The sequence below is a fragment of the Phytobacter palmae genome (assembly GCF_039409775.1).
In the GTDB taxonomy this organism is placed as follows: Bacteria; Pseudomonadota; Gammaproteobacteria; order Enterobacterales; family Enterobacteriaceae; genus Phytobacter; species Phytobacter palmae.
Genome location: NZ_JBCIVJ010000013.1, coordinates 115,343 through 173,013, shown reverse-complemented (window position 1 = coordinate 173,013; position 57,671 = coordinate 115,343). Strand labels below are relative to the sequence as shown.

Genomic DNA, 57,671 nt, shown 5'->3' with positions numbered 1-57,671 from the left:
GTGGTGCTGGGGCGCTATGTCGCGCGACCGGCGCTGCGTTTTGTCGCCCGCTCCGGATTGCGTGAAGTATTCAGCGCCGTGGCGCTGTTTCTGGTGTTTGGCTTCGGCTTATTGCTGGAAGAGGCCGGGCTTTCCATGGCGATGGGGGCATTTCTGGCAGGCGTGCTGCTCGCGAGTTCGGAATACCGTCATGCGCTTGAAAGCGATATCGAACCCTTTAAAGGCCTGCTGCTGGGGCTCTTTTTTATCGGCGTAGGCATGTCGATAGACTTTGGCACTCTGGTTACTCATCCGCTGCGGATCCTGCTTCTGCTGGTTGGTTTCCTGGTGATTAAAACCGTGGTCCTCTGGCTGATTGCCCGGCCGCTGAATGTCCCTGGCAAACAGCGTCGCTGGTTTGCGGCGCTGCTGGGGCAGGGGAGTGAGTTCGCATTTGTGGTTTTTGGTGCCGCACAAATGGCAGGTGTGCTCGACCCTGAGTGGGTCAAAGCCTTGACGCTGTCGGTAGCGCTGTCCATGGCGGCAACGCCTGTGCTGTTAGTCCTGCTGACGCGCCTGGAAAATACTGCCACCGGACAAGCGCGTGAGGCGGATGAAATTGACGAAGACGAACCGCGGGTTATTGTGGCCGGGTTTGGTCGCTTCGGCCAAATTGCCGGGCGTCTGCTACTCTCTAGTGGAGTCAAAATGGTCGTTCTCGATCACGACCCGGATCATATCGAAACGCTGCGCAAATTCGGCATGAAGGTCTTTTATGGTGATGCTACACGCGTGGATCTGCTGGAGTCAGCCGGTGCCGGGAAGGCCGAAGTGCTGATCAATGCGATTGACGATCCGCAAGCTAACCTGCAACTGACTGAGCTGGTGAAAACCCATTTCCCGACGCTACGCATTATTGCCCGTGCCCGCGATGTCGATCACTACATTCGCTTGCGTCAGGCCGGCGTTGAGAAACCGGAGCGTGAAACATTTGAAGCGGCGCTGAAAGCCGGGCGTATGGCGCTCGAAGGGCTGGGGCTGGGGCCTTATGAGGCGCGTGAGCGGGCCGATCTTTTCCGCCAGTTCAATACCCAGATGGTTGAGGAAATGGCCGGCGTGGATAACACCGCTCAGGCCAGAGCGGATGTCTTTAAGCGGACCAGCGCGATGTTGACGGAGATTATCAGCGAAGATCGGGCGCATCTGTCCGTGGTTCAGCGCCATGGCTGGCAGGGGACCAAAGAGGGACGACATACGGGGGATATCGCTGATGAACCAGAAGCGAAACCACAGTTATAGCGCCTGTTACGGCTGATTGACGGTGAACGGTTTGATTAGCGGGAAAGTGGAAAGCAAGGAGCGCGATCATGCGGCGTGGGTTTGCTTACAGATTATGAAAATTTTCTGTCTCTTTACCCTGCCGCCAGTCGACGAAAGAATGCGCTTTCCGTATAGTGGCGACAATTTTTTGCATCCAGGAAATTATCAATGATCAGTCTGATTGCGGCGTTAGCGGTGGATCGCGTCATTGGCATGGAGAATGCCATGCCATGGAACCTACCTGCCGATCTCGCCTGGTTCAAACGTAATACGCTAAACAAACCTGTGGTTATGGGACGCCTGACATGGGAGTCGATTGGACGCCCGCTGCCAGGTCGTAAAAACATTGTCATCAGCAGTAAGCCGGGCACTGACGATCGTGTGCAGTGGGTCACCTCGGTCGACGCGGCGATTGCCGCATGCGGCGACGCGGAAGAGATCATGGTAATCGGCGGTGGCCGTGTCTATGAGCAATTCCTGCCAAAGGCGCAAAAGCTCTATCTGACGCATATTGATGCCGAAGTCGAAGGGGATACCCATTTCCCGGATTACGATCCGGACGACTGGGAATCGGTATTTAGCGAGTTTAACGATGCGGATGAGCAGAATTCTCACAGCTACTGCTTCGAAATTCTGGAACGCCGGTAATGGTCTGCCCCGGTGGCGCGTTGCGTACCGGGGCGACATCATATTTGCTTAAGAGGCAACCGCCTCGTCTTCACCTAAATCCATCTGACGGTTTGAAGGTTGTATAAACCAGGCTTTGTCTTCCCAGCGCAGGCAGGTCAGTGTTCCACCCCAGCAGCATCCGGTATCCAGTGCGTAAATGCCCTCTGGCGTGCCTTTACCTTCCAGCGATGCCCAGTGACCAAATACGATGCTGTACTCCTGCGAGACAGGTCCGGGAATGGTAAACCATGGCTTCAACGGTGCAGGTGCATATTCCGGAACATCTTTGCAATACATATCCAGCTCCCCATTCGGGAAGCAGTAGCGCATCCGCGTAAACGCATTGCTGATAAAACGCAGCCGTGCCATTCCGCTCAGTTCCGTTGACCAGCTGTTCGGATAGTCGCCATACATCCCGTCGAGGAAAAAGGGATAAGAGTCGCTGGAGAGGATGGCTTCAACGTCGCGTGCGCACTGTTGAGCGGTCTCCAGATCCCATTGCGGTGTGATACCCGCATGGGCCATCACCAGCTTTTTCTCCTCATCGACCTGTAACAGGGGCTGACGACGCAGCCAGTTGATGAGGTCGTCGGCGTCGGGCGCTTCCAGCAATAAATTAAGCCGGTCTTTGGGTTTATTACGGCTAATGCCGGCAAACACCGCCAGCAGGTGCAGATCGTGGTTGCCGAGGACGAGGCGAACGCTATCGCCCAGCGACTTTACGTAACGCAACACATCCAGCGAGCCGGGGCCGCGCGCGACTAAATCACCCGTCAACCATAAGGTGTCCTGCCCAGGTACAAAGTGCACCTGATTTAACAATGCGAGCAGTTCATCATAGCAACCATGAACGTCGCCAATAAGATATGTAGACATTGTCTTAGTGGATCAGTGTTTGAACGGCAAGTCGGAAGACAGGGATAGCGATGCGGAACGCCTTCCCTTGCGCATCGATCATTTCATAATGGCCTTCCATGGTACCGAACGGCGTTTCAATTACCGCACCGCTGGTATACTGATATTCTCCGCCGGGTTCAATGTGCGGCTGAACGCCGACAACACCTTCACCCTGAACCTCAGTCTCACGGCCATTCCCGTTAGTGATAAGCCAGTAGCGTTTAAGCAGCTGGACCGGCGCTCGCCCCAGATTCCGGATAGTGATGGTGTAAGCGAAAACATAGCGTTCTTCATCGGGTGAAGATTGCGATTCAATATAGACACTTTGCACCTGAACAGAAACTCGGGGCGAATTGATCATGACTTAACTCTCCTTCGGCGGCGCATTATCAGTCAGATAGTTCGCCATCTTGCAATACTGCGCAACAGAGATGTTTTCCGCACGCATCGCCGGATCAATACCCAACTCCGTCAATACCTCAACGGAGAAGAGATTCCCAAGGCTGTTGCGGATCGTTTTACGGCGCTGGTTAAACGCCTCTGTGGTGATCCGGCTCAGCACCCGGACTTCTTTCACCGGATGTGGCAACGTGCTGTGCGGTACCAGACGCACGACAGCAGAATCCACCTTAGGCGGTGGGGTAAATGCTGATGGCGGCACTTCCAGTACCGGAATAATCTGGCAATAGTATTGCGCCATGACGCTTAAACGACCATACGCCTTACTGTTTGGCCCTGCAACCAGACGATTGACGACCTCTTTTTGCAACATAAAGTGCATGTCGGCAATGGCATCAGTATAGCTAAACAGATGGAACATTAACGGCGTGGAGATGTTATAGGGCAGGTTGCCGAATACACGCAGTGGTTGCCCCATGTTTTGCGACAGCTCACCAAAATTCATGGTCATCGCATCTTGCTGAAAAATGGTCAGCTTTGGCCCGAGAAACGGGTGTGTTTGCAGACGAGCAGCCAGATCGCGGTCCAGCTCGATAACGGTGAGTTTATCCAGACGTTCGCCTACCGGCTCGGTCAGCGCGGCAAGACCCGGGCCGATTTCGACCATCGCCTGGCCTTTTTGCGGATTGATAGCCGAAACAATACTGTCGATCACAAACTGATCGTTGAGGAAGTTTTGCCCGAAGCGTTTGCGGGCTAAGTGGCCCTGATGGACTCGATTAGTCATTGAGTATTAACAATCATGGTGATGGCGAGATTAAGCGCCGTGATAAAACTGCCGACATCGGCTTTTCCCTGGCCCGCCAGTTCCAGCGCGGTGCCATGATCAACAGATGTACGAATAAAAGGTAAACCGAGCGTGATATTCACGCCACGGCCAAAGCCCTGGTATTTTAGCACGGGCAGGCCCTGATCGTGGTACATCGCCAGTACGGCGTCGGCATTATCAAGATATTTAGGCTGGAAAAGCGTATCGGCAGGCAGTGGACCACTGAGATTCATGCCTTTAGCACGCATTTCATCAAGAACCGGAATGATCGTATCGATCTCCTCAGTTCCCATATGTCCGCCTTCTCCGGCATGTGGGTTCAGGCCGCACACCAGAACATGTGGCTGGCGGATGCCAAATTTTTGCTGCAAATCGGTATATAAAATGCTGATGACGTCGCGCAGTAAATCTGGCGTGATGGCTTCTGCAACCGCTTTGATTGGCAAATGGGTTGTGGCCAGCGCGACGCGAAGCTCTTCTGTTGCCAGCATCATCACAACTTTGTTGACGCGCGAACGCTCCTCGAAGAACTCGGTATGTCCGGTAAACGGCGTACCCGCATCGTTGATCACCCCTTTATGCACAGGGCCAGTGATCAGCGCAGCAAACTCGCCGCTCAGGCAGCCATCGCAGGCCCGTGCAAGCGTGTCGACTACGTATGGCCCATTCAGGACATTCAGCTCGCCTGGCACGACTGACGTTTTGAGTGTGACGGGTAATACGGTGAGGCTGCCGGCCTGTTGTGCAAGGGCCGGCTGTCCGGCCTGATACTCGCGCAGGGTAAGGGGCAAGCCTGACAGCGCCGCACGTTCAGTGAGCAGCGCAGGATCTGCGCACACAACCAGCTCTACAGGCCAGTCACGCTGGGCGAGTTGTACGACCAAATCAGGACCAATCCCGGCGGGTTCGCCGGGAGTGATAACGACACGATGTGCGTTCATTAGTTGCTCAGGATTTTAACGTAAGCACTGGCGCGCTGTTCCTGCATCCAGGTTGCCGCTTCTTCGGAAAATTTGCGGTTCATCAGCATGCGGTAAGCACGATCTTTCTGCGCAGCATCGGTTTTATCGACGTTACGCGTATCAAGCAGTTCAATCAGGTGCCAGCCAAAGGAGGAGTGGACCGGACCGCTCATCTGACCACGGCTGAGCTTCATCAATGCATCACGGAATGCCGGATCGTAGATATCCGCTGCCGCCCAGCCCATATCGCCGCCCTGATTGGCAGAACCTGGATCCTGGGAGAACTCTTTTGCTGCCGCAGCAAAAGTGGTTTTACCACTCTTGATGTCAGCCGCAATCTGTTCCAGTTTCATACGTGCCTGGTCGTCACTCATGATCGGCGACGGTTTCAGCAGGATATGACGAGCGTGAACTTCGGTCACGGAAATGCTCTGGCTCTGGCCACGCAGGTCGTTCACTTTCAGAATATGAAAGCCAACCCCTGAACGGATTGGACCAATAATATCGCCTTTCTTCGCCGTGCTAAGCGCCTGAGCGAAGATTGACGGCAGTTCCTGAATGCGCCCCCAGCCCATCTGGCCGCCTTTAAGCGCCTGCTGATCGGCAGAATAGGTAATGGCCAGCTTGCCAAAATCGCTGCCTTTACGCGCTTCGTCAACGATAGAACGTGCCTGACTTTCTGCTTCATTCACCTGGTCAGAGCTTGGATTTTCCGGCAGCGGAATCAGAATGTGGCTCAGGTTAAGTTCGGTACTGGCATCGTTTTGATTGCCCACTTGTTTCGCGAGTGCTTCAACTTCCTGCGGCAGCACAGTGATGCGGCGGCGAACTTCGTTGTTGCGTACTTCGGAAATGATCATCTCTTTGCGGATCTGGCTGCGGTAGGTGTTGTAATTCACACCGTCGTAAGCCAGACGGCTGCGCATTTGATCGAGGGTAAGATTGTTTTGTTTGGCGATATTTGCGATGGCCTGATCGAGTTGATCATCGGTCACCTTGATGTTCATTTTCGTCGCCATCTGCAGAATGATTTGATCCATGATCAGACGTTCAAGAATCTGATGACGCAGCGTAGCGTCATCAGGCAACTGCTGACCCGCCTGGCCCGCGTTAAGTTTCACGGATTGCATCAAACCATCAACGTCGCTTTCGAGCACCACGCCGTTGTTCACGACGGCAGCTACTTTATCGACAACCTGCGGTGCAGCGAAACTGGTATTCGCAACCATAGCGATACCGAGAAGCAGCGTTTTCCAGTTCTTCATACTTTTTCCATTTCAATTAACCGATAACTTTGCAAATCAACCACATCATAACGAGCTACGGTACGGCAGAATGTTCGAGCGCAGCATTTGGTGCGTGCCCAGGCCGTAATTCGAGCTCAAACCGCGCAACTCAATGTTGAAACCGATGACGTTGTCATACTTGCTTTGGTTGTTTTCCCAGCCGTTGATTTTGCGTTCATACCCAACGCGAATCGCATAACAGCAGGAGTTATACTGCAGACCTAACATCTGGTCGGCAGGCTTGCTTGTATTGGTATCGTAGTAGTAAGCCCCAACGACAGACCAGCGGTCGACGATCGGCCAGCTTGCTGCAGCACCAACTTGCGAAATGCCGTCTTTGTACTGTTCTACGGTCGCGAAGTTCGGCAGTGTTGCCTGGATGTATTCCGGACTGGCGTAGCGATAGCTGAGCTGTACCATACGGTCTTCATCGCGGCGATATTCAACTGACGCGGAACCGTTGGCGATATTGTCCAGACGCGTGTCATACTGCACGCCGCCACGTAAGCCCCAGCGATCCGAAATGCGCCAGTAGGTATCTCCTGCCCATACCAGTGAACCCGTTTTGTTGTCTTTCTCCCAGTTTATGTTGTCATCGCCAGTGCGTGACTCCGTGAAATAGTAGATTTGACCAACAGAAACGTTAAAACGTTCAATAGCGGCATCATCATAAATACGGGATGTGACGCCAGTGGTAACCTGGTTTGCCGATGCGATGCGATCCAGACCACCATAGGTACGGTCGCGGAACAGGCCGCTATAGTCAGATTGCAGTAATGAGGAGTCGTAGTTTTGGATAGTGCTCTGGTTGCGATATGGCACATAGAGATATTGTGCCCTTGGCTCCAGCGTCTGGGTATATCCTTCTGCCAGAGTCATATCACGCTCAAAAATCAATTTCCCGTCGACTTTAAACTGCGGCAACACACGACTAACGGAATCTTTATAATCAGTATTATTAGCCGTGTTGTAAGCATCGATATTGGTTTGCTGATAGTGAGTCGCCATCAGCTTCGCCTCTGTATCGAGGCTGCTCCAGTTGTTCGACAGCGGCAGATTTAGCGTTGGTTCAAGGTGAACACGCGTGGATTCCGGGTAATTCGAGTTAGTGTTAACAAAATGTACCGCCTGCCCATAGACATGCGCATCAAATGGACCAAGGTCATTTTTGTAATAATTCACGTCTAACTGCGGTTCGGCGGCGTAGGAATTACTGTTCTGCCGGTTAAATACCTGGAACTGTTTGGTCGATACGGTGGCGTTAAAATTCTCCAGCCAATAACCCACGCTGAATTTCTGCGTGGCGTAACCGTCAGTACTGGTGCCGTATTTCGACGAAAAGTCGTTAAAGTAGTACGGATCGCTGACTTTGGTGTAATCGATGTTAAAACGCCAAACCTGGTCCATTACACCAAAGTGATTCCAGTAGAATAACCAGCGATGGCGATTCGACTCGGCAGGATAGTCGTCCTGATAGACGTTATCCGATGGCAGATAGTCGAATTCAACGAGACCTGTTCCCGCTTGCGTCAGGTAGCGGAATTCGTTTTGCCACTGAGTACTGCCACGTTTTTGAATGTAATGCGGCGTGATCGTCGCATCAAAGTTGGGGGCAATGTTCCAGTAGTACGGCAAATAAAACTCAAAGCCGTTGTTTGTGCCGTACTTGGCATTCGGAATCAGGAAACCAGAACGGCGCTTGTCACCCACCGGCAATTGCAGGTACGGGCTATAGAAAACCGGCACCGGGCCAAGCTTAAAGCGCGCGTTCCAGATCTCCGCAACCTGTTCTTCACGGTCATGGATAACTTCACTCCCCACGACGCTCCAGGTATTTGATCCCGGTAAGCATGAGGTGAATGACCCGTTCTCAAGGATGGTGTAACGGTTTTCGCCACGCTGTTTCATCAGGTCGGCATCACCACGTCCCTGACGCCCGACCATCTGGTAGTCACCTTGCCAGACATTGGTGTCTTTCGTGTTTAAATTTGACCAGGCTTTCGGACCTTTCAGGATGACCTGATTGTCGTCGTAGTGCACATTACCCAGTGCATCCACTGTACGCACCGGGTCAGGCTGGCCTTCCACCTGTTTCTGATGGAGTTGAACTTCATCAGCACGCAAGCGGCTATTGCCCTGATTAATATCCACATTGCCTTTAAAATCGGCGTTGTCAGGGTAGTTACCTTTGGCGTCATCGGCATTGATGGTCACCGGCAGATTGTTAGTATCGCCTGTCACCAATGGGCGGTTATAGCTCGGAACGCCAAGCATACATTGCGAGGCGAGACTGGCTGTCATCCCTTGTTGACTATAAAGGGCTGTGCCGATCATTGTGGCCAGGAGGGTGGGAATACGTTTTTTCATACGTTGTATTTGTTGTTCCGTCATCTGTGGCTTTACGCTGGCAAACGGTCAGAGACTAACGTACTCATCTTCGCAGCGCTAGTTAATCCTGCCCGTTTTCGAGCCAGGTCAGAGAAGACTGTGCCTGTGCACGGCATAGAATGACGGGTATGATAAAGCAAATTTTAGCCGACGGCATGACGATTTGGGGAGTATATGCAGTATTGGGGAAAAGTGGTTGGTGTGGTTTTCGCTCTGATCATGGGCGGAGGCTTTTGGGGCGCGGTTCTCGGGCTGTTAATTGGCCATATGTTTGATAAGGCTCGCAGCCGAAAAATGGCGTGGTTTGCCAATCAACGGGAACGTCAGACGCTCTTTTTTGCCACCACCTTCGAGGTGATGGGCCATTTAACAAAATCCAAAGGTCGCGTGACACAGGCCGATATTCAGGTTGCCAGTCTGTTTATGGACCGGATGAACCTGCATGGTGACTCGCGTGCGGCGGCGCAGCAGGCGTTTCGCGTAGGCAAAGCGGATAATTACCCATTACGTGACAAAATGCGTCAGTTTCGCAGTGTTTGCTTCGGACGCTTTGATTTAATCAGAATGTTCCTGGAAATCCAGATTCAGGCGGCATTTGCAGATGGTTCGCTGCACCCTAATGAGCGTGAAGTGTTGTATGTCATTGCAGAAGAATTGGGGATCTCTCGCGGCCAGTTCGATCAATTCTTACGCATGATGCAGGGCGGAGCGCAGTTTGGCGGCGGCTATCAGCAGCAAGCGGGTGGCGGCTGGCAGCAGCAGGCGCAACGCGGTCCTACGCTGGAGGATGCCTGTAATGTGCTGGGCGTGAAACCAACGGATGATGCCACCACCATTAAGCGTGCCTATCGTAAGCTGATGGGCGAGCATCACCCGGATAAACTGGTGGCGAAAGGCTTACCACCGGAGATGATGGAGATGGCGAAGCAGAAAGCGCAGGAGATTCAGAAGGCTTACGAGCTGATTAAAGAGCAGAAAGGGTTTAAATAAGTTGCGGGCTGGCTTACTTGTTAGTTTATCTCCGGGCTCTGCACGCAATCCTTACGTCCTCTGAGTGCGCTTCTGTTGCTGCGCGAAGGCCGTGAATAATCTGCCTGCGCCGTTGATGCCCGTCGGCACTGGTTTGACGGTAACCCGGATAAGGCGAAGCCGCATCCGGGACCGTAAGCCACGTTAATTTAAAAATCCACCGGCGCCCTGAACGTCATGCTGTTGCCATACGCCGGGTGGGTTATCGTCAATGTTTCCGCATGCAGTAACAGACGTGGCGCCAGAGCGAGAGCCTCTGGCGTCGCATAGAACCTGTCGCCCAGAATCGGATGCCCCAACGCCAGCATATGCACACGCAATTGATGCGAGCGCCCGGTGATCGGTTTTAATCGCACGCGCGTGGTATGGTCGGCGGCGAGTTCCAGCACTTCATACTCGGTCTGCGCGGGTTTACCGGTCTCAAAACATACTTTCTGCTTCGGACGATTCGGCCAGTCGCAAATCAGCGGCAGATCGACAAGCCCCTCTTCGTGCTCCAGATGTCCCCAGACGCGCGCCACATACTGCTTTTTCGGTTCGCGCTCGCGGAACTGACGCTTGAGTTCGCGCTCCGCCGCTTTGGTCAGAGCCACCACAATCACGCCGCTGGTCGCCATGTCCAGACGATGTACGGATTCCGCCTGCGGGAAATCGCGCTGAATACGCGTCATCACGCTGTCTTTGTGCTCTTCAAGGCGCCCTGGCACAGACAACAGACCACTCGGCTTGTTGACCACCATAATGTGCTCATCCTGATAGAGGATGGTTAGCCACGGATCCTGAGGCGGATTGTAGGACTCCATTACCATAGCCTGCTCCGTTACTGATGCGTCACAACGATAAGACGCAGCGCGTCAAGACGCCAGCCTGCCTGAGAAAGGCTTTCCAGCACCTGCAGGCGGTTGCTCTCAATAGCGCTCAGTTCGTCATCACGAATATTCGGGTTAACGGCTTTGAGGGCTTCGAGGCGCGACAGCTCCGCTGACAGTTTTTCATCCGCTTCGCTTTTCGCTGCTTCAATCAGTGCCTGTGCGGCTTTCTCAACCTGAGCTTCGCCTTTTTGCAGAATGGTGTGGACATCCTGCTGTACGGCGTTCACCAGCTTGCTGCCGGTGTGGCGGTTAACCGCGCTGAGCTGACGGTTGAAATTTTCGAACTCGACCTGTGCAGCAAGGTTAGTGCCGTTTTTATCCACCAGCAGACGAATCGGCGTTGGCGGCAGGAAGCGGTTAAGCTGCAGTTGTTTCGGAGCCTGTGCCTCGACGACGTAAATCAGTTCCAGCAGTAGCGTGCCGACAGGCAGCGCTTTGTTTTTCAATAATGAAATGGTGCTACTACCGGTATCGCCAGAGAGGATCAGATCCAGACCGTTGCGAATCAACGGATGTTCCCAGGTAATAAACTGAGCATCTTCGCGGGATAGTGCCACCTCACGCTCAAAGGTGATGGTGCAGCCATCTTCCGGCAGACCCGGAAAATCAGGTACCAGCATATGATCGGACGGCGTCAGCACAATCATGTTATCGCCGCGATCGTCCTGATTGATACCGACGATATCGAACAGGTTCATGGCGAAATTAATAAGCCCGGTGTCATCGTCCTGCTCTTCAATGCTTTCTGCCAGCGCCAGGGCTTTCTCACCGCCGTTGGAGTGGATTTCCAGCAGACGATCTCGCCCTTGCTCAAGCTGCGCTTTCAGCGCGTCGTGCTGTTCGCGGCAGGTTTTGATCAGATCATCAAAGCCTTCGGTATTTTCCGGCGCGGCAAGGTAACTAATCAGATCGGTGTGGACCTTGTCGTAAATCGTCCGCCCGGTCGGGCAGGTGTGTTCGAAGGCGTCCAGACCCTCGTGGTACCAGCGCACCAACACGGATTGTGCCGTTTTTTCCAGATAAGGCACATGAATCTGAATATCGTGGGCCTGGCCGATACGATCCAGACGGCCGATGCGCTGTTCGAGGAGATCCGGGTTGAATGGCAAATCGAACATGACCAGATGGCTGGCAAACTGGAAGTTACGTCCTTCTGAACCGATTTCAGAGCACAGCAATACCTGCGCGCCGCTATCTTCTTCGCTGAACCAGGCCGCCGCACGGTCACGTTCAACAATCGACATGCCTTCGTGGAACACAGCGGCACGGATACCTTCACGCTCTCGCAGCACCTGCTCCAGTTGCAGTGCGGTGGCCGCTTTGGCGCAGATCACCAGAACTTTCTGTGAGCGATGGCTGGTCAGATAGCCCATCAGCCACTCGACGCGAGGATCGAAATTCCACCAGGTGCCGCTGTCGCCTTCGAATTCCTGATAGATCTGTTCAGGGTAGAGCATATCGCGGGCGCGATCCTCAGCGCTTTTACGCGCCCCCATAATGCCGGAGACCTTAATTGCCGTCTGATACTGGGTCGGCAGCGGCAGCTTGATGGTATGCAGCTCGCGTTTCGGGAAGCCTTTCACACCGTTACGGGTGTTACGGAACAACACACGGCTGGTGCCGTGGCGGTCCATTAACATCGAAATCAGTTCCTGACGCGCTGCCTCAGCGCCCTCGTGGTCACTGTTGGCAGTCTGAAGCAGCGGCTCGATATCCTGCTCGCCGATCAGGTCGCTAAGAGTATTGAGCTCGGTATCGCTCAGGCGTTTGCCTGCCAGTAATAAGGCAACAGCGTCGGCGACCGGGCGATAGTTCTGTTGTTCATCAACGAACTGGGCGAAATCGTGGAAACGGTTTGGATCCAGCAAGCGCAGGCGTGCAAAGTGGCTCTCAAGGCCCAGTTGCTCCGGTGTTGCGGTGAGCAGAAGAATGCCCGGTACTCGCTCGGCAAGCTGTTCAATGGCCTGGTATTCGCGGCTTGGGGCCTCTTCGCTCCACACCAGGTGATGGGCTTCATCCACCACCATTAAATCCCACTCTGCGTCGCACAGATGCTCCAGACGCTGCTTATTACGGCGCACGAAGTCCAGTGAGCAAATCACCAGTTGTTCTGTTTCAAATGGATTGTCAGCGTCGTGCTGCGCTTCGGCATAGCGTTCGTCATCAAACAGCGCAAACCGCAGGTTGAAGCGACGCAGCATTTCGACCAGCCACTGGTGCTGCAGCGTTTCCGGCACGATGATTAGCACACGTTCCGCTGCGCCAGACAGCAACTGCTGGTGCAGTATCATCCCGGCTTCAATCGTTTTCCCCAAACCAACTTCATCCGCCAGCAGGACACGTGGTGCATGGCGGCGGCCAACATCATGGGCGATATGCAACTGGTGAGGGATCAGGCTGGTACGCTGGCCGCGCAGTCCGCTCCACGGCATACGGTACTGTTCGCTTTGATATTTACGCGCGCGAAAACGAAGCGCGAAACGGTCCATACGGTCGATTTGCCCGGCGAACAGGCGGTCCTGAGGTTTACTAAAGACCAGTTTGCTGTCGAGAAAGACCTCGCGCAGCGTGACGTTGGATTCTTGCGTATCAAGGCGTGTGCCGGTATAGGCGAGCAGGCCGTTTTCTTCTTTTACGTCTTCAACAGTCAGCTGCCAGCCTTCGTGGCTGGTTACCGTATCGCCAGGATTAAACATTACGCGTGTAACGGGGGAATCGCTGCGTGCATACAGACGATTTTCTCCCGTCGCGGGAAAAAGCAGAGTAACGGTTCGCGCATCCATCGCTACGACTGTACCCAGTCCGAGTTCGCTTTCCGTGTCGCTTATCCAGCGTTGACCAAGTGTAAAGGGCATAAATTGAACTCTATATCTCAAATTGCAGGCAATAGTTCGTCACCGCCTGAGGATCAGGCGGACGTTTAAGTTTGGGGCCAGGAATAGAAAGGGCGCTATGGTACTGGATGGCAATGCTTTCGTCACTCTCGTTATGCCCGTTGTTTTGCAAGTCACCGCGTTGTTGGCACATTGATCGCCTTGTTCGTTATAAGCCTCAAAACGAACTCAACGATGGCCGGAAAGCAACCCGCAATCCAGAGGCTCGAAGGCGGGCCGTCTGTTACCACGCCAGCCAAATACGAAATCAAAACAATCCCAGTTGCCCTGTCAGTAGTGTAGCAAAATCATCGTCCATGAAGGGCAGTATTCCTTCCGCGACCGGCTGAAGTTGTTTGGTCAGATAGTGATCGTAATCCAGAGGCGCTTGCTGATAATCCACCGGTTCCGGCCCCTGGGTCGTCCAGACATATTTAATGGTGCCACGATTTTGATACTGCGCCGGGCGGCCGCGTTTCAGATTCTGTTCATCCGCGAGTCGCGCTGCGCGAACGTGGGGCGGCACGTTACGCTCGTAATCGGCCAGCGGGCGACGCAGACGTTTGCGGTAGACCAGGAGTTCATCTAATTCGCCTGTCATCAGCTTATCGATCGTTTCGCGCACATACTCCTGGTAGGGTTCGTTACGAAAGATACGCAAATAGAGCGTCTTTTGAAATTGCTGCGCCAGCGGCGTCCAGTCGGTTCGAACTGTTTCCAGTCCTTTGAACACCATCCGTTGTTCTTCACCTTCCTGTATCAATCCGGCGTAGCGCTTTTTACTTCCCTGTTCTGTACCGCGAATGGTCGGCATCAAAAAACGGCAAAAATGGGTTTCAAATTCCAGCTCCAGCGCACTGGTTAAATGATCAGCGGACAGATGCGCCGACCACCAGTTATTCACATACGCCACCAGTTCACGACCAATACGCGCCGCATCGGCCTCGTTATGCGCTTTTTTAAGCCAGACAAAGGTGGAGTCCGTATCGCCGTAAATAACGTCATAGCCCTGCGACTCAATCAGCGCTTTGGTCTGTCGCATAATCTCATGGCCGCGCATAGTTATCGATGAAGCAAGGCGCGGATCGAAAAAGCGGCAGGCGCTGGTACCCAGCACGCCGTAAAACGCATTCATGATGATCTTAAGCGCCTGCGACAGCGGTTTGTTTCCCAGCCGTTTGGCTTCATCGCGTCCATGCCAGATTTGCCCAACGATCCCGGGCAGACAGTGGATCTGCCGGGAAAAGCGCGCGCCCAGAAAGCCCGCTGTACTGTGTCCGGGATCTGAATGCGCCAAACCTTCCACAAGGCCGACAGGATCGATTAAGAAAGTACGGATGATCGAGGGATAGAGACTTTTGTAATCCAGCACCAGTACGGAATCGTACAGGCCAGGGCGTGAGTCCATCACATAACCCCCGGGACTCGCCTGCGGCGGTACATCACCATGGTTTGGCGCGACATAGCCCGCGCGGTGCATTCGCGGGAAATAAAGGTGACTAAAAGCCGCTACCGAGCCGCCATGTCTGTCAATCGCCAGACCGTTCACCGTCGCGCGCTCCAGCAAGAACGGCATGATTTCCGTTTTGTGGAAAATGCGCGTCACCAGTTCACAATCTTTCAGGTTATAGGTGGCAAGAGCGGGTTTGTTCTCAGCGAAGCGGCGATCGATTTCGTCCATGCGATCCCAGGGATTATCGATTGCTTTGCCTTCGCCAAGTAGCTCCTGCGATACTGTTTCCAGCGAAAAAGAGGAGAAATTCCAGAAAGCGGATTTAAGCGCTTCAATCCCGTCGATAATTACCCGGCCAGTTGCCTGAGCGAAGAAGACGCCGTTTTTAAATCCGTGCTCGCGCCATTCGAGCGGCTGGTTGCCGCGCCCGAGCAGTAAAGGCAGGCGATAACGTTCCGCGCTTTTTTGCAGCACGCGCAGGTCGAACTGCACCACGTTCCAGCCGATAATCACATCAGGATCATATTCGGCAAACCATGCGTTGAGTTTTTCCAGCAGTTGCGGACGACTGGCGACATACTCAAGACGGAAATCCAGCCCGCTGGCATCACCGTTTTCAGGACCGAGCATATAGACCGTGCGCTGGCCGCACCCCTCCAGACCGATACAGTAAAGTTCGCCGTTGCGGGTAGTTTCGATATCCAGGGACACCCATTTGAGGGGCGGGCGGTAATGCGGATTGGGTTTCAGGCGCGCGTTGATCAGTTGATTACCGCGCGGGTCGCCATCCACCCATACCGGAGCGGTAATAAAGCGTTCCATCAGAAAGCGTTCTGGTGGGCGGACATCCGATTCATAGACCGTGACGCCACCGTCGCGCAGCAGCTTTTCATAGCGCATCAACTGGCGGTGCGCCCGACAATATAGCCCGTGAACAGGCTGGCGGCGGAAGTCCTTAAGTTGCAGCGGCGTAAGGCGATACTGGCTTTCTCCGGCGAGTAAACGCTGCGCCTGGCTGATTTGCTCGCTGGGGATAAACGCAACCGATTCTTGTGGCGGCAAAAAGACCTGTAGCGGCCCGTCGTCTGTCGCCAGCCAAAATTCCACCTCGGTTCCCTGTGGCGTGTCCCGCCAGTGTCGGGTCAGTAAAAAGCCTTCTCGCGCTTGCGTCACACCATTCTCTCATCGCGTCATTATCGGCGAGATTATAGCCTGGTTTGCCCGGAAATACTGACTTTTTGTACAGTTGTGTGGTGTCCGGCCAGCGCTACACTTAGTTGAGTCAGAGGTTGTTTATTTGTACCGGAACACCTGGTAAATAACGCATGATGCGATAACCGGTGTAGTAGAACGCTTCGCTAAGCAGAAAAGGCAATTGCGTTTGCCATGAACGATATCGACTTGTGGTGGTGGGCGATGACCAGCTCACAATGTCGTTATCCTGGGCGATGAGCCGCATACGCAGCATATGTAAAGGATCGCTGACCAGCAGTGCGGTCTGCATATTCTGGCGTGCCATGATTATTTTGGCGTTATGAATATTTTCACGGGTCACCGTAGACTGCTCGTCGATAAAAATGGCCGACCCAGGGACACCCTGGTTTAAAAGATAATTTCGGGCGATGGCGGCATCGGATTCGGTTGCGCCGTTGCTGAGGCCGCCCGTCAGGATCAGCGAATTCACCTTGCCTTCCTGATATAACCAAATCGCGTGGTCTAATCTGGCGGTAAAAACCGGGCTGGGGATTTTTTTATTGATACCTGCTCCGGCAACAATGGCGCAGTCCGCTTTGCGTGTCTGATCCTGTTGGCTAAAGCGGTAAATAGCGATGGCGTTATAAATGATCACAAACGCCATCGTGAAGAGCCCCAGCAGTATCCATTTTCCTGCTCCCTTTATTTTCACTGGCTTTTCTCCCGCCGTTTACCTTATCGCATAGCATTGCCAGTTTGCGGAGAAATGGCAACGATTTGCGGGGTATATGAGGGAAAATTAAGAAGTTAAAAACAAACGACCCGGACATCTCCCGGCAGGCGCAAGGCGTAGCCGGGGGACGGGGCGGCAGAGGGCAAAACTTACTGTCCGTAATAGGCTTTCGCGCCGTGTTTGCGTAGATAGTGTTTGTCCAGCAGCGTCTGTTGCATATCCGGGAGTTCCGGCGCGAGCTGGCGGCAGAAAATCCCCATATAGGCCACTTCCTCCAGCACGATGGCGTTATGCACCGCGTCATCGGCATTTTTTCCCCAGGCAAACGGTCCATGAGAGTGCACCAGTACGCCCGGCATCTGCGCCGGATCGATCTGCTGTGTCCTGAACGTTTCAACGATCACGTTGCCGGTTTCCCACTCGTATTCGCCGGTAATTTCGGCATCAGTCATTTTGCGCGTGCAGGGAATGGTGCCATAGAAATAGTCTGCGTGAGTTGTCCCGGTTGCCGGAATCGCCAGGCCAGACTGCGCCCAGATGGTGGCGTGACGAGAATGGGTATGAACAATGCCGCCAATGGTCGGGAACGCCTGATAGAGAAGACGATGCGTTGGGGTGTCGGAAGAGGGTTTCTTTTTCCCTTCCACCACTTCCCCGGTTTCGAGACTGACTACCACCATATCCCCGGCGGTCATGACGCTGTAATCGACGCCGGACGGTTTAATTACCAGCACGCCGCGTTCACGGTCAACGGCGCTGACATTCCCCCAGGTGAGGGTCACCAGATTGTGTTTTGGCAGCGCCAGATTGGCTTCCAGCACTTGCTGTTTCAATGCTTCTAACATGCTTTCCTCCAGGAAAAAGCGGCCTGCCGGAGCAGGCCAAATGTTCCCCTGTTAACGTTTGGAGCCGTAATACACTTCGTTCCAGCGCAAAGCGTCTTTAAAGGCAGGCAGGCGGGTTTCGTTATCGATAACCACAATTTCGATACCGTGTAGCTCAGCGAACTGGCGCATGTCATCAAGGTTCAGGGCGTGGCTAAAGACGGTATGGTGCGCGCCACCCGCCAGAATCCAGGCTTCGGAGGCGGTCTGTAGATCCGGCTGCGCTTTCCACAAGGCATTAGCCACCGGCAGTTTCGGCAAATCGTGCGGTGTCTTAACGGCATCAACGCAGTTCACCAGCAGGCGGAAGCGATCCCCCAGATCGATCAGGCTGGCGTTAATGGCCGGGCCGGTTTTAGTGGAGAAGATCAGGCGTGCCGGATCGGCTTTACCACCAATGCCGAGGTACTGAACATCCAGGATCGGTTTTTCATCCAGCGCGATGGACGGGCACACTTCCAGCATGTGCGAGCCGAGTGCCAGATCGTTGTTCTCTTCGAAGTGGTAGGTGTAGTCCTCCATAAAAGAGGTGCCGCCCTGCAGACCGGTCGACATCACCTTCATGATGCGAAGCAGAGCGGCGGTTTTCCAGTCGCCTTCGCCAGCGAAGCCGTAGCCCTGCTGCATCAGGCGTTGCACGGCCAGTCCTGGCAGCTGTTTCAGACCGTGTAAATCTTCAAAGGTAGTCGTAAAGGCATGGAAGCCGCCCTGTTCCAGGAAGCGTTTCATACCCAACTCAATACGTGCGGCATCAATGACATTCTGCCGTTTGTCGCCGTTCACCTGTGCGGCAGCAGTCAGGCGGTAGCTGCTTTCATACTCATCGACCAGCGCGTTAACATCGCCTTCGCTGATGCTGTTCACTACCTGCACCAGGTCACCCACACCCCAGGTGTTGACGGAGAATCCGAACTTAATTTGTGCGGCCACTTTATCGCCGTCGGTCACCGCGACTTCACGCATGTTGTCGCCGAAACGACATACTTTCAGATGACGGGTATCCTGTTTAGACACCGCCTGACGCATCCAGGCGCCAATGCGCTGGTGCGCTTTTTGGTCCTGCCAGTGGCCGGTTACCACTGCATGCTGCTGGCGCATGCGGGCACCGATAAAGCCGAACTCACGGCCGCCATGCGCGGTCTGGTTCAGGTTCATGAAGTCCATATCGATGCTGTCCCATGGCAGGGCAGCGTTAAACTGAGTGTGGAATTGCAGCAGCGGTTTGTTAAGGATAGTCAGGCCGTTAATCCACATTTTTGCCGGTGAGAAAGTATGTAGCCACACCACCATACCGGCGCATTTGTCGTCATAGTTGGCATCACGGCAGATATTCGTTATCTCATCCGGCGTGGTGCCGAGCGGCTTAAGAACCAGTTTGCAGGGTAATTTGGCTTCTGCGTTCAGCGCGTTAACCACTTGCTCGCCATGCTTCGTCACCTGACGCAGGGCTTCAGGTCCATAGAGGTGTTGGCTGCCAATCACAAACCAAACTTCATAATTATCAAAAATCGTCATTATTGTGTCCTTAGTGAGTGAGCGCTGCCTGCGTTGCTGGCGCAGTTACAGGGAGATAGTGAAGCTCGGCGCTTTTCGCCCATTGCTGGTAGCGGCGGTAGAGTTGTTCAAAGCGTTGAGCCTGCGCAGGTACAGGTTGCAGCGTGTTTTCGATCTGGCTGGCCATTTGCTGTTGTGCAGCGGGAATATCGGTATGAACGCCTGCAGCGACGGCGGCAAAAATAGCCGCGCCGAGTGCACAGCACTGATCTGAGGCGACAATTTGCAGTGGGCGATTAAGCACATCGCAGCAGGCCTGCATGATGACGCGGTTTTTACGGGCGATACCGCCCAGCGCCATGACGTTGTCCACTGCGATACCTTGCTCGGTGAAACATTCCATAATGGCGCGGGCACCAAAGGCGGTAGCGGCAATCAGCCCGCCAAAGAGCGCCGGAGCATCGGTTGCAAGATTCAGGTCAGTGATCACCCCTTTCAGGCGCTGGTTTGCGTTCGGCGTACGGCGACCGTTGAACCAGTCAAGTACCACCGGCAGGTGTTCCAGCGACGGGTTTTGCGCCCAGGCTTCTGTCAGGGCTGGCAGCAGTTGTTTCTGGCTGGCTTTAATTTGCGTCTTCATTTCCGGATGCTGTTGCGCCAGTTGTTCCAGCGGCCAGCCGAGGATGCGGCCAAACCAGGCGTAGATATCGCCAAAGGCGGATTGGCCCGCTTCCAGACCAATAAAATCGGGGACCACGCTGCCATCCACCTGACCACAGATACCTTTTACCGCACGATCGCCGACGCTGGGTTTATCGGCGATCAGGATGTCGCAGGTGGACGTACCAATGACTTTGACCAGCGTATTGGGCTGTGCGCCAGCGCCTACTGCCCCCATATGACAATCAAACGCGCCGCCTGAAATGACCACTGTTTCCGGTAAGCCAAGGCGCTGCGCCCATTCAGCCGTCAACGTGCCAACCGGAATATCTGCGGTAAAGGTGTCAGTAAATAGCGGGCACGGCAGGTGTTTATTGAGGATCGGGTCCAGTTCGTCGAAGAAACTGGCTGGTGGTAAGCCACCCCAGCTTTCATGCCACAGAGATTTATGCCCGGCGCTGCAGCGGCCGCGGCGGATATCCTGTGGACGAGTGGTTCCGGAGAGCAGGGCAGGAACCCAGTCGCACAGTTCAATCCACGATGCGGCAGCCTGGGCTACATCGTTGTCGGCGCGGGTAACGTGCAGGATTTTTGCCCAGAACCATTCGCTGGAGTAAATACCACCGATGTAGCGTGAATAGTCGATTTTACCCGTAGCGTGGCACAGGGCGGTAATCGCTTCGGCTTCCTCCACCGCGGTATGATCTTTCCACAACACAAACATCGCATTGGGATTGTCTGCAAACTCCGGACGCAGCGCCAGAACGCGCCCTTCTGCGTCGATGGGAGCAGGCGTCGAACCGGTGCTGTCCACGCCAATGCCTTTGACCTGGGCACGCTGTTCAGGCGTCAGTTCTGCCAGCACGCTTTTAAGCGCCATTTCCATCGACTCGATATAGTCCCGGGGATGGTGGCGAAATTGATTATGTGCCGCGTCGCAGTAACGTCCCTCTTGCCAGCGCGGATACCACTCCACGCTGGTGGCGATTTCTGCCCCAGAGGTACAGTCCACCGCCAGTGCGCGAACGGAGTCGCTGCCAAAATCGAGGCCAATTGTGATTGCCATCGTGTTGCTCCATGAAGAATAACCTTATGGAGAAACATAGTGATCGGCTGAAAAAAGCGTCAGGCAGGATTCGCTAATCTTATGGACGAAAATGCTATGGGAGGGCAAAGTGTGACCGTGTGCAAAAATTCCATGTGGACATTTTAATCGCCTTTATAGACACTTTGGTTGACCCTTTTTAACCCCTTTGCGTCATAAAAATGGCGTAATTGCTTTTATCTGGCGGGGTTAAAAGTGACGGTGTTTTCCTTGTGCCTGGTCAAAACGCCTGATTAATGAAAAGCGTATCAATATGGACAATTGGTTTCCTTCATGATGCCCGGAGTATCGAGTTTATGGCTGAGTCGCAAAATGATCCTCTGTTGCCTGGTTACTCGTTTAACGCCCATCTGGTGGCGGGGTTGACCCCCATTGAGTCCGAGGGCTATCTCGATTTTTTTATCGATCGTCCGCTGGGAATGAAGGGATACATTCTCAATTTCACCATCCGCGGTGAGGGAGTCATCAATAACCACGGGAAACAGTACGTTTGCCGTCCCGGCGATATGATTTTGTTTCCGCCGGGAGAAATTCACCACTATGGCCGCCACCCGGATGCCAAAGAGTGGTATCACCAGTGGGTCTACTTCCGCCCGCGTGCATACTGGCATGAGTGGCTAAACTGGCCGACCATTTTCGCGCAAACCGGTTTCTTTCGCCCGGAAGATCCCTGGCTGGCACAGTTTAGCGAGTTATTTGGGCAGATTATCGATGCCGGCCAGAGCGGGGGGCGTTACGCCGAATTGCTGGCGATAAATCTGCTCGAGCAACTGTTGTTGCGCCGTATGGATGCCATCAATGAATCTCTGCATCCTCCTCTGGATAACCGCGTGCGTGATGCCTGCCAGTACATTAGCGATCATCTGGCGGACAACCATTTTGATATCGCCAGCGTCGCGCAACATGTTTGTCTGTCGCCGTCCCGTCTCTCGCACCTGTTCCGTCAGCAATTAGGGGTGAGCGTGCTGAGCTGGCGCGAAGATCAGCGTATCAGTCAGGCAAAGCTGCTGTTGAGTACTACACGTATGCCGATCGCCAGCGTGGGGCGCAATGTCGGCTTTGAAGATCAGCTCTATTTCTCGCGTGTCTTTAAAAAATGTACCGGCGCCAGCCCCAGCGAATTTCGTGCAGGATGTGAATAGAGCGTAAAGTTAGGCAATGAGTGACCCGGCAATCTGTCATAACCGGCAAAATATTCAGATAATTGAAGCTTGACCCTCAGGGTATGCGCCTGGAGAATGCCAGCTTCATTTTTTGACCGGAAAACGTATGCAAGCATTGCTGGAACACTTTGTTACCCAATCTACGGCCTACACGCTGATTGCGATTGCGCTCGTGGCTTTCCTGGAGTCGCTGGCGCTGGTGGGGTTAATTCTTCCCGGCACGGTGATGATGGCGGCACTCGGTGCGCTGATTGGCAGCGGTGAAGTGAATTTCTGGCATGCCTGGATGGCGGGGATTGTGGGATGCCTGCTGGGGGACTGGATTTCATTCTGGCTCGGCTGGCGTTTCAAAAAGCCGTTGCACCGTTGGTCATTCATTCGCAAGAACAAAGCGCTGTTGAATAAAACTGAGCATGCGCTGCATCAGCACAGCATGTTCACCATTCTGGTGGGGCGATTTGTGGGACCGACGCGTCCGGTTGTGCCGATGGTCGCAGGCATGCTTGATTTACCGGTCACGAAATTTATCCCGCCTAACATCCTTGGTTGTCTGCTATGGCCGCCCTTTTATTTCCTGCCTGGTATTCTGGCGGGGGCGGCGATTGATATCCCGGCGGGGGAGCAGAGCGGTAATTTTAAATGGTTGCTGCTGCTTGCGGCAGTGCTGCTCTGGCTGGCGTTCTGGATGTGCTGGCGCCTGTGGCGTAGTGGTAAAGCAGGGCTGGATCGTTTAACGGTCTGGCTGCCGCGTCGTCGATTGTTCTGGCTGGCACCACTGCTAATGGTGGGGGCCGTGTTTGCGGTAACGATCCTGGTTCGCCACCCCTTAATGCCCATCTACCTGTCTATTTTACAAAAAGTGGTTACCTGATCCCAAGCAATGAAGAGACAGGCGCGTTGCCGCTGAGCAATTCGTCTGTTTTCCCGTCCCAGGCGATACGACCGTCGGCAATCACCAGCGCGCGCGACGCAATGCGGGCGGCATCTTCCACATTGTGCGACACCATCAACAGCGTTAACTTCTGGCGATGGCAGACCTCTTTCACCAGTACGAGCATCTCCTGGCGCAGGGCCGGGTCGAGTGCTGAGAAGGGTTCATCCAGCAAGAGCACAGGTTGTTCACGCACCAGGCAACGGGCCAGTGCCACGCGCTGTCGCTGGCCGCCAGAAAGCTGATCCGGCATGCGGTCAAGTAACGCATCTAGCCCCATAGTACTGGCAATGGTCTCCAGCTTTGCATTTTGCGCAGAAGAGAGTTTCAGGCCAGGGTTGAGCCCCAGACCAATATTTTGCCGCACCGTGAGATGAGTAAAGAGGTTGTTCTCCTGAAACAGCATCGACACCGGGCGCCGGGAAGGCGGCGTATTTGTGTGATCGCTATCCTCTATCATGATGACGCCGCTGGCCGGAGAGAGAAAACCGGCGATTAAATTCAGTAGCGTACTTTTTCCGGCCCCGCTGGGCCCAAGCACGGCGACTTGTTCACCCTGTTTGATCGACAGCGTAAAACGCATGGGTAAATGCTGATACAGCCAGGTTACATCAATCAGTTTTAGCATGGTGGCCCGGAAGTTTTTCAATAAGGGTGAACAGTAAAAAGCACAGTAGCAGCAAAATCAGCGCAGTAACCGCACCATCCTGCGTGCGGTAGGAGCCAATTTGCTGATAAAGCCAGAACGGCAGCGTACGGAAATCGTCATTGCCAAATAACGCTACGACGCCAAAATCACCAATCGACAGAACACAGGCAAATGCCAGCGCCTGTGCCAACGGCGCTTTAAGCGCGCGCAGTTCGATGACCTTTAACCGATTAAAACCCTCAATACCCAGCGACTGACAGAGCAGGCTGTAGCGTGCCGTCACATCACGCATGGGGTTCTCCAGCACTTTCAGGGCATAAGGAATTGCCATCAGCGCATTGGTGAAAATCACGATGCCATCGGCGGACGAGGGCAGACCGATGCTGTTATTGAGCAGCAGGAAAAAGCCGGTCGCCAGCACAATACCCGGCATCGCCAGAATCAGCATGCCGCTCATCTCCAGCGCTTGCCCGGCCAGTTGCTGCTGGCGGGCGCGTAACTCACGGCTGCTCCAGAGCAGCATCATGGTCAACGTAACACACAGCAATCCCGCCCCCAGCGCAATGCGTACTGAGGTCCAGATCGCCTGCCAAAGCGCGGGCTGGGCAAGCACATGAGAAAGTCTGAGGTTCAGGCCATCGACAATGACCGCCAGCAGGGGCGGCAACAGAAGCAGGAGCGCCAGTACGATGAGCAAGTAGTCGGTGAAACAACTGAAAAAGCGATCTTCCGGGTTGCGCCAGCCCTGAATCTGATGGCTGCCAACGGAAATGGCTTTGCTAAGGCGCTGGCTGAGCAGAACCAGACCCAGGCAACAGACCATCTGAATTAATGCCAGTAGTGCCGCGCGGCCAGGATCGAAGTCGTAACTCAATGCCTGATAAATTGCCAGTTCAATTGTCGTCGCTTGCGGGCCACCGCCCAACGACAGCACAGTGGCAAAGCTTGCAAAGCAGAGCATGAAAATAAGGGCCGCGACTGGCGGGATCTGGCGGCGTAGCCATGGCCACTCGACATAGCGGAAGAAAGACCAGCCGCGCATACCTAGCTGAGCGGCCAGCTGTCGCTGCTCGCCGGGGATCTGCTCCAGTGTCTGTAGCAACAGACGGGCGGCCATCGGCAGGTTAAAAAAGACGTGTGCCAGTAGAATGCCGGACAATCCATACGGTGAAAATGTCCAGTCCAGACCTGCCGCGCGAAATGCGGATGCAAGCCAGCCCTGGCGGCCATAAACACTCAGAATTCCAAATACCCCAACCAGTACCGGGAGGATCAGGGTCATCGCGCACAGGCGCAGCAGGGCAAGACGACCGGGGAAGCGTCGCCGATAGAGTGCGCGGGCAAGAAAAATGGCCGGTGCGACAGAAAGTAGCGCCGACAAAAAGGCCTGCCAGAAAGAGAAACGCACCACATGCCACAGATAGCTATCATCAAGGAACACCGCCAGATGGGCCGTAGGAGCGTTGTTCCAGAGTGCGAGAAACGCGGAGAGGGCCACCACCACCATCAGTGTGGCGGCGGCCATTCCGGGAATCAGCCAGCCGAAGGTTAGCGGCTGACGGCGCGTTGCCATGCGTTAATCCATTCGCCGCGCTGGGTCGCGACGTCTTGCGGGGAATATTCCAGCGAGGTCTGTGGTTTCACCAGGGTGTCGAATCCGGCAGGCAGCGAGACATTGCTGATCGGATACATCCAGTTGCCGGTCGGGATGGTATTCTGGAATGCCGGAGAGACCATGAATTTCAGGAACTTCTCTGCCAGTTCCGGCTGCTTGCTGGCGGCGGTTCGGGCAGCAACTTCAACCTGCAGGTAGTGGCCTTCGCTAAAGGCGGCGGCTGCGTAGTTATCTTTCTTCTCTTCAATAATGTGATAGGCCGGAGAAGTGGTATAGCTCAACACCAGGTCGCCTTCCCCTTTCAGGAACAGACCGTATGCTTCGCTCCAGCCTTTGGTGACGGTCACGGTTTTGGCTGCCAGTTTTTGCCAGGCTTCCGGAGCTTTATCGCCGTAGACTTTCTGCATCCACAGCAGCAGGCCTAGACCTGGCGTGCTGGTACGCGGATCTTCATAAATTACGCGCCATTTCTGATCGCTTTCCACCAGTTCTTTCAGGCTCTTCGGCGGGTTTTTCAGTTTATTTTTGTCATACACGAACGCGAACCAGCCGTAATCGAAGGGAACGAAGGTATCGTTTTTCCAGCCGCCGGGCACGGTAACGGCATCGGCTGAAATTCCGCTTTTAGCGAACAGTTTGGTCTGCGTGGCGGCTTCAAGCAGGTTGTTATCCAGCCCCAGCACGACGTCCGCTTTGCTGTTTTTACCTTCCATACGCAGGCGGTTAAGCAGTGATACGCCATCTTCCAGCGCGACAAATTTCAACTCACAGTTGCAGTCGGTTTCGAAGGCTTTTTTTACCGCTGGTCCCGGCCCCCATTCCGCAGAGAAGGAGTCGTAGGTGTAAACGGTCAGGGTCGGTTTCGCGAAAGCGGGAGCTGCGGCAAGCAGCAGGAATGGCAGAACTTTTTTAAGCACTTTGCACCTCAAAAATGGGTGGCAAAGAGGATTTTAAGCGATAGCCTCAAATCCCTTCGCCGGCGTTATCCGGATCAGGTTCGACGGGTATTTTCTCAGCACACGCTTTTGGCGCAGCACCCCGTTGAGCACCGCGCCATTGTAATGATTTTGTAAGTTTTCTCAAAGCGCCCCTTCATCATTCAGCAGGAAGAGCCAGAAACTCTATGATTACGGGTCGGGCGGGGCGAACCATGCGGATTTGAAGTCAAACCAGCCAAGGGTGTTCATCCGCAGGCCGCGCATACTGCGCTGACCCTGAATCCGCAGCCAGTGGTGAATCAGCGGAACCATGGTTTTGCTTGCCAGTAACTGCTGACACCAGACGGCCAGATTCATATCTCCGGCGCGCCAGCGCTCAGCATCGGCCTGCCAGTCCAGCGGAACGCAGTGTTGAATCAGCGGAACTTCATACAAATGCGTGAAGAGGGAGAAATCGAGTGGCAGCGTGAAGTTGGCACTATTGAGCCAGATATCGCTGATGATATCGCCGCGGTGCCACTCTTCGTAATCCACCTCTTGTATCTCCAGTCGCACGTCATGTTGCGCCAGTAGCTTGCTCATGGTGTTGGCAATGGCTTTGTGCTCGTTATGATCGCGGTAGAAGGTCAGAGTGAGCGATTCCAGCCCCGCTGGTTTTTCACCACTCCCGGGGCGCGCATGGTGCCAGCGTGGCAGAAGGCCGTACGCCGGAAACCAGTACTGCTGATAATGTTCTTCTGCATGGTAGAGCAGCCGGGTGGGTGAGAGAACCTGGCTTACCCAGTCGCGAACGGCCTGGTTTGCTCCCCGATGCGAGCGGGCGTCGAAGAGTAAATAATAGCAGCCCTCTTCAAGGCGGCTTTCGACTGCTTTTTCGCCGTCGGTTGGCCCGTCGATGGTCAGGCCACCGTTAGGTTCATCACCAATTTCTGGCAGCACCCAGACGTTAACTTCATCAATAAGCGCGCGATAACCGAAGTAATCATCAAATGCATGGATTTTCAGCTGGTTATTGTTATTGCGGGTGACCGCATAAGGCCCGGTGCCGACAGGATGGCTGGAGAAATTAGCCATTGAGCTCCACTCCTGCGGCAGGATCATCGCGGGCACATGCCCCATTAGCCAGGGCAGCCAGTTGTCCGGCTGCGACAGATGAATATCCAGCGTCCAGGGCGTCGGTGAGACAACCTGAGTGATATGCGAATAGAGCGGCAGCGTACAGACGCGATCGAGAGAAGCAATGACATCGCGCATTTCGAGTTCACGGCCATGGTGAAAATGGATGCCGGGACGTAAATAAAAACGCCAGTGAAGCGGCGTGATCGCTTTCCAGTGATGCGCGATATCGGCTTCGAGTTCCCCATTTTCCTCATTTATGCGTGTCAGTGCGCTAAAAATCTGCCGGGCCATGTGGGTTTCAGATCGTCGCAGTGCAGTACCTGGCAGCAGATTACGCAGCGGACGGTAGTACAAAACCCGCAGAATATGCCGCCCCTGGCGGAAGCTGCGGCCTAAATGCGAGATCAGCATCTGGCGGACTGCGCTCTTATCACCCACCAGTTGAACCAGTTGCTCGATACGATCCTGTTCCAGCAAGTCCTCTGCGCGCTGTTGTTGTAAGGCGAGGCCTGTATAGAGAAAAGTCAGGCGCGAACGCTTGCCACGACCGGCTTCCGCCTCCCAGGTCAGCCAGCCGCGCTCTTGCATGGTATTGAGCAGAGTGCGCATATGGCGACGGGAACAGCTCAGCAGATCGGCCAACTCATTGAGCGTTGTCTCCTGAGATTTCCCGTCGCAACATTGCCACAAACGAATGAATTGTTGCTGCAGGCGACCTGACGACATAAAAGGGGAACTCCTGATGAAAAGTCAGCAATTTATTTATCCCTATATTAAGCCAATAATCTTCCGTGATGAAGCGAGGAGGTGGCTATGAAGAGATCGTCTACACCGCAATTTTACTTAGCGTATTTTCGCGCGACGCAGGATACGTCCCGCTTCTTTCGTCTGAGTACGAAACAGCGGCTGAAAATGCTTGAAGAATTAATGCAGTGGGAAGTGACAGTCCCGGTCTCTGAACCCTGAAACGCGTCCATCATGTGTGACTGAGTATTGGTGCTAATCACCACGCCAGCAGTTATTATCTGCTGGCTTTTTTCGTTTCTTTCGCATGCAAGGGATCTTTATGCTCTGGTTAGTCACGATGGGACGTCGCCTTAACGGTGTCTTCGTCGCTTTTATGGTCGTCGCGTTTATGATCGGTGTTGCCGGTGCTTTGCAGGCCCCAACGCTGAGCCTGTTTCTGAGTCGCGAGGTGGGGGCGCAACCGTTTTGGGTTGGACTGTTTTATACCGTTAACGCCATTGCCGGGATCCTGGTCAGCCTTGGGCTGGCAAAGCGCTCTGACCAGCAGGGCGATCGCAAAAAACTGATTATGTTTTGCTGTCTGATGGCGGTGGGTAACGCCCTTCTGTTTGCTTTCAATCGCCATTATCTGACCTTGATCACCTGTGGCGTGATGCTGGCGTCGCTGGCAAGTACTGCTATGCCGCAACTCTTCGCGCTGGCACGGGAATACGCGGACAGCTCGGCGCGTGAAGTGGTGATGTTCAGCTCCATCATGCGTGCGCAAATTTCAGTGGCATGGGTTGTTGGCCCGCCAATGGCCTTTATGCTGGCGCTCAACTACGGCTTTACCGCTATGTACTCGATTGCCGCCGGTATCTTCGTTATCAGTCTGGTGCTGGTGGCTTTGTGGTTGCCCTCTGTGAAGCGGATTGAGCAGCCTGCGGATATTGCCGTCACAGAGGTCAGCGGCTGGAGCAATAAAAATGTGCGTATGTTGTTTATCGCCTCGACGATGATGTGGACCTGCAACACGATGTACATCATTGATATGCCGCTGTGGATAAGCAGCGAGCTTGCTCTACCGGACAGTCTGGCCGGGGTGTTAATGGGAACGGCCGCAGGGCTGGAGATTCCGGCGATGATCCTCGCGGGTTACTATGTTAAGCGCTTTGGTAAACGCAAGATGATGGTCAGCGCGGTGGCGGCGGGTGTGCTCTTTTATGTGGGGCTTATCCTGTTCCACAGCCGTGAAGCGTTGCTTGGTTTGCAGATCTTCAACGCTATTTTTATTGGAATTATTGCCGGTATAGGCATGTTATGGTTCCAGGATCTCATGCCAGGCCGCGCTGGGTCCGCGACGACGCTGTTCACCAACAGTATCTCTACGGGAGTGATCCTCGCCGGGGTTATACAGGGCGCACTGGCGCAAAGCTTCGGCCATGCGAAGGTTTACTGGGTGATTGCGATGCTCTCGCTGATAACGCTCTTTTTGACCAGCCGGGTCAAGGACGTCTGATGTGAAAAGCCGCTCCCGGTAGGCTGTTGCCGGGAGCAGAGGGTTATTTCAATTCAATGCGTTTGATATCGCCAATGATGAAAATATAAGCGACAACGCCAATCAGTGCCGTCAGGCCAATATAGATAAGTGCATAGAAAAAATTCCCGGTACCGGAGATAATAAAGCCAATAATCAGCGGCGTAATAATAGACGCCATGTTTGCGCAAAAATTAAAAATCCCACCCGTCAGTCCCGCCATGTTTTTTGGAGCAATGTCGGAAATTAACGTCCAGCCTAGACCAACCATCCCCTGGCCGAAAAAGGCAACGGACATAATCACAATCACCAGCGTATTATTCGATACCCAATTCGCTGAGATAATAAAACTGGAGAGCAGCAGACCGGAGATGATCGGTAGCTTTCTGCTGACATTTACAGATGCAGTCTTTTTTAATAACTTATCTGAAATCCATCCGCCAAAAATGATGCCCACCGCCGCCGAGAGAAACGGCCAGGTCGCAAAAAAACCGACGTGCAGCCACGGGAGATGCCGCTCGTGTGCGAGGTAGGTGGGAAACCATGTCAGAAAGAACACCAGCGTGGTGTTACCTGCAAATTGCCCTAAGCTAGCGCCAATGACCTGCCGACAGCACAGCAGTTTTTTTGCATCCGGCCAGTTAAAGGGGATGTTTTCACTGTTTTTATCTTTATTTCCAACGCCAATGTATTCCAGCTCTTCTTTGTTTGCTGTTGTTGATTCATGGGGCTCTTTATAAAATTTCCACCATACAAACGTAAAGGCAATACCAAGTGCGCCGGTGATAAAAAATAATGTTCTCCAGCCATGGTGTTCAAGTATTAAAAATAAAATGGGGGAGAAAGCAGCCAGGCCAATATATTCTCCGACGGTATAGGTCGCTGTTGCCCGGGCGCGTTCATGTTGTGGAAACCATGTTCCTACGACGCGGCTGTTAACCGGGAAACAAGGCGCTTCACTGATCCCCAGGCCTAAACGGAATAGCAACAGAGATTTTAATCCTACCGAAAAACTTTGCAGTAAGGTAAAAGTTGACCAGAAAAAAATAGAAAGGGCGTAGGTTATTTTGTTTCCGAAGCGATCTAAGAACATTCCTCCGGGAATTTGTGCCAGTGCGTAGGTCCAGGCAAAGGCGGAGAAGACGATACCCATCATGGCGGGATCGATATGGATCTCATTGCTTAATGCCGGAGCGACAATACCCAGGATGGTACGATCCAGATAATTGATCATCGTACCAACAGACAATAACAATAAAATTACAATTCGCGCTTTGGTTCGTTTCTGTTGGCCTGCTAATGGCACAGCATTCTCCTGGCTGATACTTGTCCTCATGTTAGTTTCCTTTAATATTTAAAATATTTTTGCATATTACTCAATATGCAGAAATACTTTAGCTTTCCTCTCTTTATTTTCACGCTATAAACTAACAGTTAACATATTATTCACCACATCATATGAATATTTGATATTGCCCAGGAAATGATGTTTTACCTCCTGAGGGTTATCTCTGTTGTGCTATATTTAACACAATGCATTTAATTTTATATTATACGGTCAAAAATAATGAACCTAAAGCAACTTTATTATTTTAAGCGTTTATCAGAAACGGAGCATTACACTGAAGCGGCCTCCAGCCTCTTCATCACTCAACCCTCCTTAAGTCACGCCATCTCTGAGCTGGAGAAGGAGCTTGGCGTATCCTTGTTTGCCAGAAAAGGTCGAAATGTTGAAATTACGCAAAATGGAAAACGCTTTCTTCCCTATGTCGAAGATGCACTGACATCGCTGGAAAATGGTCGCATGACTTTACAAAAAAGCGGTCTGGAAAATAAGGAGAATATTCGCATTGCCTTTATATACACAATGGGTGAATATGTTGTTCCACAGTTAATTCACAAATATTCCACTCTTCCTTCCCGACACAATGTGACCTTCTCCTTTACTCAAGGAACCTCACTGACTTTATTGCAGGAACTTAAAGCGGGCAAAAGCGATTTAACGATTTGCTCATATATCCCTGATGAACCAGATATCGATTTTATTCCTATTATTCAGCAGGAGTTGGTGGTCGTTACCGCGAAAGATCATCCACTGGCACGCTTGTATCAGAATGAAGTGGATCTTGTGGAGACGATTCACTACCCATATATCTACTTTTCAGAGAACAGCGGCTTACGGCCGTTTATCGATAATGTCTTTATGCAGCAAAAACTGGTGCCTGATATTGCCTGTTATGTTGATGAGGATACGGCGATGGCGGGGCTGGTCAGTATTGATTACGGTATTGCAATCATGCCAAGAATTTCTGCACTCTCGTATTACAACGTCCATATTCTGGCGATTAAAAATAAGATCCCGCCGCGTTATATTTACCTGGCGACCATGAAAGATCGCGTACTTTCACCAGCTATTCAGTCATTCAGAAACTTCATCATTGATGACAGCCAGAAAAAGCGCTAACAAAAAGCCCGGAGAAAGGCTCCGGGCTTTCTTTTTTAATACAGAATATCCATCAGTTCGCGCAGCTCTTTGATGGCAATCTGTCCTGGTGCCGAGGCCTGACCTACGGTACCGAACGTCATCGCTGAACCAAACAGGCGACCCGTCACACGACTGATACCGCCCATTTTTGCCATCGACATGGTAATAATGGGGCGTGTCGCGTATTTCTCTTTCATGGTCAACGTGGCAGAGAGCAGCGTTAGTACATCCTGTGGCGTTTGCGGCATTACCGCAATTTTCGGCAGGTCTGCGCCCAAATCCTGCATGCGGCGAAGACGGTAGATGATATCTTCCTGTGCAGGTGTTTTATGGAAATCATGATTACTCATGATAACTTTAACACCGGCGCCATGTGCCGCATCAATCACCGCACGAATCTTCGCTTCATCATTAAACAGCTCAATATCAATCAGATCGACCAGACCACTACTGGCTGCCTGATGATTAAGCTCGAAATAGGCTTCATCGCTGATTTCTGTTTCGCCGCCTTCTTTTTTACTGCGGAAGGTGAACAGTAGCGGAATGTCGGTCAGAATCTGACGAAGATCGCTAAGCGCCTGGTGCACATGCTGTGGTTCGCGAACTTGCGTAAAGTGGTCGATACGCCATTCGATAAGATCGGCACCAGCTGTGGCCAGCGTCCGGGCATTTGCTTTCAGTTCGTCGAGCGTTTTGCCGATCAGCGGCACACAGATAAGTGTGGTCCCTTCCTGAAAGGTGATGTTTTTAACCGTTACTGCTTTAGTCATTTTGGTATCCATAATTTTCTCGCCGAACCGTCAGGCTGTGGCGGTTGCGCGTACCGTTTTTTGGGCGGCGCGAGCCTGAAACTGACGATAACCGATGTAAAGCGCAATCACAAAGCCGATTATGGCGATAATCAAATCAAACCACATAATGCTGGCGATGCTGATTTTGGACAGTTTCGCCGTAATCAACGGGATAGTGAAGCTGGCAATACTGCCGGCGGTGTAGAAGATCCCGGTGGCTTTACCTTTCCCGTTCGGGAAGCTCATCGCCATGATGGTTGCGCCCAGTTGCAATACTCCACCAGCTGCTGAGAAACCGATCACGAAAGCGAAACCGGTCACAATCATCGGTGGGGGAACATACAAACAATTAGCAATGAAATCATCGAGATGCCTGTGTAGAGAATCATCGCAACGGCAGAGTTAATGACATTTTTCACAAAGGTAGCGGTGACAAATACACAGGTCAGCGAGCCCGCCGTATAGATACTCAGTAACTTGATGGCAGATTCGTAGGGAATACCCGCAACGAACTGGCCGTACTGCGCAAGCCACTGGCTGACCAGGTAAAACGTCGCCATACCAATATAGCCGTACAGCGTGAATACCAGCATATCCATCGTACCGGCATCAGACTGCTGCGTTGTCGCTGCGCCAGGTTTCTCAGTGGTCTCTTTTTTCGCCCGGTTGTCAGGGAAGGGCATTTTGATCAAATAGAGGGCGCTTAGAACCATTAATGCAGCCGCAATGATAAATGACCAGCCAAACCACAGATTCGCCCAAATCAACAGGCTAATAATAAAGGGCAGCAGGAATTGCCCGGCCGAGACAAACGCTTTGATTAACACGTTCGCACGGCTCGCTGAGTCCGGAAAAGATTCCATTAACGCCGGATAGGTTCCGGAGTCGAGGAAACTGTTCGCCAGACCGGCCAGAATGCCAAAGAAATAGGCAGCGTAGATATTTTTGGTCAACAAAATACCGAGGAAAAACATTAAATAACTCAGTATGCCCAGGTAGATAAAGGGCTTGCGACCGTAGCGATCGGATAAGAAACCCGTCACGATGGTGGCGAGTTTACCGATACCTAAAGATGAAATAACAATCGAAACGCCAGCTCTGTCTGTTCCCCACTGTTCCTGTAAATTCGCCATGTTGAGGGTAATTAACAATACCCCCATACCATGGATCAGGTAGTTGAGATACAGCCCAGCCGCAGTTGGGATATATCTATTTTTCATCATGCCTACCCTTAGAAAAGGACGTTTTTGACGTAATCGACCGGCATCTCTTTACCTGTCCAGATTTCAAAGGCTTTCGCCCCTTGCCAGAGCATCATTCCCAGGCCGTTCAGCGTGCGGCAGCCTTTCTTCTCTGCAACTTGCAACAGGTGGGTTTTGCGCGGGTTGTAAATCACATCAGAGACGATCAAATCAGGGCGCAGGAAACTGTCGTTCGGCAGCAGCATCTGCCCTTCAAACGGTTTCATGCCAACACCGGTGGCATTCGTGAGGATCATGCTGCTGTCGATTTCCTGACGCAGTTTGTCGTGATCGGCAAGATCGTAGAGGTGAATTTCACAGTTGGTGTTATTGCGGATTTTGGCGACAGTTTGCTCTGCATTGGCGAAAAATTTGTCTTTCTGGTTGAAAATGGAGATCTCTTTGACGCCATCCAGTGCTGCCTGAACGCAGAGCGCCGTTGCCGCGCCACCCGCCCCCAGGACTGTCATTTTCTTGCCAATGATATTGATACCTTCTTCGGCCAGTGCGCGCATATAACCGGTACCGTCGGTAATATGACCAGTTAATACACCATTGTCATTGACCACAGTATTCACTGCGCCAACCAGCTCTGCCGCCGGAGAGAGTTTATCCAGGTACTGGCAAATGGCGGTTTTGTTCGGCATGGAGACATTAAACCCGCGCAGTTTGAGTGCCCGAAAACCCTGTACAACATCTTTGAGCTCCTGATTGTCTACTTCAAATGCCAGATAGACATAATCCAGGCCCAGATGCGCAAAGGCTTCATTATGCATTGTCGGGGACATGCTATGACGAATCGGCGTTGCAATCAGTCCAATCAGCTCAGTATGACCCGTAATACGTTCAGCCATGATAAAGTCCTTAATATGTTAGAAGTGGAATTTTTGTGGATTCGCGGTTGCCCAGAGCACCCATATCTTCGAGGGTGTCCAGCACGTTGCGCCCCTCGCGCACCCCATCAATGATTCGCCGGGCCATCAGGCTGTCGCCGATGTTCATTATTTTGACGTTATTGGTTCTGGCCCATTGTTCAAGCTCATTGAGACCGCTGGTGTTGGCGCGCATTCCCAGACAGACAAAGCCGTAGTCAAAAGGAATGTCGCAAGCGTGGTCAGCTTTCTTGACGCTAAAGTGGGTGGGATGGACGGCGACGAGCTGTGTTTGCATATGCTGTTCCACGTGATGTTCATCCAGCATGGTCAACATGGCATTTTTGGTAATAATATCCAGATCGCGTCCCGGGCCATCCTGCATCTCAATCAGCACGGTACTTGCACCGCGCGCAGAGAAATATTCGATAACATCGAGGCCAACAGCCCCGCCGCCGACAACGGCAATGCGTTTGCCTTCTACATCCGCAAATTGGTCCAGGTGGTGAATCATGCCCACGATAGAAAAGACGTTGCCACCTTCGATATCGATGCACTCTTTCAGGCCGCTAATTGGCGGTAGCAGCGGTATGGAGCCCGTGGCGTTGACAATCAGGTTTGGCCGCAGCCCGGCAATGCGCTCAACATTGGCCTCTTGGCCAACCATTAGCATTAAATTGTCTAAACCGGCCATCCGGTTTTTCATAAATTGTGGGAAGTCGGCGATACGTTTCTTCTCCGGCAGGCGCGAGATTTCAGAGGCGAGCCCGCCGAGGCTATTTTTCTTCTCCAGTAACCAGGTATGGCAACCAACTTCTGCGGCGGTGCATGCGGCTTCCATTCCTGCGGTTCCTGCACCGATGACCACGACACGGGTGTCGCGATTTACCCTGCGCAGCTTATAAGCGTCGCCATGAATGATGTCCGGATTGATGGAGCAGCGCAGCGGACGAGAGCGGGCGATACGGTGATCGGCACAGCCAATATTGCAGGAGATGCATTTACGCATCAGGCGTTCATTGCCGCTCTGGACCTTTTGCACCCATTCCGGTTCGGCAATCAGGCCCCGGCCAATAGCAATCAGATCTGCATCGCCCGTTGCGATAATATCTTCGGCGACTTTCGGCGAGCGAATATTGCCGGCGATGACAGTAGGCTTATTAAACTTGTCGCGTATGGCGCGGGAGAGATAACGTTTCCAGCCATCTTCCAGTGACATCTGATCAATCTGCAGATTCAGGTTATCGTTTTGCGCGGCGGAAACATTGAGGATGTCGACCTGATCCTGGCAAAGTGCCAGCATACGCAGCGTATCTTCCAGCGTGTTACCACCCTTAAGGAAATCATCGGCACTGAAACGCAAGCTGATTGGGAAACGTGGGCCGACGCAGGCACGCACTTTATCAACCACTAACGTTAATATTCTGGCGCGATTTTCAGGGGAACCGCCAAATTCATCAGTGCGTTTATTAAACAGTGGTGATAAGAACTGACTTATTAAATAAGAGTGGCCTGCGTGAATTTCCACGCAATCAAATCCCGCACGTTTAACACGCTCTGCCGCTTCACCAAATTTATTAACTGCATGATATATTTCATCATGTGTCATGGCGCGAGGAATATTACCGTTCTTTTTTGACGGTATATTCGAAGAGGAGAGCGGCTGTTCACCGTTAAGGCGATAAGCATAAGCAGAAGCGCCCGCATGATTGAGCTGTATAGAGACACAGGCACCGTGTTTATGCAGCGTCTCGGTTAATTTGAAAAGGCCGGGAATATACTGATCGTTATCGATACGCAGCTGCGTTGTGCCATTAGAGGCGAACGGAAAATCGATACAAATATTCTCAATCGTAATTAAGCCAGTGCCCCCTTTTGCCCGCAGTTCGTAGTACTCCAGCTGTTCCTGAGAGACTTCACCGTTCAGGCTCGCCAGGTTGGTGCCCATGGGTGGCATGATGATCCGGTTTTTTATCGTCATCCCATTAATGATTAGCGGGGTGAAAAGGTGTTGGTAGTGGCTCATTTGCTCTCTCCACGGGAAATCCAGGAGGCCGACATACGGAGGTCCTGATATATCCAAAGTTAAAATGTTTCTGTAGGAAAGATAACGAGGGGAGCAGGGGAAAAATAATGCTTTTTTTTGCATGAAACCATAGTGTCTTTCTATGCAATTAACCGTTTTTTCACATGCATGTATTCTTATTTTAAATACTTGAACTGTATTTTTACTTGTGTTGCCGGGCGTATACAAAAAGAGAGAGGAACTGCACAGAATAAGAGCGTTATGATGGGGCATTCATTTTTATATTTTCAAAAATCCTCATATATAGAAGGGAACATTGTAGATATTTGTGATCTGCGTCTCCTTGAAAAAGTTAAATGCCCGGCCAAAAGACCGGGCACCAGGGACAGCAAAGCGGTTTAATTCATAAACGCAGGCTGTTTTTTCTCATAGCTGGTAATGGCATCTTCATGCTGCAGGGTCAGACCAATACTGTCGAGACCGTTCATCATGCAGTGGCGTCGGAATGCGTCAATGACAAACGGGTAGGATTTACCTCCGGCTTTCACCACTTGCGCTTCGAGATCCACCTCAAAGGAGATACCCGGATTAGCCTGTACCAGTTTAAACAGTTCATCCACTTCTTCATCGCTCAGCTTCACAGGCAGCAACTGGTTGTTGAAGCTGTTGCCGTAGAAGATATCTGCGAAGCTTGGGGCGATAACGGTTTTAAAGCCATAGTCGGTCAGTGCCCATGGGGCATGTTCACGCGATGAACCGCAACCGAAGTTTTCCCGCGCCAGCAGGATCGAGGCCCCTTTATACTCCGGAAAGTTCAGAACGAAGTCGGGATTCGGGACTTCGCCTTTATCATCCAGGAAACGCCAGTCGTTAAACAGATGCGCGCCAAAGCCGGTACGCGTGACTTTTTGCAAAAACTGTTTTGGAATGATGGCGTCGGTATCGACGTTGGCGGCATCCAGTGGGACAACCAGGCCTGTGTGCTGTGTATATTTCTCTGCCATGATTATCTCCTTTTACAAGCTGCGAATATCAGCGAAATGGCCGGTTACCGCAGCGGCGGCTGCCATTGCCGGGCTGACCAGGTGCGTACGACCGCCGCGACCCTGACGACCTTCAAAGTTACGGTTACTGGTGGATGCGCAACGTTCGCCTGGGTTCAGACGGTCATTATTCATGGCCAGACACATTGAACAGCCCGGTAAACGCCACTCGAAACCAGCTTCAATAAAAATCTTGTCCAGTCCTTCGGCTTCGGCCTGTGCTTTCACCGGGCCAGAGCCTGGCACCACCAGCGCCTGAACGCCTGGCGCGACTTTGCGACCTTTGGCAATTTCTGCGGCGGCGCGTAAATCTTCAATACGGGAGTTGGTGCAGGAGCCGATAAAGACTTTATCAATAGCTACAGAGGTCAGAGGCACACCCGGTTGCAAGCCCATATAAGCCAGCGCTTTTTCTGCGGAGGCGCGTTCAACCGGATCGGCAAAAGAGGCCGGGTCCGGAATGATGTCATTAACGGAGATAACCTGACCCGGGTTTGTCCCCCAGGTGACCTGCGGGGCAATCTCTTCGGCCTGCAGAGTCACAACTGTATCGAAGGTCGCATCTTCGTCAGTTTTCAGTGTTTTCCAGTATTCCACTGCGTCGTCATAGTCTTTACCTTTCGGCGCATGCAGACGGCCTTTAACATAATTGAAGGTGGTCTCATCCGGAGCGACCAGACCCGCTTTGGCACCCATTTCGATAGCCATGTTGCACAGGGTCATACGACCTTCCATGCTCAGCGCCTGAATCGCCTCGCCACAGAATTCAACCACATGTCCGGTACCGCCCGCGCTACCGGTTTTACCGATAATTGCCAGCACGATATCTTTTGCGGTGATGCCTGCCGACGCTTTACCTTTGACTTCAATCTTCATGGTCCTGGCGCGGCCCTGTTTCAGGGTTTGCGTCGCCAGCACGTGCTCAACTTCTGAGGTGCCGATACCGAACGCCAGGGCGCCAAACGCACCGTGAGTGGCGGTGTGTGAGTCGCCGCAGACGATGGTCATACCCGGTAGGGTGACACCCTGTTCCGGCCCCATCACGTGCACGATGCCCTGATACGGGTGGTTCAGATCATACAGCTCGACGCCGAACTCTTTGCAGTTCTTGATCAACTCCTGCATCTGAATGCGCGCCATCTCGCCGGAGGCATTGATATCTTTGGTCTGCGTGGAGACGTTATGATCCATGGTCGCGAAGGTCTTACCCGGCTGACGCACCGGGCGGTTGTGCGCGCGCAGGCCGTCAAATGCCTGTGGCGAAGTGACTTCATGCACCAGATGGCGATCGATATATAACAAGGGGGTTTCGTTTGGCGCTTCGTACACGACGTGCGCATCAAATAATTTCTCGTACAACGTTTTAGCCATGATTACACCCCTTCTGCGATATAACGGGTGATGATGTCACCCATCTCATCGGTACTAACAGCTGCGGCGCCACGGGCTAAATCACCGGTACGCACACCTTCTTCTAATGCGCGGTTGATGGCGCTTTCAATGGCGGTTGCCGCATCGTCGGCATCCAGGCTGTAACGCAACAACAATGCGAGAGACAAGATTTGTGCTATCGGGTTGGCGATATTTTTGCCCGCGATATCCGGCGCGGAGCCGCCAGCCGGTTCGTACAGACCAAAACCTTGTTCATTCAGACTGGCAGACGGCAGCATGCCCATGGAGCCTGTGATCATCGCACACTCATCAGAGAGAATATCGCCGAACAGGTTGGAGCACAGCAGCACGTCAAACGGGGACGGATCTTTAATCAGCTGCATGGTGGCATTGTCGATATACATATGAGCCAGTTCAACGTCCGGGTATTCCTGCGCCACTTCATTGACAATTTCACGCCACAGCAGAGAGGTCTGCAGGACATTGGCTTTATCAATGGAGTGTACTTTTTTACGGCGCTTACGCGCGGATTCAAATGCGATACGCGCGATGCGTTCAATCTCAAAACGGTGATACACCTCGGTATCAAACGCTTTTTCATGCTGACCGCTGCCTTCGCGGCCTTTTGGCTGACCGAAGTAGATACCGCCTGTCAGCTCGCGTACGCAGAGAATGTCAAAGCCGTTAGCGGAAATATCGGCACGCAGCGGGCAGAACTCTTCCAGCCCCTGGTACAGCTTTGCCGGACGCAGGTTGCTGAATAATTTGAAATGTTTACGCAGCGGCAGCAGAGCACCACGCTCCGGCTGCTGTGCTGGTGGCAGATTTTCCCATTTCGGGCCGCCTACGGAGCCAAACAGAATAGCATCTGCCTGCTCGCAACCTTCCACAGTTGCCTGCGGCAGCGGGTTGCCATGACGATCAATTGCGATGCCGCCCACATCATAGTGGCTGGTGGTGATACGCATATCGAAACGGTTACGAACGGCGTCCAGTACTTTTAAGGCTTGCGCCATGACTTCCGGGCCAATACCGTCACCCGGCAACACGGCAATATGGTAGTTCTTCGACATCACACAGTTTCCTTGTTGATTTCTTTATTTTGAGCTTTGCGTTGCAATTCTTTTTCGACTTCTGCGGCGCGCCAGATATTGTTCAGAACGTGTACCATCGCTTTGGCGGAAGATTCCACGATATCTGTTGCCAGACCCACGCCGTGGAAACGACGCCCGTTATAATTGACGACGATATCCACCTGGCCCAGCGCATCTTTGCCCTGACCTTTAGCATTGAGGTCATATTTAACCAGTTCAATGTCGTAACCGGTGATGCGATTGATTGCCTGATAAACGGCGTCTACCGGACCGTTGCCGTTGGCCGCTTCCGCTTTCGTTTCTTCGCCACATGCCAGCTTCACAGAGGCGGTCGCGATATCGCTGGAACCGGACTGCACGCTAAAGTAATCCAGACGGAAATGTTCTGGCTCTTCTTGCTGCTTATTGATGAACGCCAGCGCTTCCAGATCATAATCAAAGACCTGGCCTTTTTTGTCCGCCAGTTTCAAAAACGCGTCGTACAGATGGTCCATGTTGTAGTCGGTATCTTTGTAACCCATCTCTTCCATACGATGTTTCACCGCCGCACGGCCAGAACGGGAGGTCAGGTTCAACTGCACCTGATTCAGCCCGATGGATTCCGGGGTCATGATTTCGTAATTTTCACGGTTTTTCAGCACGCCATCCTGATGGATACCGGAGGAGTGAGCAAAGGCGCCAGTGCCCACGATCGCTTTGTTCGCCGGGATAGGCATGTTGCAAATCTGGCTCACAGTCTGGCTGGTACGCCAGATTTCGTGATGATTGATGCCGGTGTGCACATTCATGATGTCTTTGCGCACCTTAATGGCCATGATGACCTCTTCCAGTGAACAGTTTCCTGCGCGCTCGCCGATACCATTCATCGCCCCTTCAACCTGACGTGCACCGGCATGGACGGCCGCAATCGCGTTGCCGACGGCCAGGCCTAAATCATCGTGGGTATGGACGGAGATAATGGCTTTATCAATGTTCGGTACGCGTTCATACAAACCGGTAATAATACTGGAGAACTCGAAGGGCATGGTGTAGCCAACGGTGTCCGGGATATTAATGGTTTTCGCGCCTGCGTTGATGGCGGCTTCAACCACGCGCGCCAGGTCCGCGATCGGAGTACGACCTGCATCTTCACATGAGAATTCAACATCGTCGGTATAATTACGCGCGCGCTTAATCATATAGATGGCACGCTCGATTACTTCATCCAGCGTACTGCGCAATTTGGTAGCGATATGCATCGGTGACGTGGCGATAAAGGTATGGATGCGAAACGCCTCAGCGACTTTCAGCGATTCAGCCGCCACATCAATATCTTTCTCGACACAGCGTGCCAGCGCGCAGACGCGGCTGTTTTTAACCTGACGCGCGATAGTCTGTACGGATTCGAAATCGCCCGGAGAAGATACCGGAAAACCGACCTCCATGACGTCAACGCCCATACGTTCCAGCGCCAGAGCGATCTGCAGCTTCTCTTTCACACTCAGGCTTGCCTGTAATGCTTGTTCACCATCACGTAAGGTCGTATCAAAAATAATGACTTGCTGGCTCATGGTTTAGGTCCTTATCTCTCTTCGGTCGCCTTGCTACGAGCATAAAAAAACCCGCGCCAAGGCGCGGGTTCTTAGTGTAACTGGAGGATGACTCAATGCTGAGTGTCGCCCACCGGTCTACCGCGCACATGGGATGCGTTTAGTAGTAGTAGACCGAGGAAGCGAACATTGCGAATCATTAACCAGCTCCAGATGAATTCGATTAGATGCGATATGCCATTAGTGGTACTGGATTCAGAAATCAAAGTCAACACCGGGACCCGTAAAAGCGCATGAAAACGAGTTTGGCACCGCATTTTGTTTTAGTTAATCGTGCTGTAATTGTATGAAAAAGCAAAATAAGGTATTAGTGCTATTTCATACTTGACGTTATTTGTACCTTTGATGAACATTTCTTTGCAGTTGGTTATATTTATACACTTCTATGCTCAACTTGCTATCTCAATGATTAATCGCGATTAATTCATTGAAGTTATCATTTTTCTTAATCAATACAACAAAATGATAATTTTAAGTTAAATTATATTTTTCTCAATGGCGGAAATATCTCCGCCGGAGAGCATTTATTGCTTACTGAGGTCGTATTGTACATTCACTCTAATTATGTTTTGATCTCCGTATGCCGTTTTAATTAAACGGGAATAGTTAATTTAGTGTCTCTTTTTGCGAGTGCAATTAGCAGTCATTAAAATATCTTTATATATTCCTATTTTGTTGGGTTCCTCTTTTCCTTATCTCATATGCGTGATAAATCATATTCCTTAAGATTATTGCTGCCGGGATAAATGGAATTTAGCATGATATCGGAGAAGGACATGTCAGAAGAGAAAATTGAAAGTGCTCATGTTAATGAGATAACGAAACCGCAACTTCGTAAAGTTGATCTTAATTTGTTAACTATTTTCGATGCGGTAATGCAGGAACAAAATATTACACGTGCAGCCCATACATTGGGGATGTCGCAACCGGCGGTGAGCAATGCCCTGGCCAGACTTAAAGTCATGTTTAATGACGAACTGTTTGTACGCTATGGCAGAGGCATACAGCCTACCGCGCGTGCTTTTCAGCTGTTCGGTTCGGTTCGTCAGGCGTTACAGCTCGTGCAGAATGAGCTTCCGGGGTCCGGTTTTGAACCCGTCACCAGTGAGCGCGTTTTTAATCTTTGTGTTTGCAGTCCGCTCGATAACCTCCTCACCTCAGTTATCTATAATCGCGTGGAAGAGGTTGCCCCGAATATCCATCTGGTCTTTAAATCATCACTAAATCAAAATACCGAACATCAGCTTCGTTATCAGGAAATAGAGTTTGTTATAGGTTATGATGAATTTCGTCGTCCAGAGTTTTCCTGCATACCGCTATTTAAAGATGAGATGGTGTTGGTAGCCAGTAAAAAACACCCGCGTATTAATGGCCCGCTTCGCGAGAGTGATATTTATAGTGAGCAACATGCAGTCGTTTCACTGGATCGTTATGCGTCATTTAGTCAGCCCTGGTATGACACAACAGATAAACAGGCCAGTGTTGCTTATCAGGGAATGGCAATGACGAGCGTGCTCAATGTGGTTTCTCAAACACAGCTTGTAGCCATTGCGCCGCGTTGGTTAGCGGAAGAGTTTGCCGATAAATTAGAGCTACAGATTTTGCCTCTGCCATTAAAATTGAATAGCCGTACCTGTTATTTGTCATGGCATGAAGCGGCTGGTCGTGATAAAGGACACCAGTGGATGGAAGAATTACTGGTCTCGGTTTGTCGCCGTTAAAAAGAGTATCAATGGATTGAATGTGCCAGCGGCGGAATTCTTCTGTCTGGCCATATCAATGCAAAATTTTATGCTGAGATATTTTTCTGGCGCATCAAAATGCGCCGTAAAAATGCATGATTTACTGATCAGTAAGTGATTCGAATGACGAATTGTCATTGTCTTTGCTTATTACAGACAATTTCACCAATTCCCGCTTGTTAACCTCATTTTTCCTCTTTTGGGGCGAGATGAGGTGTATCGTTTGCTAATTGCCTGCCAGATTTTCAGCGGTTATGGTAACTGCCATTCATAATCAGAATGCAGGGATTTCCTGTACTGAATAGTGTGACAAGACGGAAATGCGTTCTGTCGTCAGTCGCCAAACCCAAGCCTGGAGGCAAACCATGGAGATGTTGTCTGGAGCCGAGATGGTCGTCCGATCGCTTATCGATCAGGGCGTGAAGCAAGTATTCGGTTATCCTGGAGGCGCAGTCCTCGATATTTACGATGCGCTACATACGGTCGGTGGAATCGATCATGTCCTGGTGCGTCATGAGCAGGCAGCAGTGCATATGGCTGATGGTCTGGCAAGAGCGACCGGTGAAGTTGGCGTTGTGCTCGTCACCTCCGGGCCGGGAGCCACGAATGCTATTACCGGGATTGCAACAGCCTATATGGACTCGATTCCGCTGGTCGTTCTTTCCGGTCAGGTGGCGACTTCCCTTATTGGTTATGACGCCTTCCAGGAGTGCGACATGGTGGGGATATCCCGCCCGGTAGTGAAACATAGTTTCCTGGTGAAACAGACCGAAGACATTCCTGGTGTGCTGAAAAAAGCGTTCTGGCTTGCTTCCACTGGTCGCCCGGGTCCTGTCGTTGTCGATTTACCGAAAGATATTCTCAATCCTGCGAATAAATTGCCTTATGTATGGCCGGATTCGGTGAGTATGCGCTCCTATAACCCGACCACACACGGGCATAAGGGACAAATCAAACGTGCTTTGCAAACGCTCGTGGCGGCTAAACATCCCGTTGTCTATGTTGGCGGTGGTGCGATCACGTCCGCCTGTGAAACGCAACTGAGCATACTGGCAGAAAAATTGAATCTTCCTGTTGTCTCGTCGCTTATGGGGCTGGGGGTGTTTCCTGCATCGCATCGTCAGGCGTTAGGTATGTTGGGTATGCACGGTACCTACGAAGCCAACATGACTATGCATCACTCGGATGTGATCTTTGCCGTTGGAGTGCGCTTTGATGACCGCACAACTAACAATCTGGCGAAGTACTGCCCAAATGCGACTGTGCTGCATATCGATATTGACCCGACGTCGATTTCAAAGACGGTACAGGCGGATGTGCCAATTGTTGGGGATGCCCGGCTGGTGCTCGAGCAGATGCTGGAGTTGCTGGGGCAAGAAGAGTTTCAACAGCCTTTAGATGATATTCGCGACTGGTGGTTGCAGATTGAGCAATGGCGTGCCCGCCAGTGTCTGAAATATGACACGCAAAGCGAGAAGATCAAACCGCAGGCGGTGATCGAAACGATCTGGCGCTTAACGAAGGGGGATGCATACGTCACCTCAGATGTCGGCCAGCATCAAATGTTTGCGGCGTTATATTACCGCTTTGATAAACCGCGTCGCTGGATAAACTCTGGTGGTCTGGGCACGATGGGCTTTGGTTTGCCAGCCGCACTGGGCGTGAAAATGGCACTCCCGGATGAAACGGTTATCTGCGTCACGGGCGATGGCAGTATCCAGATGAATATTCAGGAGCTCTCTACCGCAATGCAATATGAGCTTCCGGTGCTGGTATTGAACCTGAACAACCGATATTTGGGCATGGTGAAGCAGTGGCAGGATATGATCTATTCCGGTCGCCATTCACAATCGTATATGCAGTCATTGCCAGACTTTGCGCGCGTAGCTGAAGCTTATGGTCATGTAGGAATCACGATTACCCGTCCGGATGAACTGGAAGCGAAGCTGAGTGAGGCGCTTGAGCAGGTGAAGAATAACCGCCTTGTCTTTGTCGATGTGACCGTCGACGGGAGTGAACATGTTTATCCGATGCAGATCCGTGGCGGTGGCATGGATGAAATGTGGTTGAGCAAAACGGAGAGAACCTGATATGCGCCGGATATTATCTGTTTTACTGGAAAATGAATCGGGCGCGTTATCGCGCGTGATCGGTCTTTTTGCCCAGCGTGGCTATAACATTGAAAGTCTGACGGTTGCGCCGACAGATGATCCTACACTGTCGCGAATGACGATTCAGACGGTTGGTGATGCCAAAGTGCTGGAGCAAATTGAAAAACAGCTGCACAAGCTGGTCGATGTGTTACGTGTAAATGAGCTTGGGCAGGGTGCTTACGTCGAGCGCGAGATCATGCTGGTGAAAGTCCAGGCCAGCGGGTATGGTCGTGAAGAGGTCAAACGCAACGCGGAGATCTTCCGCGGGCAGATCATTGATGTCACGCCTTCTATTTATACGGTTCAGCTCGCTGGCACCAGTGATAAGCTTGATGCTTTTCTGGCGACCATTCGCGATGTCGCTAAAATCGTTGAGGTAGCGCGGTCTGGCGTGGTCGGTTTATCGCGCGGCGACAAAATCATGCGTTAAGTGTTACGCGTACGTCATTTTCCTGGCCTGGCGTTATCCGCCGGGCTTTTTTTTTGCGAAATCCGCCGGAAGCGAACACAAAAGCTGTTGCCGCAGTGTCTATTCTGCGCTTAGATGTTATGGAATTTAACCTATATCCCTAAAAAGGTTATGGAGTATCTTTTATTTTTTGAGGGGCAATTGTGAAACTGGATGAAATCGCCCGGCTAGCCGGCGTCTCACGTACCACGGCAAGCTATGTCATTAATGGAAAGGCAAAGCAATATCGTGTCAGTGATAAAACCGTCGAAAAAGTCATGGCGGTCGTACGTGAGCATAATTACCACCCGAATGCGGTGGCGGCTGGGTTGCGAGCGGGACGTACTCGCTCCATTGGGCTGGTTATTCCGGATTTGGAGAACACCAGTTATACGCGCATTGCGAATTATCTGGAGCGACAGGCGCGTCAGCGCGGTTATCAGCTACTTATCGCCTGCTCTGAAGATCAGCCAGATAATGAAATGCGTTGTATTGAACATCTGCTTCAGCGCCAGGTCGACGCCATTATCGTTTCAACATCTTTACCACCAGAGCACCCTTTCTACCAGCGTTGGGCCAATGACGCGTTTCCCATAGTTGCACTTGACCGCGCGCTGGATCGTGAACACTTCACCAGCGTTGTTGGTGCCGATCAGGATGACTCGGAAATGCTGGCCGCGGAATTACGTAAATTCCCGGCAGAAAAAGTACTCTACCTGGGGGCGCTACCTGAACTTTCGGTTAGCTTCCTGCGCGAACAGGGGTTCCGTACTGCCTGGAAGGACGATCCCCGGGAAGTGGATTATCTCTATGCAAATAGCTATGAGCGTGAAGCTGCTGCACAGTTGTTTGAAAAATGGCTGGAAACGCACACCATGCCACAGGCGCTATTCACTACTTCTTTTGCATTATTACAAGGTGTGCTGGATGTTACGCTGCGCCGCGATGGTAAGTTACCGTCTGACCTGGCCATTGCTACCTTTGGGGATCATGAATTGCTGGACTTCCTGCAGTGCCCGGTCCTTGCTGTGGCTCAGCGCCATCGCGATGTCGCTGAACGCGTACTTGAGATTGTACTGGCAAGTCTGGACGAGCCGCGTAAACCTAAAGCGGGTTTGAGCCGCATTCGCCGTAACCTCTACCGTCGTGGCGTATTAAGCCGCGTTTAGCAATCCGATAAAGGCAGTAATCGCTGCCTTTTTGTTGCGAATGAAAGGCGATAATTAATTTTATTGCCAATTCAGATAAATCCTTATTTTTAGGGCTGTTAATTTAATTAATTTGCCTTATTTCTCTCAGGACACATTTTAAAGTAATTAAGACGTAACTGAACGTGTCTTCTGTATTACTTTGTTACATCTCCCACCGTAATCGTTGAAATAACAACCACTTTTTGATTATGGGCTTTATAGGTGCGTCTTTTCTTAACGCGCTCGCGCCGCGCAGACGGCATCTGGCACTGTTATCTGTCTGCAATATGTCTTAAAATGCCGCCCGCGTCGCAAACTGACACTTTATATTTCGCGCGCATAAAATAAGTGGTTTTTAACGCCCCAATGCATATTCAGTTTTTTTCTTACAAATATTCATGACGTTAATTTGCCTCATTAGTTGAGCGGTATTTCACCAAAGTGGAATGTAACCGCTAATAAGGGATCTTTTATTCTGGTTAGCCTTTGCACTGGCTTGACAAGCTTTTCCTCCGCTCCGTAAACTCCTTCGGTGGGGATTTGTGGGATAAAGTGGTGAAATAGGTCACTCAGGGGTGGGGCTGGTATGTTCCGTGGAGCTACATTAGTCAATCTCGACAGCAAAGGCCGATTAGCCGTGCCGACCCGTTATCGGGATTTGCTGCTGGAGAAAGCTTCCGGTCAGATGGTTTGCACCATTGACATTCGTCACACCTGCCTGCTGCTTTACCCCTTACCCGAATGGGAAATTATTGAGCAAAAATTGTCGCGTCTGTCGAGCATGGATCCGCAAGAGCGCCGGGTACAACGTCTCTTGCTGGGGCATGCCAGCGAATGTCAGATGGATAACGCAGGGCGCTTATTAATCGCGCCTGTTTTGCGGCAACATGCCGGGCTGACGAAAGAAGTGATGCTGGTCGGACAGTTCAATAAATTCGAGCTGTGGGACGAAACGACCTGGTATCAACAGGTCAAGGAAGATATCGACGCTGAGCAAACGGGCACTGAAATACTTTCAGACCGGTTGCAGGATTTGTCTCTGTAATGATGATGGAAAATTTTAAACACACAACGGTGCTACTGGATGAGGCCGTTAATGGCCTGAACATTCGTCCGGATGGCATATACATTGATGGCACTTTTGGCCGCGGTGGTCACTCACGCCTGATCCTCTCCCATCTGGGAGCGGAAGGACGTCTGCTGGCTATTGACCGTGACCCGGAAGCGATTGCCGTCGCAAAAACTATTGATGATCCCCGCTTTTCCATCGTACATGGTCCTTTTTCCGCGCTGGCTGAGTATGTCAGCGAGCGTGGCCTCACCGGTAAGATCGACGGAATCCTGCTTGATCTTGGGGTCTCTTCCCCGCAACTCGATGATGCTGAACGCGGTTTTTCTTTTATGCGTGACGGTCCGCTTGACATGCGTATGGATCCCACGCGCGGTCAGTCTGCTGCCGAGTGGTTACGAACGGCCGATGAAGCCGACATCGCATGGGTAATAAAAACCTTTGGTGAAGAGCGCTTTGGTAAACGCATCGCGCGCGCCATCGTTGAGCGTAACCGTGAGGAGCCGATGACACGCACCAAAGAGTTGGCTGCGGTGGTGGCGGCAGCGACACCGGTGAAAGATAAATTCAAACATCCTGCGACCCGTACCTTCCAGGCGGTTCGCATCTGGGTAAACAGTGAACTGGAGGAGATAGAGCAGGCGCTAAAAAGCTCGATCGATGTCCTGGCCCCGGGCGGTCGGCTTTCGATCATCAGTTTTCACTCGCTGGAAGACCGCATTGTAAAACGTTTTATGCGTGAGCAAAGCCGTGGTCCGCAGGTTCCGGCTGGATTACCGATGACGGAAGAGCAACTCAGGAAACTGGGTGGACGTCAGTTACGAGCACTAGGCAAGTTGATGCCGGGCGAAGAAGAAGTGGCTGAGAATCCACGTGCCCGTAGTTCAGTTCTGCGTATTGCAGAGAGGACGAACGCATGATCGGCAGAGTGTCAGAGACCCTTAGCAAAGTTAAAGTGTCGTTAGGAAGCAACGAGCGCCATGCCTTGCCTGGCGTGATCGGCGACGACCTTTTGCGATTTGGGAAACTGCCACTCTGCTTGTTCATTTGCATCATCATGACGGCGGTGACGGTTGTCACCACTTCGCATCATACGCGCCTGTTGACGGCTCAGCGTGAACAACTCGTGCTGGAACGTGATGCGCTGGATATCGAATGGCGCAACTTGATCCTTGAAGAGAATGCGCTCGGCGATCATAGCCGGGTTGAGCGGATCGCGACCGAGAAGTTGCAAATGCAGCATGTCGATCCGTCCCAGGAAAATATTGTTGTACAGAAATAAGGAACCACGCGACGCATGAAAGCCGCAGCGGTGAAAACGCCAAAACCGAAACGCCAGGAAGAACAGGCCAGCTTTGTGAGCTGGCGTTTTGCCTTGCTTTGCGGCTGCATTTTGCTGGCGCTGGGCTTTTTGCTGGGTCGCGTGGCGTACTTGCAAATTGTGAACCCCGATATGCTGGTGCGCGAAGGGGATATGCGCTCTCTGCGCGTACAGGAAGTCGCGACCTCGCGCGGTATGATAACCGATCGTTCTGGCCGCCCGCTGGCAGTGAGTGTGCCGGTTAAAGCTATTTGGGCCGACCCAAAAGAGGTGCAGGATGCTGGCGGCGTAACGCTCGATAATCGCTGGAAAGCCCTGTCTGACGCATTAACTATCCCGCTCGATCAACTCTCCTCGCGCATTAATGCTAACCCGAAAGGGCGCTTTATCTATTTAGCGCGTCAGGTGAACCCCGACCTTGGCGAGTACATCAAAAAACTTAAATTGCCGGGCATTCACCTTCGCGAAGAGTCCCGCCGTTATTATCCTTCGGGCGAAGTAACTGCTCACCTCATCGGCTTTACTAACGTCGACAGTGAAGGTATCGAAGGGGTCGAGAAAAGCTTTGATAAGTGGCTTACCGGTCAGCCGGGTGAGCGTATTGTACGTAAAGACCGTTATGGCCGCGTAATTGAAGATATCTCTTCCACCGACAGCCAGGCGGCTCATAACCTTGCGCTGAGTATTGATGAACGTCTACAGGCACTGGTCTATCGCGAGCTGAACAATGCGGTGGCATTTAACAAAGCGGAATCGGGCAGTGCCGTGCTGGTGGATGTGAACACCGGCGAAGTGCTGGCGATGGCGAACAGTCCCTCTTACAACCCGAACAATTTCACCGGTACCGCGAAAGATGCCATGCGTAACCGGGCGATTACTGACGTCTTCGAACCGGGTTCGACGGTTAAACCCATGGTCGTGATGACCGCTCTCCAGCGTGGTGTCGTCACGCCTAACACCGTATTGAACACCATCCCTTATCGAATTAACGGCCATGAAATCAAAGACGTGGCCCGCTACAGCGAATTGACCCTGACCGGGGTATTACAGAAGTCGAGTAACGTTGGTGTTTCTAAACTGGCGTTAGCGATGCCGTCCTCAGCGTTAGTAGATACTTACTCACGTTTTGGGCTGGGAAAAGCGACCAATTTGGGGTTGGTCGGAGAACGCAGTGGCTTATTTCCTCAAAAACAACGGTGGTCTGACATAGAGAGGGCCACCTTCTCTTTCGGCTACGGGCTGATGGTAACGCCGTTACAGTTAGCGCGAGTCTATGCAACCATCGGCAGCTATGGTGTTTACCGCCCGCTGTCGATAACCAAAGTTGATCCACCTGTTCCAGGCGAACGTATCTTCAATGAATCTATCGTACGTAATGTCGTACATATGATGGAGAGTGTGGCCCTGCCTGGCGGCGGCGGTGTAAAAGCGGCGATTAAAGGTTACCGCATCGCGATTAAGACCGGTACGGCGAAGAAGGTGGGGCCCGATGGGCGCTACATCAACAAATACATTGCTTATACCGCGGGTGTTGCGCCCGCCAGTAATCCACGCTTTGCGCTGGTGGTCGTTATTAACGATCCACAAGCAGGTAAATACTACGGTGGCGCCGTTTCTGCGCCGGTGTTTGGTGCCATCATGGGCGGTGTTTTACGTACCATGAACATCGAGCCGGATGCGCTGACTACGGGCGATAAGAATGAATTCGTAATTAATCAAGGCGAGGGTACAGGTGGCAGATCGTAATTTGCGCGACCTTCTTGCTCCGTGGGTGCCAGGCGCGCCGGAGCGAGCACTGCGAGAAATGACACTCGACAGCCGGGTAGCGGCGTCGGGTGATCTTTTCGTGGCAGTCGTGGGTCATCAGGCGGACGGGCGTCGATATATCCCGCAGGCGATTGCGCAAGGTGTGGCTGCCATTATTGCTGAGGCGAAAGATGAGGCCTCCGATGGCGAAATACGCGAGATGCATGGCGTACCGGTTATCTATCTGAGCCAGTTAAATGAGCGTCTTTCTGCGCTGGCGGGGCGTTTTTATAACGAACCTTCTGAGCAACTGCGCCTGATTGGCGTGACCGGCACTAACGGTAAAACCACCACCACACAGTTGCTGGCGCAATGGAGTCAGTTGCTTGGCGAAACCAGTGCGGTGATGGGCACAGTGGGGAATGGTCTGCTGGGCAAAGTTATACCATCGGAAAATACCACCGGTTCCGCCGTTGATGTACAGCATGTGATCGCAAGCCTTGCGCAGCAAGGTGCAACCTTCGCCGCGATGGAGGTCTCCTCTCACGGATTGGTTCAGCACCGCGTGGCAGCATTGAAATTCGCTGCGTCTGTCTTTACGAATCTGAGCCGCGATCATCTGGACTATCACGGCGATATGACCAATTACGAAGCGGCCAAATGGCTGCTGTTCTCTGCCCACCATTTCGGCCAGGCCATCGTTAACGCTGATGATGAGGTCGGACGCCGTTGGTTAGCGAATCTGCCTGATGCGGTTGCCGTGTCGATGGAAGGCCATATCAATCCGGATTGCCATGGCCGCTGGCTTAAAGCGAGTGACGTGGTATACCACGACAGCGGTGCCACTATCCGCTTTACCTCCTCGTGGGGCGAAGGCGAGATTGAAAGTCGTCTGATGGGAGCCTTTAACGTCAGCAATCTGCTGCTGGCGCTGGCGACGCTGCTGGCGTTGGGTTATCCACTGACCGATTTACTCAACACTGGCGCACGTCTGCAGCCAGTTTGCGGGCGTATGGAAGTGTTCAGCGCGCCGGGCAAACCTACGGTGGTGGTGGATTATGCGCATACGCCGGACGCGCTGGAAAAAGCGCTGCAGGCGGCACGGCTGCACTGCACCGGGAAACTGTGGTGCGTATTTGGCTGCGGTGGCGATCGCGATAAAGGCAAGCGTCCTCTGATGGGCGCTATTGCCGAGCAGTTCGCTGATATTCCGGTCGTGACGGATGACAACCCGCGAACCGAAGAGCCGCGCGCCATCATCAACGATATCCTTGCGGGAATGCTGGATGCGGGCCGCGCCCATGTAATGGAAGGTCGCGCAGAAGCGGTCACCAACACCATCATGCAGGCGAAAGAAAATGACGTTGTCCTGCTCGCAGGCAAAGGCCACGAAGATTATCAGATTGTCGGTAACCACCGTCTCGATTATTCAGACCGTGTAACCGCAGCGCGTCTGTTGGGAGTCATCGCATGATTAGCGTAACGCTTAGCCAGCTCAGCAGCATTTTGCACGGTGAATTGCATGGTGCAGACGCAACCATTGAAGCTGTCACTTCCGATACCCGTAAGTTGACCTCAGGTTGCCTTTTTGTGGCGCTGAAAGGTGAACGTTTCGATGCCCATGATTTCGCTGATAAAGCGAAAGAGGGTGGGGCTGGTGCGTTGCTGGTCAGTCGCAAACTGGATATCGACCTGCCGCAACTGGTGGTGAAGGATACTCGTCTCGCGTTTGGCGAACTGGCGGCCTGGGTTCGTCAGCAGGTGCCTGCTCGCGTTGTGGCGCTGACAGGCTCTTCCGGCAAAACGTCGGTGAAAGAGATGACGGCCACCATCCTCAGTGAGTGTGGCAATACGCTTTATACCGCCGGAAATCTGAACAATGACATCGGTGTGCCGATGACCCTGCTGCGTCTGACAAGAGAACATCAGTACGCGGTGATTGAACTTGGCGCTAATCATCAGGGCGAGATTGCCTGGACCGTGGCGCTGACCCGCCCGGAAGCGGCGCTGGTTAACAACCTTGCGGCAGCGCACCTGGAAGGGTTTGGTTCTCTTGCCGGCGTGGCAAAAGCTAAAGGCGAGATTTATACCGGTCTGCCTGATAACGGCATTGCCATTATGAATGCTGACAATAATGACTGGCTGAACTGGCAGAACATTATCAGCAATCGCAAAGTCTGGCGCTTTTCGCCAAACGCCGCCAACAGCGATTTTACCGCGACCAATATTCATGTGACCTCTCACGGCACCGAATTTACCCTGCAAACGCCGACGGGCGGCATTGATGTCACGTTGCCATTGCCTGGGCGTCACAATATCGCGAATGCGCTGGCCGCAACTGCGCTGGCGATGGCGGTAGGGGCTCCGCATGACGCTGTGAAAAAAGGTCTGGCCAATCTGAAAGCGGTTCCGGGGCGTCTTTTCCCGGTGCAACTTGGCGAAAATCAATTACTGCTGGACGACAGCTATAACGCGAATGTGGGGTCTATGACGGCGGCAGCACATGTATTAGCCGAAATGCCAGGTTATCGAGTCATGGTTGTCGGCGACATGGCGGAGTTGGGTGATGAAAGCGAAGCGTGTCACGTTCAGGTGGGAGAAACGGCAAAAGCTGTTGGTATCGACCGCGTGTTAAGCGTCGGCAAGCTCAGTAAAGCCATCAGTGATGCCAGCGGCGTCGGCGAGCATTTTGATGATAAGGCGGCAATGATTGCGCGTTTAGAGGCGCTTATTGCCGAGAAGCAAATTATTACCATTCTGGTGAAAGGTTCACGTAGTGCCGCCATGGAAGAGGTTGCACGCGCATTACAGGAGAAAAGGGCATGTTAGTTTGGCTGGCCGAACATTTGGTCAAATATTATTCCGGCTTTAACGTCTTCTCCTATTTGACGTTTCGCGCCATCGTCAGCCTGCTGACCGCGCTCTTCATCTCTTTATGGATGGGGCCGCGCATGATTGCCCGTCTGCAAAAACTCTCTTTTGGTCAGGTTGTGCGTAACGATGGCCCGGAGTCGCATTTCAGTAAACGCGGTACGCCGACCATGGGCGGCATCATGATTCTGACAGCGATCGTGGTGTCCGTTTTGCTGTGGGCTTATCCGTCCAACCCATACGTCTGGTGCGTTCTGATTGTACTGGTTGGCTACGGTATCATTGGCTTTGTTGATGACTACCGCAAAGTGGTGCGTAAAGACACGAAGGGGCTGATTGCCCGCTGGAAATATTTCTGGATGTCGGTGATTGCGCTGGGCGTCGCGTTCGCGCTCTACCTTGCGGGCAACGATACGCCAGCCACACAGTTGGTGGTGCCGTTCTTTAAAGATGTCATGCCGCAATTGGGTATTTTCTACATCCTGCTTGCTTATTTCGTGATTGTGGGAACAGGTAACGCGGTCAACCTGACTGATGGTCTTGATGGACTTGCGATTATGCCCACTGTGTTTGTGGCTGCGGGCTTTGCACTGGTTGCCTGGGCGACCGGTAACATGAACTTCGCCAGTTATCTGCACATTCCGTATCTGCGTCATGCGGGCGAGCTGGTTATTGTCTGTACGGCAATTGTAGGCGCAGGGCTGGGATTCCTGTGGTTTAACACCTACCCGGCTCAGGTCTTTATGGGGGATGTGGGCTCCCTGGCGTTAGGTGGTGCACTGGGCATTATCGCCGTGCTGCTGCGTCAGGAGTTTCTGTTGGTCATTATGGGCGGCGTCTTCGTCGTCGAAACCCTGTCTGTCATTTTGCAGGTTGGGTCGTTCAAATTGCGTGGTCAGCGTATTTTTCGTATGGCGCCGATTCACCATCACTATGAACTGAAGGGCTGGCCGGAACCGCGCGTTATTGTGCGCTTCTGGATTATTTCGCTGATGCTGGTCCTGATCGGTCTGGCAACGCTCAAGGTACGTTAATCATGGCAGATTACCAGGGTAAAAAAGTCGTCATTATTGGTCTTGGTCTGACGGGACTCTCGTGCGTGGAATTTTTCCGCGCGCGCGGCGTTACGCCGAAAGTGATGGATACCCGCGTTTCACCGCCGGGGCTGGATAAGCTACCGGAAGAGGTGGAGCGCTATCTTGGTGGTCTGAATGATGACTGGCTCCTGGCGGCCGATCTGATCGTTGCGAGTCCGGGGATTGCCCTGGCGCATCCATCGCTGAGCGCAGCGGCAGATGCGGGTGTCGAGATAGTGGGTGATATTGAGCTTTTCTGCCGTGAAGCGCAGGCGCCGATCGTGGCGATCACCGGGTCGAACGGTAAAAGCACGGTCACGACGCTGGTTGGCGAAATGGCGAAATCCGCCGGCAAAAACGTTGGTGTCGGAGGCAATATTGGCCTGCCCGCGCTTATGCTGCTGGAGTCTGCCTGCGATCTCTATGTCCTTGAGCTTTCCAGCTTTCAGCTCGAAACCACATCCAGCCTGCATGCGGCGGCGGCGACCATTCTCAACGTTACCGAAGATCATATGGACAGGTATCCGTTTGGTCTCCAGCAGTACCGCGCGGCAAAACTGCGTGTTTATGAAAATGCGAAAGTTTGCGTAGTGAATGCAGATGACGCGCTGACCATGCCGGTGCGTGGCGCGGATGAGCGCTGCGTCAGTTTTGGCGTGGATGTCGGCGATTACCATCTCAATCGTCAGCAGGGCGAAACCTGGCTGCGCGTAAAAGGCGAGAAGGTTCTTAACGTTAAAGAGATGAAGCTTAGCGGCCAGCATAATTATACGAATGCACTGGCGGCACTGGCCCTGGCCGATGCAGTGGGGTTACCACGTGCCAGCAGCCTGAAGGCGTTGACTACGTTTACCGGGCTGGCGCACCGCTTCCAGTTGGCGCTGGAGCACAACGGCGTACGCTGGATTAACGATTCCAAAGCGACCAACGTTGGTAGTACTGAGGCGGCACTGAACGGCCTGCATGTGGATGGCACGCTTCACCTGCTGCTCGGCGGTGACGGTAAATCGGCAGACTTCTCTCCACTGAAACGCTATCTCGAAGGCAGCAATGTTCGCTTGTATTGCTTTGGCCGTGATGGTGCGGAGCTGGCTGCGTTGCGTCCGGAAATTACTGACCAAACGCAGGATATGGAACAAGCGATGCGCCTGATTGCGACACGGGTGCAACCGGGCGATATGGTGTTGTTATCCCCCGCCTGCGCCAGCCTCGATCAATTTAAGAATTTTGAACAGCGTGGCGATGTCTTTACCCGCCTGGCGCAGGAGTTAGGTTGATGCGTTTAAGTCTCCCCCGCCCGAGAATGCCCCACCTGCCAGGATTTGGGATCCTGAGCTGGTTGTTTGGTGCATTAAAAGGTTGGGTGATGGGTTCACGCCAGAAAGACAATGACAGTCTGGTCATGTACGACCGCACGCTGTTCTGGCTGACGCTGGGCCTGGCGGCGATCGGATTCATTATGGTGACATCGGCATCCATGCCGGTAGGACAGCGGCTGACGGCGGACCCGTTCTTCTTTGCCAAACGTCATGCGCTGTATCTGTTTCTGGCGTTTTGTCTGGGGCTGGTAACGCTGCGGTTGCCGATGGAGTTCTGGCAGCGCTGGAGTTCGGTAATGCTGGTGGCCGCCATTGTCATGCTGTTGGTTGTTCTGGTGGTGGGCAGCTCAATTAACGGGGCGTCGCGCTGGATTGACCTGGGTGTAATGCGTTTCCAGCCGGCGGAATTTACCAAGCTGTCGCTGTTTTGTTATCTGGCGAACTATCTGGTCCGTAAGGTTGATGAGGTGCGCAATAACCTGCGCGGGTTCCTTAAGCC

At 52.6% G+C, this 57,671-nt stretch carries 48 protein-coding genes, 1 pseudogene and 1 riboswitch (2 of these 50 running past the window's edge); of the genes and pseudogenes, 21 read left to right on the top strand and 28 right to left on the bottom strand.

Features of this window, described 5'->3' with window-relative positions; genetic code table 11:
• A protein-coding gene (gene kefC / locus AAIG39_RS16735; protein WP_343194298.1) for a glutathione-regulated potassium-efflux system protein KefC crosses the window boundary here: on the top strand, positions 1 to 1,278 show its 3' portion. Its footprint begins 585 nt before the window's first position; only the last 1,278 of its 1,863 coding nucleotides appear in the window; its start codon lies beyond the left edge, outside the window; its stop codon occupies positions 1,276 to 1,278.
• A gap of 189 nt (positions 1,279 to 1,467) precedes the next feature.
• Positions 1,468 to 1,947, top strand: coding sequence for a type 3 dihydrofolate reductase (gene folA, locus AAIG39_RS16730; protein ID WP_090081537.1), 480 nt, complete (start codon positions 1,468 to 1,470; stop codon positions 1,945 to 1,947).
• Between the two features lie 48 nt (positions 1,948 to 1,995).
• Here the strand turns inward: folA and apaH are convergent, their stop codons facing one another.
• The 6 genes from apaH to lptD are packed head-to-tail and all read right to left on the bottom strand — an operon-like array spanning position 1,996 to position 8,708.
• On the bottom strand, positions 1,996 to 2,844 hold the full coding sequence (apaH, locus tag AAIG39_RS16725; protein ID WP_249569323.1) for a bis(5'-nucleosyl)-tetraphosphatase (symmetrical) ApaH: 849 nt from the start codon (positions 2,842 to 2,844) through the stop codon (positions 1,996 to 1,998).
• Positions 2,845 to 2,848: 4 nt separating this feature from the next.
• Entirely contained in the window at positions 2,849 to 3,226 is a 378-nt protein-coding gene (apaG, locus tag AAIG39_RS16720; protein ID WP_039078326.1) for a Co2+/Mg2+ efflux protein ApaG, read from the bottom strand.
• A gap of 3 nt (positions 3,227 to 3,229) precedes the next feature.
• The gene (rsmA, locus tag AAIG39_RS16715; RefSeq protein ID WP_249569322.1) at positions 3,230 to 4,051 is read right to left on the bottom strand and encodes a 16S rRNA (adenine(1518)-N(6)/adenine(1519)-N(6))-dimethyltransferase RsmA; all 822 of its coding nucleotides are present in this window, start codon (positions 4,049 to 4,051) and stop codon (positions 3,230 to 3,232) included.
• Entirely contained in the window at positions 4,048 to 5,034 is a 987-nt protein-coding gene (gene pdxA, locus AAIG39_RS16710) for a 4-hydroxythreonine-4-phosphate dehydrogenase PdxA (RefSeq protein ID WP_343194297.1), read from the bottom strand. Before pdxA ends, rsmA begins: the two co-directional genes overlap by 4 nt.
• Positions 5,034 to 6,320, bottom strand: coding sequence for a peptidylprolyl isomerase SurA (gene surA, locus AAIG39_RS16705; protein ID WP_090081547.1), 1,287 nt, complete (start codon positions 6,318 to 6,320; stop codon positions 5,034 to 5,036). The genes pdxA and surA overlap by 1 nt, the downstream gene beginning before the upstream one ends.
• A 45-nt stretch (positions 6,321 to 6,365) precedes the next feature.
• On the bottom strand, positions 6,366 to 8,708 hold the full coding sequence (lptD, locus tag AAIG39_RS16700; protein WP_090081550.1) for an LPS assembly protein LptD: 2,343 nt from the start codon (positions 8,706 to 8,708) through the stop codon (positions 6,366 to 6,368).
• Between the two features lie 195 nt (positions 8,709 to 8,903).
• On the opposite strand from lptD, the gene djlA reads away from it, so the two are divergent.
• Positions 8,904 to 9,719 carry a co-chaperone DjlA gene (gene djlA, locus AAIG39_RS16695; protein WP_047371858.1) on the top strand — a complete coding sequence of 272 codons (816 nt, stop codon included), beginning with the start codon at positions 8,904 to 8,906 and terminating at the stop codon, positions 9,717 to 9,719.
• Between the two features lie 188 nt (positions 9,720 to 9,907).
• Here the strand turns inward: djlA and rluA are convergent, their stop codons facing one another.
• The 8 genes from rluA to araB all read right to left on the bottom strand — a co-directional run bounded on the left by rluA (position 9,908) and on the right by araB (position 20,987).
• Positions 9,908 to 10,567: a bifunctional tRNA pseudouridine(32) synthase/23S rRNA pseudouridine(746) synthase RluA gene (rluA, locus tag AAIG39_RS16690; RefSeq protein ID WP_090081552.1), complete on the bottom strand. Its 660-nt coding sequence runs from the start codon at positions 10,565 to 10,567 to the stop codon at positions 9,908 to 9,910.
• A gap of 11 nt (positions 10,568 to 10,578) precedes the next feature.
• Positions 10,579 to 13,485: an RNA polymerase-associated protein RapA gene (gene rapA / locus AAIG39_RS16685; protein WP_343194296.1), complete on the bottom strand. Its 2,907-nt coding sequence runs from the start codon at positions 13,483 to 13,485 to the stop codon at positions 10,579 to 10,581.
• 10 nt (positions 13,486 to 13,495) lie between these two features.
• Positions 13,496 to 13,657 (bottom strand): hypothetical protein, encoded by a 162-nt coding sequence (locus tag AAIG39_RS16680; protein ID WP_249569320.1) that lies wholly within the window; start codon positions 13,655 to 13,657, stop codon positions 13,496 to 13,498.
• Between the two features lie 114 nt (positions 13,658 to 13,771).
• Complete coding sequence (polB, locus tag AAIG39_RS16675; protein ID WP_343194295.1) at positions 13,772 to 16,129, bottom strand: DNA polymerase II; 2,358 nt, start codon at positions 16,127 to 16,129, stop codon at positions 13,772 to 13,774.
• Positions 16,130 to 16,238: 109 nt separating this feature from the next.
• Entirely contained in the window at positions 16,239 to 16,814 is a 576-nt protein-coding gene (locus tag AAIG39_RS16670; protein ID WP_343194302.1) for a YdcF family protein, read from the bottom strand.
• A 218-nt stretch (positions 16,815 to 17,032) separates the two neighbouring features.
• Positions 17,033 to 17,728: an L-ribulose-5-phosphate 4-epimerase gene (araD, locus tag AAIG39_RS16665; protein WP_249569318.1), complete on the bottom strand. Its 696-nt coding sequence runs from the start codon at positions 17,726 to 17,728 to the stop codon at positions 17,033 to 17,035.
• Between the two features lie 51 nt (positions 17,729 to 17,779).
• On the bottom strand, positions 17,780 to 19,282 hold the full coding sequence (gene araA / locus AAIG39_RS16660) for an L-arabinose isomerase (protein WP_343194294.1): 1,503 nt from the start codon (positions 19,280 to 19,282) through the stop codon (positions 17,780 to 17,782).
• Between the two features lie 10 nt (positions 19,283 to 19,292).
• Complete coding sequence (gene araB, locus AAIG39_RS16655; protein WP_090081568.1) at positions 19,293 to 20,987, bottom strand: ribulokinase; 1,695 nt, start codon at positions 20,985 to 20,987, stop codon at positions 19,293 to 19,295.
• A 335-nt stretch (positions 20,988 to 21,322) separates the two neighbouring features.
• Here araB and araC point away from each other — a divergent pair, with 335 nt between their 5' ends.
• A complete protein-coding gene (gene araC / locus AAIG39_RS16650; RefSeq protein ID WP_090081571.1) occupies positions 21,323 to 22,168 on the top strand; it encodes an arabinose operon transcriptional regulator AraC in 846 nt (281 codons plus the stop codon).
• 127 nt (positions 22,169 to 22,295) lie between these two features.
• Positions 22,296 to 23,060: a DedA family protein gene (locus tag AAIG39_RS16645; RefSeq protein WP_343194293.1), complete on the top strand. Its 765-nt coding sequence runs from the start codon at positions 22,296 to 22,298 to the stop codon at positions 23,058 to 23,060.
• On the opposite strand, the gene thiQ is transcribed toward AAIG39_RS16645, so the two are convergent.
• The 4 genes from thiQ to sgrR all read right to left on the bottom strand — a co-directional run bounded on the left by thiQ (position 23,053) and on the right by sgrR (position 28,167).
• Positions 23,053 to 23,748 carry a thiamine ABC transporter ATP-binding protein ThiQ gene (gene thiQ / locus AAIG39_RS16640; protein ID WP_090081576.1) on the bottom strand — a complete coding sequence of 232 codons (696 nt, stop codon included), beginning with the start codon at positions 23,746 to 23,748 and terminating at the stop codon, positions 23,053 to 23,055. The two genes, AAIG39_RS16645 and thiQ, sit on opposite strands and share 8 nt — an antisense overlap.
• Entirely contained in the window at positions 23,732 to 25,342 is a 1,611-nt protein-coding gene (thiP, locus tag AAIG39_RS16635) for a thiamine/thiamine pyrophosphate ABC transporter permease ThiP (protein ID WP_343194292.1), read from the bottom strand. The genes thiQ and thiP overlap by 17 nt, the downstream gene beginning before the upstream one ends.
• Positions 25,318 to 26,301, bottom strand: coding sequence for a thiamine ABC transporter substrate binding subunit (gene thiB, locus AAIG39_RS16630; RefSeq protein WP_249569313.1), 984 nt, complete (start codon positions 26,299 to 26,301; stop codon positions 25,318 to 25,320). The genes thiP and thiB overlap by 25 nt, the downstream gene beginning before the upstream one ends.
• Before the next feature lie 33 nt (positions 26,302 to 26,334).
• A riboswitch (TPP riboswitch) is annotated at positions 26,335 to 26,435 on the bottom strand.
• 76 nt (positions 26,436 to 26,511) lie between these two features.
• On the bottom strand, positions 26,512 to 28,167 hold the full coding sequence (sgrR, locus tag AAIG39_RS16625) for an HTH-type transcriptional regulator SgrR (RefSeq protein WP_090081584.1): 1,656 nt from the start codon (positions 28,165 to 28,167) through the stop codon (positions 26,512 to 26,514).
• A gap of 87 nt (positions 28,168 to 28,254) precedes the next feature.
• Between sgrR and sgrT the strand changes: the two genes are divergently transcribed.
• A complete protein-coding gene (gene sgrT, locus AAIG39_RS16620; RefSeq protein ID WP_090081586.1) occupies positions 28,255 to 28,407 on the top strand; it encodes a glucose uptake inhibitor SgrT in 153 nt (50 codons plus the stop codon).
• A 100-nt stretch (positions 28,408 to 28,507) separates the two neighbouring features.
• Positions 28,508 to 29,686 carry a sugar efflux transporter gene (locus tag AAIG39_RS16615; protein ID WP_090081587.1) on the top strand — a complete coding sequence of 393 codons (1,179 nt, stop codon included), beginning with the start codon at positions 28,508 to 28,510 and terminating at the stop codon, positions 29,684 to 29,686.
• Between the two features lie 43 nt (positions 29,687 to 29,729).
• Here AAIG39_RS16615 and AAIG39_RS16610 read toward each other — a convergent pair whose 3' ends face one another.
• A complete protein-coding gene (locus tag AAIG39_RS16610; RefSeq protein WP_090081589.1) occupies positions 29,730 to 31,040 on the bottom strand; it encodes an MFS transporter in 1,311 nt (436 codons plus the stop codon).
• Between the two features lie 231 nt (positions 31,041 to 31,271).
• Here AAIG39_RS16610 and AAIG39_RS16605 point away from each other — a divergent pair, with 231 nt between their 5' ends.
• Positions 31,272 to 32,168 (top strand): LysR family transcriptional regulator, encoded by an 897-nt coding sequence (locus AAIG39_RS16605; RefSeq protein WP_090081591.1) that lies wholly within the window; start codon positions 31,272 to 31,274, stop codon positions 32,166 to 32,168.
• Positions 32,169 to 32,203: 35 nt separating this feature from the next.
• Here AAIG39_RS16605 and aroD read toward each other — a convergent pair whose 3' ends face one another.
• The 9 genes and pseudogenes from aroD to leuL all read right to left on the bottom strand — a co-directional run bounded on the left by aroD (position 32,204) and on the right by leuL (position 42,377).
• Entirely contained in the window at positions 32,204 to 32,959 is a 756-nt protein-coding gene (gene aroD, locus AAIG39_RS16600) for a type I 3-dehydroquinate dehydratase (RefSeq protein ID WP_090081593.1), read from the bottom strand.
• Between the two features lie 30 nt (positions 32,960 to 32,989).
• Positions 32,990 to 34,200: pseudogene (locus AAIG39_RS16595) on the bottom strand (MFS transporter).
• Between the two features lie 11 nt (positions 34,201 to 34,211).
• The gene (locus AAIG39_RS16590; protein ID WP_249569310.1) at positions 34,212 to 35,075 is read right to left on the bottom strand and encodes a shikimate dehydrogenase; all 864 of its coding nucleotides are present in this window, start codon (positions 35,073 to 35,075) and stop codon (positions 34,212 to 34,214) included.
• Positions 35,076 to 35,085: 10 nt separating this feature from the next.
• Complete coding sequence (locus AAIG39_RS16585) at positions 35,086 to 37,119, bottom strand: oxidoreductase (protein ID WP_343194291.1); 2,034 nt, start codon at positions 37,117 to 37,119, stop codon at positions 35,086 to 35,088.
• 398 nt (positions 37,120 to 37,517) lie between these two features.
• On the bottom strand, positions 37,518 to 38,123 hold the full coding sequence (leuD, locus tag AAIG39_RS16580) for a 3-isopropylmalate dehydratase small subunit (protein ID WP_343194290.1): 606 nt from the start codon (positions 38,121 to 38,123) through the stop codon (positions 37,518 to 37,520).
• Between the two features lie 12 nt (positions 38,124 to 38,135).
• Entirely contained in the window at positions 38,136 to 39,533 is a 1,398-nt protein-coding gene (gene leuC / locus AAIG39_RS16575; protein ID WP_090081606.1) for a 3-isopropylmalate dehydratase large subunit, read from the bottom strand.
• 2 nt (positions 39,534 to 39,535) lie between these two features.
• On the bottom strand, positions 39,536 to 40,627 hold the full coding sequence (leuB, locus tag AAIG39_RS16570) for a 3-isopropylmalate dehydrogenase (RefSeq protein WP_343194289.1): 1,092 nt from the start codon (positions 40,625 to 40,627) through the stop codon (positions 39,536 to 39,538).
• Positions 40,627 to 42,198, bottom strand: coding sequence for a 2-isopropylmalate synthase (gene leuA / locus AAIG39_RS16565; RefSeq protein WP_090081610.1), 1,572 nt, complete (start codon positions 42,196 to 42,198; stop codon positions 40,627 to 40,629). Before leuA ends, leuB begins: the two co-directional genes overlap by 1 nt.
• 92 nt (positions 42,199 to 42,290) lie before the next feature.
• Positions 42,291 to 42,377 carry a leu operon leader peptide gene (gene leuL, locus AAIG39_RS25715; RefSeq protein WP_139223013.1) on the bottom strand — a complete coding sequence of 29 codons (87 nt, stop codon included), beginning with the start codon at positions 42,375 to 42,377 and terminating at the stop codon, positions 42,291 to 42,293.
• A 636-nt stretch (positions 42,378 to 43,013) separates the two neighbouring features.
• On the opposite strand from leuL, the gene leuO reads away from it, so the two are divergent.
• From leuO to ftsW, 13 genes are all read left to right on the top strand, one after another.
• Positions 43,014 to 43,958, top strand: a complete 945-nt coding sequence (gene leuO / locus AAIG39_RS16560; RefSeq protein ID WP_090081857.1) for a transcriptional regulator LeuO — start codon at positions 43,014 to 43,016, stop codon at positions 43,956 to 43,958.
• 386 nt (positions 43,959 to 44,344) lie between these two features.
• Positions 44,345 to 46,069 carry an acetolactate synthase 3 large subunit gene (ilvI, locus tag AAIG39_RS16555; RefSeq protein WP_343194288.1) on the top strand — a complete coding sequence of 575 codons (1,725 nt, stop codon included), beginning with the start codon at positions 44,345 to 44,347 and terminating at the stop codon, positions 46,067 to 46,069.
• 1 nt (position 46,070) lies between these two features.
• Positions 46,071 to 46,562, top strand: coding sequence for an acetolactate synthase small subunit (ilvN, locus tag AAIG39_RS16550; RefSeq protein ID WP_047371832.1), 492 nt, complete (start codon positions 46,071 to 46,073; stop codon positions 46,560 to 46,562).
• Between the two features lie 182 nt (positions 46,563 to 46,744).
• Entirely contained in the window at positions 46,745 to 47,749 is a 1,005-nt protein-coding gene (cra, locus tag AAIG39_RS16545; RefSeq protein ID WP_085005538.1) for a catabolite repressor/activator, read from the top strand.
• Positions 47,750 to 48,356: 607 nt separating this feature from the next.
• Positions 48,357 to 48,815, top strand: a complete 459-nt coding sequence (mraZ, locus tag AAIG39_RS16540; protein WP_039078359.1) for a division/cell wall cluster transcriptional repressor MraZ — start codon at positions 48,357 to 48,359, stop codon at positions 48,813 to 48,815.
• 2 nt (positions 48,816 to 48,817) lie between these two features.
• On the top strand, positions 48,818 to 49,759 hold the full coding sequence (rsmH, locus tag AAIG39_RS16535) for a 16S rRNA (cytosine(1402)-N(4))-methyltransferase RsmH (RefSeq protein WP_090081859.1): 942 nt from the start codon (positions 48,818 to 48,820) through the stop codon (positions 49,757 to 49,759).
• A complete protein-coding gene (ftsL, locus tag AAIG39_RS16530; protein ID WP_039078360.1) occupies positions 49,756 to 50,121 on the top strand; it encodes a cell division protein FtsL in 366 nt (121 codons plus the stop codon). Before rsmH ends, ftsL begins: the two co-directional genes overlap by 4 nt.
• A gap of 15 nt (positions 50,122 to 50,136) precedes the next feature.
• The gene (locus tag AAIG39_RS16525) at positions 50,137 to 51,906 is read left to right on the top strand and encodes a peptidoglycan glycosyltransferase FtsI (protein WP_085005539.1); all 1,770 of its coding nucleotides are present in this window, start codon (positions 50,137 to 50,139) and stop codon (positions 51,904 to 51,906) included.
• Positions 51,893 to 53,380 (top strand): UDP-N-acetylmuramoyl-L-alanyl-D-glutamate--2,6-diaminopimelate ligase, encoded by a 1,488-nt coding sequence (gene murE, locus AAIG39_RS16520; protein ID WP_343194287.1) that lies wholly within the window; start codon positions 51,893 to 51,895, stop codon positions 53,378 to 53,380. The genes AAIG39_RS16525 and murE overlap by 14 nt, the downstream gene beginning before the upstream one ends.
• A complete protein-coding gene (gene murF, locus AAIG39_RS16515; protein WP_343194286.1) occupies positions 53,377 to 54,735 on the top strand; it encodes a UDP-N-acetylmuramoyl-tripeptide--D-alanyl-D-alanine ligase in 1,359 nt (452 codons plus the stop codon). The genes murE and murF overlap by 4 nt, the downstream gene beginning before the upstream one ends.
• Positions 54,729 to 55,811: a phospho-N-acetylmuramoyl-pentapeptide-transferase gene (gene mraY, locus AAIG39_RS16510; RefSeq protein WP_343194285.1), complete on the top strand. Its 1,083-nt coding sequence runs from the start codon at positions 54,729 to 54,731 to the stop codon at positions 55,809 to 55,811. The genes murF and mraY overlap by 7 nt, the downstream gene beginning before the upstream one ends.
• Positions 55,812 to 55,813: 2 nt before the next feature.
• Complete coding sequence (murD, locus tag AAIG39_RS16505) at positions 55,814 to 57,130, top strand: UDP-N-acetylmuramoyl-L-alanine--D-glutamate ligase (protein WP_103280475.1); 1,317 nt, start codon at positions 55,814 to 55,816, stop codon at positions 57,128 to 57,130.
• A protein-coding gene (ftsW, locus tag AAIG39_RS16500) for a cell division protein FtsW (protein WP_047371825.1) crosses the window boundary here: on the top strand, positions 57,130 to 57,671 show its beginning. The gene runs 703 nt beyond the window's last position; 542 of the gene's 1,245 nt are visible here — the first part of the coding sequence; the start codon lies at positions 57,130 to 57,132; its stop codon lies beyond the right edge, outside the window. Before murD ends, ftsW begins: the two co-directional genes overlap by 1 nt.

Coding starts and splice junctions, on each gene's coding strand:
- folA (WP_090081537.1), top strand. CDS start 1,468: ATGATCAGTCTGATTGCGGCGTTAGCGGTGGATCGCGTCATTGGCATG.
- apaH (WP_249569323.1), bottom strand. CDS start 2,844: ATGTCTACATATCTTATTGGCGACGTTCATGGTTGCTATGATGAACTG.
- apaG (WP_039078326.1), bottom strand. CDS start 3,226: ATGATCAATTCGCCCCGAGTTTCTGTTCAGGTGCAAAGTGTCTATATT.
- rsmA (WP_249569322.1), bottom strand. CDS start 4,051: ATGACTAATCGAGTCCATCAGGGCCACTTAGCCCGCAAACGCTTCGGG.
- pdxA (WP_343194297.1), bottom strand. CDS start 5,034: ATGAACGCACATCGTGTCGTTATCACTCCCGGCGAACCCGCCGGGATT.
- surA (WP_090081547.1), bottom strand. CDS start 6,320: ATGAAGAACTGGAAAACGCTGCTTCTCGGTATCGCTATGGTTGCGAAT.
- lptD (WP_090081550.1), bottom strand. CDS start 8,708: ATGAAAAAACGTATTCCCACCCTCCTGGCCACAATGATCGGCACAGCC.
- djlA (WP_047371858.1), top strand. CDS start 8,904: ATGCAGTATTGGGGAAAAGTGGTTGGTGTGGTTTTCGCTCTGATCATG.
- rluA (WP_090081552.1), bottom strand. CDS start 10,567: ATGGTAATGGAGTCCTACAATCCGCCTCAGGATCCGTGGCTAACCATC.
- rapA (WP_343194296.1), bottom strand. CDS start 13,485: ATGCCCTTTACACTTGGTCAACGCTGGATAAGCGACACGGAAAGCGAA.
- AAIG39_RS16680 (WP_249569320.1), bottom strand. CDS start 13,657: ATGTGCCAACAACGCGGTGACTTGCAAAACAACGGGCATAACGAGAGT.
- AAIG39_RS16670 (WP_343194302.1), bottom strand. CDS start 16,814: ATGGCGTTTGTGATCATTTATAACGCCATCGCTATTTACCGCTTTAGC.
- araD (WP_249569318.1), bottom strand. CDS start 17,728: ATGTTAGAAGCATTGAAACAGCAAGTGCTGGAAGCCAATCTGGCGCTG.
- araA (WP_343194294.1), bottom strand. CDS start 19,282: ATGACGATTTTTGATAATTATGAAGTTTGGTTTGTGATTGGCAGCCAA.
- araB (WP_090081568.1), bottom strand. CDS start 20,987: ATGGCAATCACAATTGGCCTCGATTTTGGCAGCGACTCCGTTCGCGCA.
- araC (WP_090081571.1), top strand. CDS start 21,323: ATGGCTGAGTCGCAAAATGATCCTCTGTTGCCTGGTTACTCGTTTAAC.
- AAIG39_RS16645 (WP_343194293.1), top strand. CDS start 22,296: ATGCAAGCATTGCTGGAACACTTTGTTACCCAATCTACGGCCTACACG.
- thiQ (WP_090081576.1), bottom strand. CDS start 23,748: ATGCTAAAACTGATTGATGTAACCTGGCTGTATCAGCATTTACCCATG.
- thiP (WP_343194292.1), bottom strand. CDS start 25,342: ATGGCAACGCGCCGTCAGCCGCTAACCTTCGGCTGGCTGATTCCCGGA.
- sgrR (WP_090081584.1), bottom strand. CDS start 28,167: ATGTCGTCAGGTCGCCTGCAGCAACAATTCATTCGTTTGTGGCAATGT.
- sgrT (WP_090081586.1), top strand. CDS start 28,255: ATGAAGAGATCGTCTACACCGCAATTTTACTTAGCGTATTTTCGCGCG.
- AAIG39_RS16615 (WP_090081587.1), top strand. CDS start 28,508: ATGCTCTGGTTAGTCACGATGGGACGTCGCCTTAACGGTGTCTTCGTC.
- AAIG39_RS16610 (WP_090081589.1), bottom strand. CDS start 31,040: ATGAGGACAAGTATCAGCCAGGAGAATGCTGTGCCATTAGCAGGCCAA.
- AAIG39_RS16605 (WP_090081591.1), top strand. CDS start 31,272: ATGAACCTAAAGCAACTTTATTATTTTAAGCGTTTATCAGAAACGGAG.
- aroD (WP_090081593.1), bottom strand. CDS start 32,959: ATGACTAAAGCAGTAACGGTTAAAAACATCACCTTTCAGGAAGGGACC.
- AAIG39_RS16590 (WP_249569310.1), bottom strand. CDS start 35,075: ATGGCTGAACGTATTACGGGTCATACTGAGCTGATTGGACTGATTGCA.
- AAIG39_RS16585 (WP_343194291.1), bottom strand. CDS start 37,119: ATGAGCCACTACCAACACCTTTTCACCCCGCTAATCATTAATGGGATG.
- leuD (WP_343194290.1), bottom strand. CDS start 38,123: ATGGCAGAGAAATATACACAGCACACAGGCCTGGTTGTCCCACTGGAT.
- leuC (WP_090081606.1), bottom strand. CDS start 39,533: ATGGCTAAAACGTTGTACGAGAAATTATTTGATGCGCACGTCGTGTAC.
- leuB (WP_343194289.1), bottom strand. CDS start 40,627: ATGTCGAAGAACTACCATATTGCCGTGTTGCCGGGTGACGGTATTGGC.
- leuA (WP_090081610.1), bottom strand. CDS start 42,198: ATGAGCCAGCAAGTCATTATTTTTGATACGACCTTACGTGATGGTGAA.
- leuL (WP_139223013.1), bottom strand. CDS start 42,377: ATGATTCGCAATGTTCGCTTCCTCGGTCTACTACTACTAAACGCATCC.
- leuO (WP_090081857.1), top strand. CDS start 43,014: ATGTCAGAAGAGAAAATTGAAAGTGCTCATGTTAATGAGATAACGAAA.
- ilvI (WP_343194288.1), top strand. CDS start 44,345: ATGGAGATGTTGTCTGGAGCCGAGATGGTCGTCCGATCGCTTATCGAT.
- ilvN (WP_047371832.1), top strand. CDS start 46,071: ATGCGCCGGATATTATCTGTTTTACTGGAAAATGAATCGGGCGCGTTA.
- mraZ (WP_039078359.1), top strand. CDS start 48,357: ATGTTCCGTGGAGCTACATTAGTCAATCTCGACAGCAAAGGCCGATTA.
- rsmH (WP_090081859.1), top strand. CDS start 48,818: ATGATGGAAAATTTTAAACACACAACGGTGCTACTGGATGAGGCCGTT.
- ftsL (WP_039078360.1), top strand. CDS start 49,756: ATGATCGGCAGAGTGTCAGAGACCCTTAGCAAAGTTAAAGTGTCGTTA.
- AAIG39_RS16525 (WP_085005539.1), top strand. CDS start 50,137: ATGAAAGCCGCAGCGGTGAAAACGCCAAAACCGAAACGCCAGGAAGAA.
- murF (WP_343194286.1), top strand. CDS start 53,377: ATGATTAGCGTAACGCTTAGCCAGCTCAGCAGCATTTTGCACGGTGAA.
- mraY (WP_343194285.1), top strand. CDS start 54,729: ATGTTAGTTTGGCTGGCCGAACATTTGGTCAAATATTATTCCGGCTTT.
- murD (WP_103280475.1), top strand. CDS start 55,814: ATGGCAGATTACCAGGGTAAAAAAGTCGTCATTATTGGTCTTGGTCTG.